This window comes from Holdemania sp., from assembly GCF_986127675.1.
Window position 1 is genome coordinate 1 of the sequence record NZ_CFQZWI010000010.1, and the last position, 50,284, is coordinate 50,284.

A 50,284-nucleotide genomic window follows, 5' to 3' on the forward strand; every position below is an offset into this window, starting at 1 on the left:
CTCTTTCCCTACACGACGCTCTTCCGATCTCGGTGGATTTCTATTCGTTCAGCTATTACATGTCCAACTGCATCAGCTCGGATCCGACCAGTGCGCAGGTGTCCGGCAACGTCATGGGTGGGGCGAAGAACCCGTATTTAACCGCGACGGAGTGGGACTGGCAGATCGATCCGAAAGGACTGCGCTACACGCTGAACCATATTTATGATCGGTACGGCATTCCAGTCATGGTGACGGAAAACGGTCTGGGCGCCCGCGATACGCTGACGGCGGACGGTAAGATTCATGATGCTTACCGGATTGATTATCTGCGTCAGCACATCAAGCAGATGCGGCTGGCGATCGACGACGGGGTAGAGCTGATCGGCTATACGCCATGGTCGACGATGGATCTGGTCAGCGTATCTACCGGCGAGATGGAGAAGCGCTATGGATTCATCTATGTCGATAAGGACAACGAAGGCCGCGGCGATCTGAAGCGGTACCGCAAGGACAGCTTCTTCTGGTATAAAAAGGTCATTGAAACCAACGGCGAGGATCTGGATTAAGCTTCATTATCTATGGAAAAGGAGTCTTTCCGCCATGAATATTCATGGGGAAAGGCTCCTTTTCGGTTTGTGAGATTTCGTTTCGAGAAGACGAATGAAGCGTTACAGACTGGCGACGTAATCGCCGACCTCGCGGCCCAATGTGATCGCCATACCGATGCTGACACCTGGAATCGGTGTGAAATACTGGAAGCCCCAGCGTTCACCGCAGCAGTTGCCCGTAACGAACAGGCCGTCAATCGGATCGAGGTCATGATTCAGAGCCTGTTGATTCTCCGTTGCCATGATGCCGCCGACCGTGACTAATGCATGGCCGCCGGTTACTTCGCTTTGGATCGCAAAGAACGGCGCGTCCTGAACGGAGAACAGATACCGGCTTTCCTTGCCGAGATCCTCATCGACACCCTTGGCGCACAGTTCATTGTAGCGATCAACCGAGGCCAGGAAGGTTTCTTTCTCTGCGCCTTCCAGCTTGAGGTCTTCCGCTAACTCCTCCATGGTATTTGCGGCATATAAAGTTCCGGAACCGAGGATGAAGTTTTCCACAACGTAACCTTCTTTGCCTGCGGCGACCGCGGCGTCCAGCGCCGCCTGCACCGTTGCGCCGTCATCGGCGGCCAGACTTTCGTGATTGAGGAAAATTGAGCCGTGTGCGGCTGGGAAGTATTGCAGATACTCCATGTAATGCGAATCGAAAACACTGGTGATCTTTCCTGATTTGCGAGCGGACTGGACACTGTAAACGCCGTCGCCGACCGCTTCGGTTGTGTAGCGCTTGTAATTCTTATCCAGCCACAGGATTCCTGCCGGCCCTGCCGGCGCTGGTTTGAATTCGATGCCGCCCATCGCTGGCAATGGCCGTGGCTCCAGCTGCGCTCCGGCCCAGACCGCCATTTTGATGCCGCTGCCGTCGCGGCCCATGCTGATCGTGGCTTCCGTGTTGTGCAGAGCGTTGGTATCGACCAGCTCCGGGCACAGCTCGTTGACCATCTGCGCGTCGGCGCCGAAATCTCCGGCGGCCAGAATGACGCCCTTGGCCGCGTTGTATCGAACGTAGTTTCCATCTTTGTTGATCGCGATCACGCCGGTGACTCTGCCGGTGTCATCCTTGATCAACTGATAACCCGATGTGGAATAATGGATCGTCAGGCCCAGACTGACGGCATAGTCCCGTTCTTTTTTTGCCGCGTCGATCAGACTGAAATTCCCGTCGAAATACCGTCCGGAAAACTGTGCGGTACCTGGCCAGAATTTCTGTCCGCCGCAGGTGCCGCTGAAATCATAATGCGTCGGATACGGCATGTTGGAAACGCGGATGGTGTCGATATCGTCCGGAGAAAACGGTTCGATGTACCAGTCGAAAGCCGAACCGGACTTCTGCAGGAATTTCATGACCAGCGGCGCGTTGCAGCGATACAGCGAGCGCATCTGCCAATCCTGCATCGCTTCAACCGGATCGACTTCCGGCACGCCGTGGTTTTTCAGCCATTGCGAATTCAGATGACCGATATCGTTGCCTAAAACACTGAAAATGTCTTCATCCTGCTTTTCCAGCGTGATGACGGAAACGCCTTTTTCAACGGCGGCCCGGCTGGCCGCGATCCCGGCGTGGCCCAAACCGACGATGATGACGTCGGCGTCATAGGTTTCCTTAATTTCGCTGTCGGCAACTGGAGCCGGTGCTGTCCGCCAGTCAGCGGCAGAGGGTTCGGGAGTGGGGGTGGATGGCGATTCAGGTTCATTCTGGGACGGAGCTGCGCAGCCGCCTAACAAGCCGGCAGCCGCCAGCCCGGCAGCGGAAGCCGCGGCGCCTTTTAAAAAGTCGCGGCGGGTGATGCCTTTGGTGTTTTTCATTTTCTTTCCTCCTCGATTTGCCCTCATTTTACGAATTTGTGAAAACATTTACCAGTGAGGTTGCGTGATCGGAAGGATTTGTTGCTTAATCGGTACAGATCGGCAGAAAAATCTGCAGCGTGAATTGATTGTCAGCGGCATCCAGCTGCATGATGCCGCCTAAATGCTCCGTGGTTTTCTCAATGGAACGCAGTCCCAGGCCATGCCCTGCTCCGTCTTTGGTGCTCGCCGGTCTGCCATCAGACCAAGTGAGCGGCTGAGGCAGCGGATTACTGATCTGGATCAGCAGCCAGCCGTCGCGCTGTGTGATCCGCAGCCGGATTTTCCGATCTCCCGCCTTCAGTTTCCGGCACGCTTCGATCGCATTGTCCAGCGCGTTGCCGAACAGCGTGACGATGTCCATCGGCTGCAGAAACGCCAGATTCTGATATTCAATCGACACCGTTAACGCAATGCCATCCTGCCGCGCCTGAATTGTCTTATCCGACAGAACCGTATCCAGCGCATCATTGTCCGTCGTCACGATCGGAATATAATCCTGCATTTCTTTCTGCAGCGCGTGCAGATACGCTTTCTGATCTGGTTGGGAAAGCTGTTCAAGATATTTCAGATGGTTCTTCATGTCGTGATATTCACGGTTGGTCCGCTCGATCAGTTCCTTTTTCAGCTGAATCTGTTCAATTTCCTTGTGCTTCAGCTCGACCCGCAGCTGCAGGTTTTTTTCCGTCTCGATGAGTTCGACCGTCTTTTGATTGTTGACGACGAAGGCCAGACCGCAGACGCATAAAAGCACACAGATCGCCAACGGCAGTGAAGCATCGAACCAGCCGGCGATCAGATGCGCGTAATCCAGCGTGGAGGCAATTAACAGATTCATATATAAAATTGAAAACAGACACAGACTCATCGCCAGCAGCGTCCAGAAGTGCAGATACCGGTTGATCTGCGGGCGAAGCAGCCGCCGCGCAAGCTCAAAGACAAGCAGAATGCCGACGGATCCGGCAAGATAAATCAAAGGTGTTGGAAGTCCTGGAAAGTGACGGGGCAGCACATAGCCGAGATGCTGCATTGCGCGTTTGATCGGAAAGTTGAGAAAGAAGATAAGCATCCAGTTGTAGATGAAATTCTTGAAGTCCGACTGTCTGTCCAGCAGCAGGAACAAACCAAGAATCCAATAATAGATAAGATAATAGGTTGTGTGGTACCGGTCGGATGCAACCCGGACAAGCAGGATACAGGCCAGTACGGCTGCAATCAGCAGCGGAGTTTTCCACTTGATGCTGCGTTGGGGCAAAGCGGAAAACAGGCGATGGACAGCCCACACTTCCATTGCCGCTCCGGCGAACTCAAACATTCTGGCGCGCTCCCACATGCCGCGCAAAAGCAGCCAGGAAATCATTCTTTTTCGTCCGGCTGACCGGGATTGCGATTGTACCGCTTAAGATGACCTCCTGACGGCCAAAACGACGGACATGATTCATATTGATTAAATAACCCTCATGACAGCGGAAAAAATCAGCGCAGTTCAGCAATTCTTCAAAGCGGTTAAGCGTCATGTTGCAGCGGTAAAGCTGCTGACCGCAATGAATCCACAGCTGCCGCTGACAGATTTCAGCATACGTGATCTGCGCGACGTCAATCTGCGTCTCCCCTTCGAGCGTGCGGATCAAAATTCGCTGCGGCGCCGCTTTGTCAATCCGCGCGAATGCTTTGTCCAGAACACCGAACAACTCTTCGGTCTCCAGCGGTTTCAGCAGGTAGCGGAATGCTTCGACCTGATAGCCCTGAATTGCGAACTGCTCCATCGACGTGATAAAAATCAGACAGACATCGGGATCCTGTTTTCGAATCAGACGGCTTGTTTCAATCCCGTCAAGCTCATCCATCTGAATGTCCATCAGCAACAGATCGTACTGATGCTTAAAGTTTTCCAGCAAAGCCCGGCCGTGCGGATAGAGATCAATTTCTGCCCGACGTCCACGCTGCCGCAGATAAGCGCAGAGCTGATCGCGGTAATGGCGGGCCGTTTCTATTTCATCTTCGATAATCGCGACATGGTTCATTTCGTTCTCCCCCGGATCGATTCGCATCTTGCTTTACCACCAAGCTGTGCTTTTAAAACAATGCTGACCAGCTTGGACAGGCTTCTTTTCTAACGATATTATACCGGGTTTTAAGCTCGTTTTTAGTGAAGAAATCAAGGAAAAGTAAAAAAATCGCAAGTCAGGACAGGATTAAACCATTCAGGGAAAAGCAGGATGAAGAAAAAGGCGTCTGGAAGATCTTCCCTGTCTTCTCAACTCCATTTCTCAGACAGGATTGAAAAAAGGAGTTCCGGCCGTAAATTCCAATCTTTCCAAGTCAGGAAAAGCGCTTAACCAAGGCGAAAATTAAGAAATTTAGGATTGCTTTTGCGATGGGGCTATGCTAAGATATATAAGCACTTACTTTGGACACGCCAAGGGGTCCAAGGCGGAAGGAGAGTAATTATGAAAAAAGGAATTCATCCAAACTACCATAAGGTCACAGTCACCTGCACAACTTGCGGCAACACGTTTGAAACGGGTTCAGTCAAAGACGATATCCGCGTCGATACCTGCTCAAACTGCCATCCGTTCTTCACAGGAAGACAGCGTTTCGCAGCGGCTCAGGGCCGGATCGAAAAGTTCAATCAGAAGTACGGATTGAAGAAATAACAACGCGAAAAAGGATAAGGAGCGCAAGCCCCTTATTTTTTTCTGATTTGGGGGCCATGGGATTCTTTCGATGATGGGATTTTAAAAAGAATGAGGGGGAGCGTTGATGTTAGCGATGTTCAGCGGGGCACTGTTTGTCCTCGCACTGATCTATGGGTTGTTTTTAATGATTAAGGATCGGAATGTAACGAAGAAAAAGTTGAAAAGGATGACGGACAATCGCTTGTTGACAGCTGTCAGCAACTGGCTGTTTCATTATTATCGCGAAGGTCTGGAAGAACCGGAACTGCTCGTGCAGATTCCGGATGTTCACCGGCATGTTCTGACCCTGCCGATCGTCAACGAGGAAATCGGCTGCGGCGGCGTCCCTCAGCTGTTGGCGAATCATGGCATGGACATGTTAATTTATGGCAAAGAAGCGGCTGAAGCCTGGGGTCTAACTTTCTATGCCGAGGCGCTGAAGGAAGCGATCCGGCGCAGCGCTGCGGATCCGGGAAACGTGGCGGAAGGGCTGTATGATGATCTGGAAAGCGAGATTTATACGCCGGAACATCAGGCGGAGTATCAGAAGACGCTGCTTCGCGTCATCCATGAAAATATTGATTCTTTCGGCTTTTAACCGTTGTCCAAGGGTGGAAAGTAGACATCAATTCCTGTACAATAGGAAAGGATAAATAAAACAAAGACCATGACGGAAGAAGAGGAGCGGAATTATGATGTATCATCAATACCGCCCGGGATATGTGGAAGTCATTTCCGGGTGTATGTTTGCGGGAAAAACAGAAGAATTGATCCGGCGTATCAAGGTGCTGGAATTTGCGAAGAAAAAAGTGCTGGTGTTTAAGCCGGCGATTGATAACCGGTACAGCGAAACCAAAGTCGTTTCCCATGCCGGAAGCGAAGTCGACAGCATCGTGATCCGGGAAGCGAAGGAAATTCTGAACTATGTCGACGATTCGGTCGATGTGATCGCGATCGACGAGGTTCAGTTCTTCGATGAAGATATTATAGAAATCTGCGATTACTACGCGAAAAAAGGCAAGCGGGTGATGGCGGCCGGCCTGGATATGGATTTCAAGGGCGAACCGTTCGGCGTGATGCCGATTTTGATCACCAAGGCGGAATTTGTCACGAAGCTGACGGCCGTCTGTACGATCTGCGGTGCTCCGGCGACCCGCACGCAGCGTTTAGTCAATGGCGAACCGGCCAATTACGATGATCCGATCATTCTGGTCGGCGCGTCGGAAAGCTATGAAGCGCGCTGCCGGCACTGCCACCAGATTAAAAACAAGCCGTCCCATCTGGGGCTGGACCATGACTGAAGCGCTGAAAAAGTGGATCGCACCGAAAGATTTCTATAAAAAAGTATTTCTGATTTCCGTTCCGCTGGCCTTGCAGCAGCTGCTCAACAGCGCGATGGGGATCGCCGACAGTATGATGGTTTCCTGGATTGGTCAGGTGACCGCCGTCGGCACTGCGGCCCAGATTGAAAATCTGATGATGACGGTGGGCTTCGGCGTCGCCAGCGGCGCGGGGATCTTCATGTCGCAGTTCTTCGGCAAGCAGGATTTGAAAAGTGAGAAAAAGGCGTTCGGTCTGGGCGTGATCCTGAGCCTGATCAACGCGCTGGTCTGGATGGCGGCTTCGGTTTTCTTCGGCCGTCAGCTGATGCACTTTTACATTCCGGATCCGACGGTCATCGAATCCGCGCTGCAGTATCTGATGATCGCGATGATCTCCTATCTGCCGGGGGCACTGATCACAATGTTCTCGTTCGCTTACCGTTGCATACAGAAAACGCATGTGCCGATGTTGATCGGCCTTGTCAGCATGGCGGTGAATATCGTCCTGAACTACTGCCTGATCTTCGGACACTTCGGATTTCCGCAGATGGGGGTGCAGGGCGCGGCGCTGGCGACGCTGATCGCGCAGACGACGGGTCTGGTGATTCATATCGTCTACGCTTATAAATCAAAGCAGTCGTTCATCGGAACGCCGCGGGAAATGTTCGCGCTCAGCTCGGACTTTGTCCAGCCGATCTTACGCCGGGCGTATCCGTTAGTGCTGAATGAATTATTTTTCGGTTTCGGCAATACTTTATATATCCGCGCCTTCGGGCGCTTGGGCACCGAAGCGATGGACGCTTACTATGTCGGCAACCAGATCTCCAACATGTTCTTCTTTATCGTCCAGGGCTTAAACAGCGCCAACGGTGCAATTCTGGGCGCTTCGTTGGGGCAGGGCGATCTGGAGCTGGCAAAACGGCAGGGAAACTGGTTTGTGGCGCTGGCCGTCGTCTTGTCGGCCGTGTCGTCGCTGTTGATTCTGGGCTTCGCTCATCCGATGGTCGATCTGTTCGGCTTGCAGAACGCGAACGTGATTCAGGAAGCGGTGCTGATCGTCCGGATTTTCTCGATCCGGATCTCGCTGCGGATGTTCAATGTGCTGGTGTTCTCGGCGCTGCGGGCCGGCGGGGATTCCAAATTCCTGGCGTTTCTGGATGCGGGAATCATGTGGATCGTCGGCCTGCCGCTGGCCTTCATTCTGGTTGAAGGCTTGCATTTCACAAGCATTGCGCTGGTCTTCCTGATCATTCAGGTGGAACAGCTGGTACGCATGGTCATCGGCTTAAAGCGTTACTTTAAGGGCGCGTGGCTGATTGATTTAACGCAGGAAGTAAAAACTGCATAAGGAGGGTAAATAATGGATGCAATGATGAAACGGCTTCAGTCGATTGAAGAACGTTACAATGAAATCAACGAGGAAATGATGTCTCCGGAAATTGTTTCCGATCCGAAACGGCTGGCGAAGCTGGGCAAGGAACAGGCTTCGCTGAAACAATCCGTGGAGGCTTACGAGGAATTAAAGGGCCTGAATTCGCATATCGAGCAGGCGGAGGAAATGGCGAAGGAACATGATCCGGAGCTGAAGGAAATGGCGCAGATGGAGCTGGAAGAACTGCTTCCCAAGAAAGAAGCGCTGATCGCGAAGATCGAAGTGCTGCTGATCCCGAAGGATCCCAACGACGATCACGACTGTATCGTGGAAATCCGCGGCGCAGCCGGAGGCGACGAAGGAAATATTTTCGCCGGCGATCTGTATCGGATGTATGTACGGTATGCGGAAACGCAGGGCTGGAAAATCCAGGTGCTGGAAATGAGCGAATCGGAAGCTGGCGGCTTCTCCATGATTTCATTTCTGGTCAAGGGCGACGAGGTGTACCGTCAGCTGAAATTTGAATCCGGCGCGCATCGCGTGCAGCGGGTGCCGAAGACGGAGACTCAGGGGCGGATTCATACGTCGACAGCGACCGTCCTGGTGCTGCCGGACGCGGAGGAAACGGATATTGAGATCGATCCTGCGGATCTGACTTTTGAAACACACCGGGCTTCCGGCGCCGGCGGGCAGCATATCAACAAGACTGATTCTGCGGTCCGGATCGTGCATGTGCCGACTGGAATTACAGTCAACTGTCAGGAAGGCCGTTCCCAGCATGAAAACCGTGAAACCGCGCTGCGCTTAATCCGCGCGCGGGTCTTTGAAGAACTCAATCGTCAGAAAGAGGAAGAAGAAGGCGCAGTCCGGCGGGCGAAAATCGGAACGGGCGACCGTTCGGAAAAGATCCGGACTTACAACTATCCGCAGAACCGCGTGACCGATCATCGGATCGGCTTTACGATCAACCAGCTGGACCGGATTATGGAAGGGAAGCTGGACGACGTGATTGCGGCGCTGCTGGCGGAAGAACAGCGGCAGAAGCTGGCGGGCGAAAATAATGCCTAGTTTCCGCGAGCTGATTCACGAAGCGCTGCCGTTATTGGAACAGGCGCAGATTCCGCAGGAAACGGCGCAGGTATTTCTGTTGGAGCTAAGCCAGAAGGAAAGCTACGATCTGTATCTGCATTATGAGGACGAAGCGCCGGCGGAGCTGGTCGAACAATATCAGGCAGGGATGAAGCGGATTCTGAAACAGGAACCGATGCAGTATGTCCTGGGCTATTCCTGGTTTTATGGCTATCGGTTAAAGGTCAATGAAAATGTCCTGATCCCCCGTCCGGAAACGGAAGAGCTGGTGGCGAATATCCTGGCGGATCTGGATGAATATTTCGCGGATGTGGAAACGATCGACGCGGTGGATATCGGTACCGGCAGCGGCGCGATCGCGCTGTCGCTGGCCAAGGAAGAACCGAAAATCCGCATGAGCGCTACCGACATCAGCGCGGAAGCAGTGGAAGTGGCGAAAGCGAACGCCGCGAGCTTAGGCGTCGACGTGAAGTTTCTGATCGGCGATATGGCGCAGCCGGTGATCGACGCGGGAATGAAGGTCGATCTTCTGATCTGCAATCCGCCGTACATTCCGCAGGAGGAAACACTGGAAGCTTCGGTCAAGGATTATGAACCGCACGTCGCGTTGTTTGGCGGCGAAGATGGCTTGAAGTTCTACCGTCAGGTCTTTGCGGCCGCGCCGCAGGTGCTGAAGGACAGAGCGATGATGGCGTTTGAAATTGGCTGGAATCAGAAAGCGGCGCTGTTGGCGGAGGTCAGAAAAACCTTCGGCGATGTGCGCGCCGAGGTGGTCAAGGACATCAATGGCAAGGACCGGATGTTGTTCGTCTACTTCAATCTGTAAGCTTGTGCTGTGCAAGATCCTGGTATAAAAATGGAAAATCCGTCCATCCTGAAAGCAACAGGAAGGGCGGGTTTTTTATGAAGAAGCTGATGGTAATGATGAGTCTATGTTTGTTCTGTTCTCTTTGTACGATCGTTGGAGAAACGGAAGAAGTTCGATTTCAGATTCAGGCGGATTCCCGTGTTCATGAGGAAGCCGGCCTGAAAAATCAGATTTATGCAGTGTACTCCGAGTTAACTGACGGCGTGGACACAGAGTCCCGCCCGGTGATCGTCGCTCAGAATATCAAACGATTTGAAGTGAACGAGGACATCCGTGCGGAATATCAGAATAATATCGTGGTGATCACGCAGGGGGACGGCAAAGGCAGCCTGATCCATGGCAGCTTCGATGCGTTCAGCTGCGGACGCCCGGTGAAACCGAAATCCTGGATAGCGGAACTATTCGGACATGAATAATCAATTCAGGTTTATCGAGGAGCTTAAACGCATTTGTGTTCAAGAAAGCGCAGACATGAGCGCGTTATTAAAAAGATTAAAAAGAAATAAAACAATTTTATTGAGAGGTCTATTGCCCAAAGATGAATCGACGGTAAACACATTTAACGAATCTATTTTCCAAAAATGAATATTTTTCAGAATTGGAAAATAGGATGATTTTCTCTTCAGGTTAAAGTTGATCGCAAGGGGATTTACAAACTTGATTTTTCAAGATATGATAAATAGGCTCATAGAGTAGGAAGGAACAGGGACTGAGGTCGTTTCTTCCGTTTTTTTATGGCTTTAAGGAAGAGAGTTACTATGATTAAATAGAATCCGCAAGGATTGTCTGGAAGAACTTTTCGTTTACAATGGAAGCATGACGTAAAGTGTGTTATGAATCACAACAAGCGGTATCCAGGAACGCGGTATGAAGAAAGAGAAGTAAAACTCAAACGAAGGTAGAGGACAGAATGAAAAAAACAGGTTTGATCGTCTTACTCCTGCTCTGTTATGGCTGCGCCGCTGAAGTGCAGGAGAATCCTCGATCCACAGTGGATCCTGAACCGATGATATCCAGCACTCCCGATACTGTCAGCGGAGATACTTATTTTGAAGAAAATCCTAAAGCTGGAAATGCCGTCTTCGTATGTCATCAATGGAAAGAAAATAAGATTGACGATCGTTTCAGTCTGCCTGAAGGTGAATCCGTTTTTTTAAGAGACAGTCTCGTTTTCATTTTGTATCCTTCAGAAAATGATTTTGCCCGACTTCACATAACAAGCCGAATGGAAACCGAATATGATAAATGGCTGGATGGTGAATATCGGTCATCAGGCGATCATATTTATAAATTTTCTGTGAGCTATGCCAGTCCGAAGCGCTATGGGTTTGATGGTCCTGAGTCCTACAATGACTTTGTTACTGAAGGGGAAGTGTTCTCCGGTTATTTTATGATTGAAGAAAATACATTGTACTACTTAGGAGATTCCGAAGATTTCTCAAATTATCGAAATTATCCGGCTTGTGATACCAAGCAAGAGTGGTCTTTCTGACGTTGGATTGAGGATAGAACAAATGGAACTGACCGACGTTCAAAATGAATCCGCTGGTTATCGGTTCACGCTGTTGAAGATGAACAAGTCATCCGCTGGGAATAGACCGGCGGATTTGTTTTATTCGGTTTGAAAGGCGGAAATCAAAAATATCCGTTTTCTGTTTTGAGCGAAAGACTTAACATTAAGGAATTTTATGGTATAACTTTCTCATCAGGTTCTAAAGGAGGAATCGAAATGATTTTACTGACTTCACCCGTTCAAGTGGGGCATTTGCGCTTAAAAAACCGGCTGGTCATGCCGCCGATGGCGACGTCCAAGGCGGAAAACGGCAAGGTTACGCCGGAATTGATTCACTACTATCAGGAAAAATCCGCAGGCGGCGCACTGGGCTTGATCATCATGGAACACAGCTTTATTTCGGCGGAAGGGCAGGCCAGCGCAAACCAGACGTCGATTTCCAGCGATGAGGATATCGTGGGATTGCGCGAATTGACAGCGGCGATTCACGCTAACGGTTCGCCGGTATTCGCTCAGCTCAATCATGCCGGAAGCGCGGCGAAAGAAGAAGTTACCGGCTATGTCCCGTTAGCGCCCAGCGTGGTCAAACATCCCAAGGCGAAAGACGAATGCCTGCCCAAAGCCATGACAGCGCAGGATCTTGAAAAAGTGATCGCTGATTTTAAGGAAGCTGCCCGCCGGGCCCAGGCCGCCGGCTTTGACGGCGTGGAAATCCACTCGGCCCACGGCTATCTGCTCAACCAGTTTTATTCGCCGCTGACCAACCGGAGAACGGACGACTACGGAGGCTCGCTGGAAAACCGGATTCGCCTGCATTGTCAGATCATCGAAGCGATCCGCAGTCAGGTTGGTGCGGAGTATCCGCTGGCACTGCGGTTAGGCGCGTGCGAGGGGCTTGAAAACGGAAGTACGCTGGCAGACGCAATATCCGCATGCGCGGCATTTGAAAAAGCCGGCGTTGATCTGATCGACATCACCGGCGGCTTAGGCGGTTATGTTCGTCCGGGCCACAGCGAACAAGGCTATTTTCAGGACTATTCCGCCGCGATAAAACAGTCGGTTTCGATTCCCGTGCTGCTGACGGGCGGAATCACGGAAGTCTCGGCCGCGGAGGCGCTCTTGCAAAGCAGGAAGGCCGATCTGATCGGCGTCGGCCGGGCGATCCTCAAGGATTCCGGCTGGGCAAAAAAGGCAATCTCCGCTTTCTTATAAAACCATGAAGTTCTTAACCGCTTAATTCGTAAGATTTTTCCATCCTTTGTCCGCAAAGTACAGAATTGGAAAAATCTTTTTCTTGTCCGCGCCGAAATTTTTGACTGCGGAAATTTCTTTTCCGTTTCAGATCAGGCCGGCTGAAAAAACGCACGATCGGTATGAACAACTTTCGTTGTATAATGATAGCAAACGGGCCTCGGAAATCAACGGCGCCCAGGAAAAAGGGAGATGTGGTTATGCTTGTTGAAATTACAGAAACCTGTCGTCAAACAGAAAATTTGAACTACCCCTGTGAACATCTGACCGTCGGCTTTATCAGTGAAGAACAGCTGCAAGCGCTGGCCCGACAGGCCGGACTGCATCTGCCGATCCCCACGGAAAGGGAATCCCTGATGCGCAACGCCGTCAGCGTCAGCGAGAATGCCTTCTGGTGCGTGCTGCATCTGATCAATCCCGGTCAGATTCTGGGACAACGGGATAAGATCGGCCTGTTGATTGTAAAAAACTGTTTTTTAGTCGTCGATCTGTTCGACGAAGACGACAGCACCGGCGAAGCCGTCAATCGCATGCTTCAGTCGCTGCAGCCAAAGAAAGCGACGCTGCCGCGGTTGGTCACCGGCTTCTTTCGGGAGATTCTGATACAGGATCCGGATATTCATGAAGATCTGGAAACACGGATCGACACGTTGGAAAAAGAAGTGTTCGACGCCAGAGCGCCGCACTTTCGGCAGCAGACTCTCCAGTTGGGCAAAGAGCTGCTGACGCTGAACCGCTATTATGATCAGCTGATCAACATCAACGATCATCTGGAAGAAAACAGCAACGACTTGTTCGCCGAGGACGAGCTGCGCAGCTTCACACTGTTAAACGATCGAATCCTCCGCTATCGCGACAATGTGCAGCTGCTGCGCGACCGCCTGACCCAGACGCAGCAATCCTATCAGGCCCAGCTGGACTATCAGCTGAACAAGTCGATGAAGACGCTGTCGTTAGTCACGACGATCTGCCTGCCTTTGTCGCTGATCGCCGGCTGGTATGGTATGAACTTTACGGCGATGCCGGAATTGAAATGGCGCTATGGCTATCTCTATGTGATCGGATTGAGCGCGGCGGTCGTCAGTCTGGTGATCGTTCTGTTAAAACACAAAAAAGGGTAGAGTCTGTTCGCAGACTCTGCTTTCTTAACTTTAGCTTAACCTGCGAATAGTTATAATCGTAGATGTCCGGAGAGTGAAAGGAGAACCGCATGAAACTGTTGATTGTGGAAGATGAGGAAGATCTGGCGCTGGGGCTGAAGCGCGGGCTGCGGAAAAACGGCTACGAGGTCGACTGGACCGGCGAGGGTCGGGAAGGGCTGGATCTGGCGCTGGCTGAGGATTACGGCTGCGTCCTGCTCGATTTGAATCTGCCGGGATTGGACGGACTGGATCTGCTTCGCCGGCTGCGCGCGGAGAAGCCGCAGCAGAAGATTCTCATTTTATCGGCCCGCGGGACGGTGGCGGACAAGGTGAGGGGGCTTGACCTGGGCGCAGATGATTACCTGGTCAAACCGTTTCACTTCGAGGAACTGCTCGCGCGCATCCGCAATCTGACCGGACGCCGTTTTGTGCGCCAGGACGCCGTTGTCTGCCGCGGTTCATTGCGGATCGACACCGGCAGTCATCAGGTGTATGTGCGGGATCAGCGGCTGAGGCTGACCGCCAGGGAAACGCAGATTCTGGAAACGCTGGCGCTGCACGACGGCAAGCGGCTGAGCGCGGAAACGATTATCTGCCAGGTTTGGGGCGAAGACGAAGATCTGTTTTCCAACGCCTTTAAAGTTCACCTGTCTTCCCTGCGCCGCAAGCTGGCCTCGGCCAGTGGGGAAGACTGGATCGAATGTCAGCGCGGGCTAGGGTATTGCCTGAAGGAGAATCCGGATGAAAAAGCTTAGTTTACAGGTCAAGATTACGCTGCTGTGCACGGCGATTCTGACCGCGGCCTGTGTGCTGCTTACCCTTTCCTCCATGATGTTCAGTTCCCACGAATTGATCGGGGTAGCCAGGCAGGCGACGACCGTGATAACTGATTATGCCGTTTCGGTTAAAGAAGCATACAACCTGCAGCCCGCCCCAACCGCAAACAGCGGCCGTGAGGAGATCAAGGTTGATCAAATTGTCATCAATTCCAATCTTGCGGATTTTTACAACGTAAATCTTCCTGAGCAGGTGGAACAAAGCATGGTGGCGATCACAACCGCGGCCAACGATCAGATTCAGATTCAGGTTGTCGGTTTGATGACGGCGATCATTCTGTTGGGCACGTTGGGCATTTATCTGACCGTTTCCCGCCTGACACGTCCGCTGCGTCAGTTGTCGACCTCGATCAGTACGCTGGACGAAGATCAGCTGTCGGTCCGGCTGGAAGAAAACGGCATCCGCGAGGTCGCGGAACTGAGCCATTCGCTCAACCAGATGATCAGCCGGCTGGACGAAGCCTTCGAACGGCAGAAACGCTTTACTGCCGATGCAGCGCATGAGCTGAAAACACCGCTGGCCTCGATTCAGGTCAATCTCGACTCCCTGCGGCAGGAAGAAGAATACACCGCCGAGGAAGCGGCCGAGGTGCTGGAAGTGACCCAGCGCAACATCCGCCGGCTGAATCGACTGGCCGAAAATCTGCTTCAGCTCAACAGCGCGCAGGTGATCGAGCAGCGTCAGCGCTGTTCCGTTCACGATTGCTTTTGCACGATTATCGAGGAGCTGGATCCGCGGATTCGACAGAAACAGCTGAGTGTCCAGCTGGCCGAAGCTTATCCTTGTCTGGATACCGATCCGACGCTGCTGCTTCGCTGTCTGTATAACTGCGTGGAAAACGCTGTGAAATACACCCCGGAACACAGCACGATCCGGATCGATTTAAGCAAGCGGGAAGATCAGCTTCAAATCCTGATCGCCAATCCGTCACAGCCGATCAGCGAAAGTCAGTGCGCCCAGCTGTTTCAGCCGTTTTACCGGCTGGATGCCTCGCGCAGCCGCAAACTGGGCGGCAGCGGTCTGGGCCTGGCGATCACGCAGGAAATTGTGACCCGGCTGGGCGGAACGATTCAGGCAGTCTGGAAAGACGGCGAATTCCAGATTCAGATTCTGCTTCCGAAAGGTTAATCAAGCGGACTCTGGACAGACAGAGCGCTTCCGAAATCGGAATTTCTGAGCTTGATGATCCGAAGCGTCTCTTTCGCATTTGAGCTGTACTGCATCATTGAATTGAAATCAAAACGGACTTTTGAGGAAAGTTGTTTTCCTTGCGCCCGTAGAAAGGAAATACACTATGAATTTCATTCAGCGTGCGCTGCGGCACTTATCCCGCAGCAAGACAAAATCACTGCTTCTTACTCTGACGTTTTTTCTGATCGCCAACTTTGTGGTCGTCGGCTTTTCGATCAGCGCGGCCGCGGCGGAAGCCAAGATTGAAACGCGCCGCAAAATGAATCCGGTCGTCGAGTTTACGATGGACTTTGACGCCTGGTATGAAAAATATATGAGTCTGGATTCGGAGGAACGCAAAACCTTTGCCTATCCGAAACCGGATCCGGAGCTGGTGAGAAGAATGTTAGCCGATTCCCGCGTTAAATCCGCGGACTGGACGCGCTCCACGTTGGGCTATGCGGACGGGTTTGCGCCGGTGGAGATCCAGCGGCCGCAGAAGACGGAGGACGAGGAGGACGACGGGATGTTTTCCACCTCAGTCGTCGTTTCGGAAACGATGTCCGGCAGCGGGCAGGCGACGAACCAACAGCCCAACATGACGCTGCTGGGACTGCTTTCGCCGCAGCTGAACAAGCTGGCGGACGAAACGTGGAAACTGGCCCAGGGCCGGATGATTACGCAGGAAGAAATAGATAACGGAAGTCCGGTCGCCGTGATCGACAAGCGGCTGGCGGAAGCGAATAATCTGTCGGTCGGCGATTTCATCCGGATCAAGCTGTATTCTGACGACGAGATCAACGCTGTGGCCGATACTGCCAACGACAACGTCCTCGAACTGGAGATCGTCGGGATTTTGGACAGCGCGGAGGAGCTGAGCAGCGAGGAGCTGCAATGGGCCAGCGAATATTCCCATCCGGCCAATCAGGTGCTGATGCCGCTGCCATTGTACGCACAGCACGACATCGCGCTGATGGCGCTGTTCCATCAAGCCAACCCGAAAGTGGCCGAAGCCAGGCTGGAAGACTATAACCCGTCCAGCGCCGTGTTTGTGCTGAACGATCCGCTGGAGGTCGATGCCTTCCGCGACCAGTATAATCAGAATCTTGACGAATATCTGATCATGGATGCCAACGATGAGATGTACCAGCGTTTGTCGAAGCCGCTTGACACCTTGACGGTGTTCTCCGATCTGATCGTGGCGGTCGTTCTGATCAACGCGGTGGTGATTATTTCCCTAGTCAGCGCATTGACGTTGAAGACGCGGGAAACGGAGATCGGGGTCTTGCTTTCCCTCGGCGTGTCCAAAGTCAAGATTGTCGGGCAGCTGTTTACGGAGCTGTTGATCACGGCGATGATCGGCTTTGCGCTGGCCTCCGCGACGGGGTCGATGCTTGCCGGAAGCGTCGGCGAGAAAGCGCTGGCGATGCAGGTGCAGGAAAACCAGACAAGCGAGCCGGGCGTCTTCACGTATTCATCTTCGGATTCCTTGTTTAACGAAGTCAGCCAGGAAGAGGTGACGGCCAGCTATCACGCCGGTGTGGATGCAGGCATTTTGATTCAGATCTTTGTTTTAGGCGTTGGCGTGGTCTTCATCAGTACCCTGATACCGTCGATGATGGTGCTCCGTTTCAATCCGAAGAAGATCCTGATGAGTCAGAATTAGAAAGGACAACCGCATGTTAAAATTAGTAAACTTAAATTATGGCTACACCGACGGCGCGAATCGCCGCAGCATCCTGCGGGATTGCTCGTATACGTTTGAGGAAGGACGGTTTTACACTATTCTGGGACCTTCCGGCAGCGGCAAGACGACGCTGCTTTCGATCCTGGCCGGCTTAGACAGCGCTGAAAGCGGCGAGATCTGGTACAAGGATGAACAGATCACTCCCAATCGGCTCTATCATTACCGCCGCAATCAGATTGGCATCGTGTTCCAGCAGTACAATCTGATCAACTACCTGACCGGTATTGAAAACGTCGAGCTGGCCATGACGGAAACGGATAACGCCGTGCCCGAAAACCGCCGGGAAATTGCTTACGCGCTGCTTGAAAAGGTGGGAATTGTACGCTCCAAGGCGGAGCGTCCGATTTCCAAACTGTCCGGCGGCGAGCAGCAGCGGATTGCGATCGCGCGGGCGCTGGCAGCCAATGTCGATCTGATCTTTGCGGATGAACCGACCGGCAATCTCGACACAGCGACCGAACAGGAAATCATCCGGATCTTCCGCCTTCTGGCGGAAGACTTCGGCAAGACCGTCATCGTCGTTACGCACTCGGAAACCGTTTCCCGTTTCAGCGATGAGCGGGTGCTGCTGGAAGATGGGCAGCTGCATCGGCTGCCGCCGGAGGCGGAGGCGGCAGGGGTCTGAGAACCGGGAATGCGGAGCAAAGATTGTTCAATATTACAACGAATAAAGCACCGCCAGCTTGAAATGTGAAAAAAGTAACAAAATTATGGCCTTTCAAATCCTGCCGAGGTATAATAGATGTAGTTAAAAGGAGGAACAATTCATGATGATTCAAGATCGATTTGCCGGCAAGGTCATGGTCGTAACCGGCGGTACCTCGGGAATCGGCAAAGCCGTATGTTTAAGAGCGGGCGCGGAAGGCGCGAAGGTCGTCATCGCCGGACGAAATCAGGCGCGCGGCGAAGCGATTGAAAAGGAAATCCGCGAAGCGGGCGGCGAGGCGGTATTCATTCAATGCGACGTTACCAGAAAAGAGGATATTATCAATCTGTATGCCAGGACCGTTGAAATTTACGGACGGCTGGATATCGCGATCAACAACGCGGGCATCGTCGGCGATTCCAAGAAGATCGAAGATCTGACGGATGACGACTGGTTCAGCGTGGTCAATGCCAATCTGAACGCGATGTTCTATTGCATCCGGGAAGAAATCAAATATATGCTGAAAAATGAAAATGGCGGCGCGATCGTCAACACGGCTTCTGTCGCAGGAATCCGCGCAACCCCGGCGGGACCGGCTTATGTCGCAAGCAAGCACGGCGTCGTCGGTCTGACGAAATCCACAGCGATGGACTATGCCAAAAACAACATCATCTGCAACGCGGTCTGCCCGGCCGGCACCGATACGCCGCTGACTGAAGCGGCCAAGGAAAAGATCTATGCCAAGATCGCCGAATTGAAGGCGCAGGGCATTGATCCTTCCGAATTCATGAAGAATTCCATGATCGCCGGCAAGACCCAGACCCTGCAGGGCCGCAACGCGACTTCGGAAGAACAGGCGTCGACGATCCTGTACTTCGCTTCCGATGAAGCGCGTCACATCACCGGTTCGATCGTCGTCGCCGACGGCGGTTTCACCGTCTATTAAGCCTGAAATCTGATAACCAACCAGGAGAACGGGAGACATCTTCCGTTTTCTTTTTTGTCCTTTGGGAATGAAGGAAAAGAATCGTCAGACGGCGTGATCACTTGAAGCTCAGGATTGAAATTGAATTGGGATCCGAGGCAGAATCATTACGAAATGTGAAACAAATTCGTCAGCTTAAGAAAGTCTTCAGGAAGTTCACGGAACCTTCACCCGTTTTTGATACGAATCCCATAATGTTTGTTTATAATACAAGCATACAAGGAAGGAGGTATCCAGACGAATAATCAGCTGAGAAAGCATAAAAAATAAGTTCCCTTTTCATAAAATAATTTTCCCCCCTCTTAAACTATAAAAACAAATTGGAAGGCCGGCTTCCCCTCCGGCCTTTCGAAAGCACCTGCCGCTCCCCTCGGCAGGTTTTTTCTGTTTTTCTTTTAAAAGTAAATTTGATGGAAAGTCCAGTCAGGAAAAGCTTGAAAATTTCCCCAATCTGGCAGAAACTAAAGTTAATCCAGAACGAAGTGTGGATATCGAAGAATTCGGAGGAAATGTCTATGGAAATCAAGCACATACAAGATCATCTGATGAGTGTAGAAGAAGGATATGTCCGTTGTTTTCTGATTGAAGGAGAAACAGGAGCGCTGGTGATCGACGGCGGGGTGGAAACAGGTCTGCGAAAATTTGTGGAAAAGCAGACATCTCAGAAGCTGACGTTTCTGTTGACGCACAGTGATCCTGATCACACGGCGGCCTGCGGCGAGTTTGAAGAAATCCTGCTTCATCCTGCCGAAATGGCCCGGCTGGCGCGGAAACAGAAAATTCAGAACCGGTTTGCCGCCGTACAGGAGGGGGATTCGCTTGATTTTGAGCCGTATCATTTTGAGGTCGTGCTGATTCCTGGCCATACGCCCGGCAGCATCGCCTTGTGGGAAAAAGAAAAACGGTTTTTGATCAGCGGCGACAGCGTGACGAATGCGACGACGTTTCTGTTTGGCGAGGGCCGGAGTCTGCCGGCGTATTTATGCAGCCTGCGGAAATTGGCGGCCATCGCGGGCCAGCTCGATGTGATCTACGGCTCACATGGACCAGTGGAGGTCCCGCCAACGAGGATCAATGAGTTGATCGCGCTGTGCGAATGGGTGGAACGCGGTGAGATTCACGGGGTGCCGGCCGAGCGTTTTGCGGGCGATATTCAGGAATATCGTCATCAGGGCGCGGCAATTTATTATCCAGCTTCAATTCAAGAATAGAAAAAGACGGCTGTCTTTCTGAGATTTCGGCGGCGATTGCCGGAAAGGCCAGAGAGAGACCGTCTTTTTTTGTCTTGTCGGACTAATCCAGCTTACTTTCGCCATTTGTCAGCTGGTAGCGGATTTGTGAGCGGTCGAAGTCCGGAATCTCATCGCTGAGGATCACGGCCTGATCCAGCCGGGAGAATTTCACCGGATAGAGCTTATTGAACTTGGAGCCGTCTGCCAGAACGAACGTCGAGCTGGAATGGGCGATGACTTTCGCCTTGACGTCCGCCTCCTGTTCATTGGTCGTCGTGAAGCCGACCTTCTCATGGATGCCGTTAACACCGAGGAACGCGATGTCAAAAAACAGATCGTCCAGCTGGCGCAGCGTGAGATTGCCGGTCACCGCTTCGGTCGTCCAGCGGATCGTGCCGCCCAATAAGATCGTGTGCGTCAAGCTGCGCTTGAGCTTCGCGATATGCGGCAAACCGATCGTGACGACCGTGATGTTTTTCGCGCGCACATAATTCAACATTTCATAGGTGGAACTGCCGGCGTCGACGTAGATCATCTGATTGTCTTTAATCATGCTTGCGGCCAGACGCGCGACCTGATTCTTGCTTGAAATATTGGTTTCGGATTTGATCAGCATCGGCGGTTCTTCGGACTGGCCGTCGTTGAGCCGGACGCCGCCATGATACCGGCTGACCATGTTGAGATCCTCCATCTGCTGCAGATCACGGCGCACCGTCGCCTCGGAAACACGCAGCAGCGAAACCAGCTCACCGACGCTGATCGCGGTGTTTTCGCGGCACAGGTCGATGATGGCCGCCCAGCGTTGTTGTTTTATCATCGTTTTCGCCTCCGGAATCATTATAACATTCATTCGTGTTCCATGATCAAATTTGATCGAAATAATTCATGATTCAATCAAAAATAATGATTGATTCTGCAAATGGCAGTGATTGTTTTCAAAAACGATCAAAATATGCTTGAAATCAGCGCTGATATCGCTTACATTGAAAACGCAGGGAGGTATACTACGATGATTATTACACTCACGCTGAATCCTTCGATCGACTACACGCTGACGGTGAACGAACCGCTGCTGGACATCGAGGTGAACCGCACGACTGGTGAACAGCTGAAGGTTGGCGGCAAGGGTTTGAATGTTTCGATGATGCTGGATAAGCTGCAAATCCCGTCGCGGGCAATCGCGCTGCTCGGCGGCTTCACCGGCGATTATATTGAACAGGCACTGCGGTCGTATCCGCGGATCAATCTGACGCGGGTGCCGGTCGAGGGCATGAACCGGATCAACGTCAAGCTGTATCATGGGCCAGGCACGCTGTGCGTCAACGCCCGCGGGCCGGAAGCCGGAGCTTCTGTCCGGCAGACGCTCTTAGACTTGCTGGAAGCGGCAGGACCGGACGACTGGGTGCTGGTGTGCGGCAATATGATGCGCGGGTTGGATGCGGATTTTCTGACTGGGCTGTGCGCGAAAGTGCATCAGCGGCAGGCCAGACTGGTCATCGACATGGAAGCGTTGTCCCCCCAGTTAATCCAACGGTGCCGGCCGGATTTGATCAAACCCAACTTCTACGAGTTCAAACTGCTGACCGGACAGCCTGACCTGACGCTTGACGAACTGCCGCAAGCGGCCGCGAAGCTGCGCGAAAGCGGCGTCGGCAACATTCTTGTTTCGTTGGGGGCAGAGGGCGCTCTGTTGGCAGCCTCTGACGGGATTTACCGACTGAGCCAGGAGCCTGTCGCGGCGATCAATCAGGTCGGTTCCGGCGACGCGATGCTGGCGGCGTTTGTCGGCCGGTTATCCGAAGGTCGGTCCAAAGCGGAAGCACTGGCCTGGGCCGGGGCGGCAGGAAGCAGCGTCGCGATGACCCATGATGAAGTGAGCGCCGGCCAGATCGCTCAAGGACTTCACCGCATGCACGTTCACAAGCTCTAATCCAGCTGCCGGCCATCGAACCGATGGAATCCGAAGAAAAAAGAGGAGAGAAAAACCATGGCAAAAAAATTGAATTACGCCGACATGGCCGCCGCGATCATTACGCAGCTGGGCACTCAGGAAAACCTCACCAACGTCAATCACTGCGCGACCCGGCTGCGCGTGGTTGTCCGCGATCCATCCAAGGTTGACGCCGCGGCGCTGAAGAAGATCGATGGCGTGATGGGCGTCGAGGTCCGCGAGAATCAGGTTCAGGTCATCGTCGGGCAGATCATCGAGGATCTGTTTCTCGAAGTGGAAAAACGCGTCGGGAAGTCCAGCGCTGGGGGAGCGGAGAAGCCGCAGGAAAAGAAGCTTGTCGCAATCTTCTCCAATTTCCTGCAGCTGATGGCGGGGATCATGAGTCCGGTCATTCCGTCCCTGATCGCCGCCGGCTTTCTGACCTGTCTGTTATTGCTTCTGAATCTGGTCTTCGGGCTGGAATCGACCAATTCCACCTATGTCATTCTGAATAACCTGGCACAATCCGTCTTCTACTTCCTGCCGGTCTTCGTCGCTTACACCTCCGCAAAGAAATTTGACACGGAACCGGTGCTGGCGATGCTGCTGGCGTGCTGGCTGCTGTACCCGGATTGGGTCGCCATGGCGGCAGCCGGCGGCTATACGAGCTATTTCGGCATCCCGGCGCTGTTGACAACGTATAACGGCGCGGTCCTGCAGATCATTCTGTCGGTTTGGGTGATGTCCAAAATCGACCAGCTGCTGAAAAAAGCGCTGCCGCTGTCAGTCCGACATTTCTTAAAGCCGTTCCTGCTGATTCTGATCACGTCAATCATCACGCTGACGCTGACCGGTCCGTTAGGCGGGTTAGTCACGAATTATATCGCGATGTTCATCGCCTGGATCCGCAATTATGCCAGCTGGGCGGCGGTGCCGGCGATCATCATCTTTGCCAGCACGATCGGTCTGTTATGCCCGGGCTTCCATCTGGCGCTGATTCCGATCGCGACGACCAGTCTGGCCACAGTCGGCTACGACGATTTCATCAATATCTGGTTCTTCTGCTGCACGATCACGCCGGGCTTCATCGCGCTGGCCGTGGCGTTAAAAACCAAGAACCGCCGGTTAAAGGAAATTGCGTTCCCGGCTTCGATCTCAGCACTGTTCGGCGGCATTTCCGAGCCAACGACCTATGGTATCTCCTATAAAATGCCGAAGGTTTACTTCTGCAGCATTGCGACTTCGCTGATCACCGGGCTGTACGCGGGCATCGTGCATCTGAAATGCTTTGGCTTCGGCGGCTATTCACTGACGAATATCCTGCTTTATCTGGGCGAAAACGGCGATACGACAAACTTCATTAAAGCGTTAATCGGCGTCGGCATCATGGCGGTCTGCTCGTTTGTCTTCGTGTTGATGACAAAGTGGGACGACAGCGTCTATAACGAGGAAGCGGACGAAACTGAAAACGCAGCAGTGGCTCTGACGTCCGTCGAGCTGTCCGCACCGGCACAGGGCGCGTATATCGCGCAGGAAAACATTGCCGATCCGGTCTTCGCGGCCGGTACGCTCGGCGCCTGCTTCGGCATCCGCCCGGAAACTGACGATGTTTTCGCACCGGTGGACGGCGTGATCAATTCCATCGCTCCGACCCGGCACGCCATCACGATCAAGGCGGCCGGCGGGGCCGAGGTGATGGTGCATATCGGCATCGACTCGATGAAGTTGGAAGAGCATGAAATTGAAACACTTGTGCAGATCGGCCAGACCGTCAAACGGCATCAGCCGATCGCCAGGATCGACCGTGAAGCCTTCGCAGCGAAACAAATGGACGATTCGATTATCGTCATTCTGTTAAACAGCGCGGCTTACGCTCAGGTTCATGCCGATGATCAGCAGCAGCAGCTGATCGCCGCGGCATAGAGAAACGGAGGAATCGGAATGCGGAAATATGCGAAACAGCTGTTGGATCAAATCCACGCGAAGGAACATGTTGAAACCGTAGACGGCGTTCCTGTCTTGATGAAACCGGTGCCGGACGACGACCGGGCGCATGTGCTGGATCCGCGGCTGCTGGAAGTGATCCGGATGAAACGGAAAATGTTTGCCCGGCGGGCACAGAAGGGTTACCGGCTTTCACAGGAGCGTTATCGTCCGGATAAAGTGACTGAGGATCTGTGTACTGTGGAAATCGACGTGGATGAGCGGCTGATTGATATCGGTCACGATCATAAAATTGACATTTACCTCTATCGGCGTCAATCCGATCAAGGCTGCCTGCCAGTGCTAGTCTATCTCCATGGCGGCGGCATGACGGCCGGGGATATGCGGCTGTTTGCCAATCAGATGCGGTTGATCGCTGAACTGGCTCATGCCGTGGTGGTGTTTCCGGAATACCGGCTGGCCCCGGAATGTCCGTATCCCGCGTCGATTGACGACGCCTGGGGAACGGTGCAGTGGGTTGCGGAACATGCCGACGAGCTGAACGTCGATCTGAACCGCCTGATGGTGGCCGGCGACAGTGCGGGCGGCGCGCTGACAAACGCTTGTTTATTAAAGGATGAGAATGGTCTGATCAAAAAAGCATTTGAAATCTATCCGGCCGTGGACAGCACGGATTACCGCAGTCAAACGCGGTATCTCTGGTCCTATGACGCGTATCCGATTCTTGAAGAACAGCGGGAAGAAGCCTTCAGCCGGATCGACCGGATTAAAAACAGCGCCGACGTAAGCGAGGCGGAAAGTCTGTATCTGCAGGGAAAGACCAGCTATGAGAATCCGCTGGTTTCCGTAATTTACGCCCCGGCGGAAAGAATGGCGCAATTCCCGCCGATGGTGATCGTCAGCGCGGAATATGATTACCTGCGTGTTGGCAGCGATTATTTTGCCAGCCTGCTGCAGGAGGTGGGCGTTAACGTGAAGTCGGTGCGTTACTGCGGTTGTGATCATGGCTTCCTCGATCTGCTGGGAACCGTTGTGCAGGCGGAGGATCTCTGCGGTTTGATCGCTGAAGAAATCCGCGCGATGAACGGATAAACGATCAGGGAGACGGCCGAACCCGTCTCCTTTTTCCTCCATTTCGGCCCAGTTCAGGTTTTCTTTGTGATTGGTGCAGTTTAGGCGTGCGCCGGTCTGGGACGTGTGCGATAATGAGGGCAGAGAAGCGAGTCAGAAAAGTGTATCGTTCAAACCAGCCATCCGGGAGTGGATGGGGGAGGAGTGAAATTCATGTTGGTAACGATGAAAGAAATTCTCGACAAGGCCAGCGCCGGCAATTACGCGGTGGCGGCCCCGAATCTGTGGACGGAGCTGGACGCCCGGGCGGTGATCGACGCGGCGGAAGAGCTGCGGGCGCCGTTAATCCTGGATATCGCCTACCCGGCCAATCCGGATCTGTTTCTGCTTTGTCAGATCGCGCGGTATTTCGCTCAGCGCTCAGCCATTCCGGTCGCGATTAACCTCGATCACGGCGGCGCGAAGAAAGAAGTGCTGGAAGCGTTCAGAGCCGGATTTACGTCCGTCATGATCGACCGGTCGGCGTGCCCGTTTGACCAGAATGTGCGGGAGGTCAGGGAAATTGTCGAGCTGGCGCATGCGCTGAATATTTCCGTGGAAGCCGAACTGGGCCATGTCGGCATGGCGGATCAATATGAAACCGACGGCGGCGCAGCGCTGACGGATCCGGAAACTGCGGCGGAATTCATCCGGTTGACCGGCGTGGATTGTCTGGCGGTGGCTGTCGGCACAGCGCACGGCGCTTATCCCAAGGGCATGAAGCCGAAGCTGGATTTTGAACGGCTCGCGGCGATCAAGGAAAAGACCGGTCATTTCCCATTGGTGATGCACGGTTCCTCCGGCACCGATAATGAAACGCTGCGGAAGGCCTGCCGGATGGGGATTAATAAAGTGAATATCGCCAACGATCTATGTCAGGCCGCGGCCAAGGCGGCGAAAACCGCCGATCTTGAAGGCAATCATGCCTATGATCTCAGCGCGGTGATCTATGAAGCAGCCAAGACGAAGATGATGGAGATGATCGGAGTCTATGGTTCCGCTGGGAAAGCGGGTTAAAATATTTCATTCGCTTTAGAAGAATATAAAATAAAATCCACAGAGCTTGGGAGTACGGCTCATGTGGATTTTATTTTTATGGTCAGGAGTAACCCGGTATTCGTCTTTTTATAATGTTTTTCTGAATTCTTTAACGATATCCATGAATTCTTTAACCCGCTGTTCATCAACCGCGTTTTCGAAAATACCGTCAATTTTGAAGGTTGTCGCGCAGACCGCACCGTCAGCGACGGATAACTGCCGTGTGATATTATCTTTATTGCAGCCTGTATTGCAAAGAATTGGCGTACGCTTCACTGAGTTTTTGACAACAGAGAGAACCTGCGTATCGGTTTCGCTGCCGGCAGTCAAGCCGGAAACACATAAGGCGTCAGGACGATTGTTAAATTCCGTGGATTTCGCGATTTCCGCGATATTTCTATCTGCCAGATATTTTGCGGCTTCCGGGACAATGTTGAATAACATTTTAACGTCCTGTGCGCCGATTGCCATTTTGTGACGTACCGTTTTCCCAACGTTTGTATTCCATAAGCCAAAATCAGAGGCATAAACGCCGGAAATGATTTCACGGATAAATTTGGCGTCAACCGCAACCGCCAGGTCTAAGGAAGCAATAGGATCCCAAAGGCAGTTCACGCCATAAGGAACGGTAATTTCTTTCTTTAATTCACCGATAACATGAGCCATGGCCGCGATCGTTACCGGCTCAACTTTCGTCAGATAGGGCAGCGAAAATTCATTGGAAAACATGATGGCATCGACGCCGCCGTTCTGCAAAGCGTGAAGGTCTCTTCTGGCGCAGTCCAGAACCTTAGCCATTCCCCCCTGCTTATCGTAATAAGGGTCTCCAGGAAGCGGCTGCAGGTGGCACATCGCGATGATCGGTTTTTTTACACCAAATAATTCTTCTAGCCAGTTGTTCATAATTAATCAATCCTCCTTGAACAACCCCATTATAGTGCAACCAATTTTATGTTTCTAGTGATCAATAATGATCAATCATATAACGAATTAATTGTTCATAAATCATAAAATTTGTCTATAAACGAAAAAAATAGGAAAAATAATAGAAAACATTCATAAAAAATCAATCATAAGTGTTATAATGGAAGCGGAGGAACAGAAGATGAAAAAATATTCAATGAAACAACGGATTGTTACTATGGTAAACGCGGCGATTTTTTTAGGCTTTCTGGGATTAACGCTTTCAATGTTTTTTGAATCAAAGAAAACAGGACTGGATTGGGCAATGCTGCTGATCTGTCTCGGTATCTTTGCGTGCGCGCTCTATTATGAGTATTTAAAGTATTTATATAACGATGCTCTGTATACTTTAAACTTTTTACTAAATCCGCAATCCGCAGAGGAGAAATATAAAAATTTATGCAAACTCGATATCACCCATAATTATGAAAAAAATACAGGGATTTTTGAGGTAATGATTTCAATCGAGAAAAACGACCCTGTTAAAGCACTGGAATTGATTAAAAAAAATGAAAAGAGATTTAGAAGCAATGTTGAATTGTTAATCATTATGTATTATTATCAAATCAGAGCTTATCTGTTGTTGGGAAATGCTAAAAAAGTAAATGAAGTTTACAGCGACGCTCAGGTAATTCGGAAAATGAAAAAAAGACCGAATATCATCAATTATCATGAGTTGGACGGATTGCATGAACTGGCATTGGGAAATAAAAAGAAAGCCTGCGACTATTTCAAACAGGTGGACGGTTCAAAAATGAATCCCAAGGAAATCCTCTTTATTTACAGTCAGTTGGCAGAACTCACCGCAGGTGAGGAACGTGCGGAGTATCAGCGCAGAATAGCGCAATTAAAAGGAGTTGCAAATCCATGAAAGTAAGCAAAGCGATAGTCAATGACCGGCGGGTTAAAATTATGCGTCTGATTGAGGAAAAACGTTCAGTCAGCGTGGATGAGCTTGTCGAAAAATATCATGTTTCTCCAATCACGATTCGCCGCGATCTCCAGTATTGGGAAGACAAGGGAGCGATTATCCGGAATTATGGAGGAGCATCGTTAATCCAGGAATTTGTTGAAGATGAAGAATATGAAAGAACGACCTTTCAAAAAGCAATCGCCAAGAGGGCAGCTTTATATATTGAGGAAGACGACGTTATCTTTATTAATTCCAGTACAACAGCTTTAATGATCGTCGATTATATTAAGGACAAACACGTAACGATTATTACCAATAATGCCAGAGCGATTAATTATACGCCGGATCCCAAGGTTCTCATCATATTCACCGGCGGGGAGGTGCGCTTCCCTAAAAATTCAATGACTGGAGATTTTGCGGTGGCGGCCCTGAATAATATTACGGCGACCAAGTGTTTTGTAGGCTGCAGCGGTTTGACTGAGAATGGAATCTCAACAGGTTTAATGAAAGAGATGTTAATCAATCAGACCATGATCAAGCGGACAAGCGGCCAACGCTTCGTTTTATGCGACAGTACGAAGATCGGCGTCAGTTATTCATTCTTCTATTCCAGTTTGAAAGGCTTTGATTATCTGATAACGGATGTGAAAGCAGATGACGAAGTGATCGAAAAAGTAAAAGAGAATACCGGAATTAACGTCATCAAAGTGGAACCGCTAAAAGGCGGATGGAAAATATAAAATTGAGCTGTATGAAAAATGAGCGCGGTGTCGGTAAGCGGCAGCCTGATCTCCATGAAAAGCTCATTTTCAATACAGAAAGTCTCAGAATAGAAAAAGAAACAAAACCGGATCTCCATAATGAAAAAGCAATGAAATCTTTGAGTGGATTTCATTGCTTTTTTCGATTATGACCAGATTTCTTTGATTTTTTCTTTCATTCGGCGAGCTTCTTTAGCTGGATCCGCAGCTTTGCGGATTGCCCGTCCAAAGATGAAACAGGATACCGGGATCCCTCGGAATTTCTCCAGATCGTCATAGCCGATACTGCCGGTAGCCGCAACGTCGATACCCATGTCGCATAATTTTTTTAAAGTGGCGATTTCTTCTTCATCCCAACCGCCGGGTTTATCGCCGGAATGCTGCAGCGTCAGCTGGGAGATGCCTAATTCTTTCCACAGTTTAACGTCCTCAAAGCTCCAATGGCCATACAATTCGATTTGCAGCTTTGTGTTTAATCCGCGCTTTTTCGCTTCTGCCTGAACAGAAGTAATCGTGCCTGGCTCGCAGGCGCATAAAATCGTCGTGAAATCCGGCCGGCCATCCAAAAGCATTCCGCCAATTTTGCTTCCAGCATCCACAATTTTCAGATCGGCAAGCAAAGGCTTGTTCGGGTACATCTCCCGGAAAATTTTTACGACGCGGGCACCTTCCGCAGCGATCAGGGAATAACCACATTCCAGAATATCAACTTCGTCGACAACACCGGTCTGGCAATCGCGGATCGCTTCTTCGGTGCTGGAACAGTCTAAAGCAAGCTGCACTGTAGGGATTTTCATTCTTTGTTCTCCTCCTTTATTTTATTTCTTAAAAAACGTTGAATACTTGGAAGCTGGCGAATAAAACCAAGTTCTTCTTCACACCAGACTTCTGCTGTAAAAGTCCCTTGGAAATCAGTATTTTTAAAGTGTCTCAGGACGCTGTTGAAATCGACTAATCCCGTTCCATAGGGAATATTGTGTTCGTCTTTTGAAATAGCGTCCTTGAGATGACAGGCCACAATTTCACCCTGACCGCCGGCGAGGTCGCTCACGACGTCGAATCCGTTATAAGCGACATTTCCAGTATCGGCATAAAGCTTAAACTGAGGATGATTCACCTTCCTGACAAACGCCGCGCATTGAGTAATTGTGGAAAAATGAGGCACATCTTCCAGGACCTCCATGGCCAGCGTGACCGGATAAGCCTGAATCAATTCCAGAATTTCAAATAATGAGGAAGCAAAACGGATTCTGGTGTCCGCGGTGCTTTCTTTTTGATAGACGTCATAAGGCGCTAACTGAATGATCGGAATCTTTAATTTTGCAGCGAGGATGATCGCTTTTTTTACAATTTCAATGCCCGCGTCAAAGCGCTTTGGATCGCCTAAGGGATAGAAGCGGTTGGCGCTGAGTGCCATTGTCCTAAACGGCATCTCAAAATGATCGGCAAGTTTTCTCAATTCCGCGATCATCTCATCCGTCCAATCCAGTCGTTTGATTCTTGGATCTTTGCCGTCGATGCTCAGTTCGATATAATCAAAACCGGCCTTTTTGGCAATGACGAATTTATCGCGCCAGGATAGAGCCAGGGGGATTCCTTTTTCATAAATTCCAAGAGGAATGCGTTCTAAATCTGTCATGACAAAAGAAGGAACAACCCGAAAGTTGTTCCTGACAAAGTTTAGAGGAAACTTGGGAATGGCAGATTTATATCGTGTGTAAAGATATCGTCAAACCCTCTTGGATAGTTATATGAAATCTTATCTTTATCATCCGGATAAACGAATTTTCCGCCAACTTCCCAAATAAACGGCTTGAATTTATATTGCAGGCGATTCTTCCGCATATACCACAGAACGAGAATTTCGTTGGTATCCGCTTTGAAATTTGTCCACAAATCATGATGGTAAGGAATCATGACTTTCGTATTCAAGTCTTCGCCCATTCTTAAAATATCGCTGGCCGTCATCTTATCAGTAATTCCGCGAGGATTTTCGCCGAAAGAACCGAAAGCAACGTCGATGTCAAATTGATTTCCGTGCTTGGCATACATATTGCCGAAGTGGGAATCGCCGCTGTGGTAAATTGTTCCGCCCGGCGTTTTTACGACATAGCTGACTGCGCGATCATCCATGTCGTCACAGGGCAGTCCCTTGATGTCGCCATGCGGCGGAGCGGTAATTAAAATCGTCCGGTCAACGGATTCAACGGCAGTAACTTCAATGTCTTTAATTTTGATGACGTCGCCTGGACGGACGGTAATCAGCCTTTCTTCCGGCACGCCCCAGCTGCGCCATAAATCCGTGGCAAATTTGGAACCGATGAATGGGACATCCCGTTCTTCACCGTTGATGATTGTTTTCTTCTTGACGTTGTTTAAAACCGCGGCGGCAAGATTGATGTCGATATGATCGGTATGGGTATGGGAAGCGAAAACAGCGTCGATTTCAGTAACCGCAAACGGATCAAGAACGGCTGGAACGGCCCGCAGGTTTGGCTGGAGCTGACGGGCTCCGGACATTCTGGCCATCTGATGATCCGGATCCATCATCTTTCGCTTTCCCTGATCATCATAGTGGGAACGTTTTCCTGAACCGCACCAATAATCCATCGCTATATTTGTGTTGTTTTCAGTTTTAATCCATAAACCGGTGCAGCCCAGCCACCACATGGCAAAAGTTCCTTTTTTTACTGTGGTTTCGGCAATTTCTTCATTGAGCCAGGTTCCCCATTCCGGGAAGGTGCCGAGGACCCATTTTTCGCGTGTTACGTCGTTTACGTTAGGCATTTTATGACCTCCTTTAATTTATGTTTTCATTATACATGCCAGTTTTTAGGATGAATAGCCTTTTATATGAACGGTGTGAACGTTTTAAGAATAAAAATAAGAATGATATAGCAGAATGTGCTTAAAAGAATATAGAATGAAAACAGAATCAAAGGAGGGGATACCATGAAGATTTATCCATCAATAGCCTCTGCCGATCCGTTACGAATCGCAGAGGAGCTTGACAAGATCAGAGGACATCCACGAGTCCATGTGGATATCGAAGACGGTAATTTTCTGCCGAATATCACATTCGGTCAGAAAACGGTCAGAAAACTGATGCAGGATCCGGATTTTGTTTATGATCTGCATCTGTTGACGACACGTCCATACGAATTTCTGCAGCAGATCAGCGACTGTCATTTTTCCCATATCTGTTTTCATTTCGAAGCTTCGGCTTATCCACTTCGGGAAATCAATCTGATCAGAAAAATGGGAGCTAAGCCGGGCATTGCGTTGAATTTTAAAACGGGAATCAGAGAATTAACTCCCTTTTTGTCCCAGATAGAGTATCTTCTGATCATGACTGCGGAGCCGGATGGCGAAGAAGAAAAATTCCAATCAAGCATGCTGGAAAAAGTGAAAGAAGCCCGCGAGTATTTGCCGCATAATGTTGAAATTTGGGCGGATGGAGGAATAAACGAAGGAAATATTTACCAATTAAACGAGGCTGGCGCGGATGCTATGATTATGGGAAGAGCTGTTTGGAATTGTGATAACCCACTTGAAAGTATTCGTCGTTTTGAAAAAATATAGGAGGAAAAACGATGTACGAAAATGAGAAACGGGCCATTTTGGATGCCTGCTTAAAAATGAAGGAATATCATCTGATATCGCTGACTGGAGGCAACGTTTCCATGGCGGTGGACGAAAACCGATATTTAGTAACACCGTCAGGCATGTTGTATGAAAAGATGACGATTGAGGATATTGTTCTGATCGATCATAATTGTCAGGTTATAGAAGGAAAGCGCAAACCTTCTTCCGATGCTTCAGCTTTAATTTATATCTTTGATCATCTGCCGGTAAAAGCGATCATTCATACTCACCAGCCTTATGCCACGGCGATAGGGTTTAATAACGACTCTTTGCCCGCTTGTATGGTAACGTTAATTGACGCGGCGCATGCACGGATTCCCGTTGCGCCGTTTACGCCTTCCTCGAATGTCGGCATGGGGCAGCTGGCTGTGAAATATGCCAATGATGCGACCGCATTGATTATGAAGCATCATGGCGTAATCGCCTATGGCAAAGATCTTGAAGAAGCGCTGTATTCTGCGGTTTATCTTGAGGAAGCGGCGAAGACCTATTGCATGGCGCGGATCATGGGGGCGGTTCCTGAACTTTCTGAAGACGAGATTGCAAAAGAGTCTGCGGGTTGGCTGAACTACGGACAGTAGGAGATAACAATAATCTTGTCAGACTTAAAATAGAACATAAAAATGATTAAATAATCATTAAATGTTATCAAAACTTGGCTGATTATTGGGAATAAAGAGATAAAAATCTTAAATATGAACAATGATTCATATAATTAATTGAAAGCGGTTTCTTGGCGTGTTACACTTTAATCAGCTTAAGCGGGAAAGGAGGGCTTGGAAATTCTTAAGGATATCGTTGATTCAAAGCATTACATTTTTTGCGAAGGTTTTTCCGACTGGACAGAGGCGATCAAGGCAGCGGCAGCTCCGCTGCTTGCCGAGGGGATTATTGAAAACACGTATGTTGACGCCATCATTGAAAATGTTAAAGAATATGGACCGTACATTATAATTGCCCCCGAAGTAGCCATGCCGCATTCAACGTTAGGCGGAGCTGGAGTGCATGATACGTGCATCAGCTTCATGAAAACAGAAAAACCAGTGGTTTTTGATCCAAACGATCCAACTAAAAATGCTCGTTTGTTCTTTACTTTAGCAGCTACCGATAATGAAAAACATATGAGCAATATGGTTGCATTAGCTGAATTTTTACTTAAAGAGGGGGCCATTGAAGACTTATTAAAAGCAAAAAATGCCGATGACTTGATGAAAGCACACTGCAAATATTCTGAATAATTACTAATAAGGAGGGTATTATGGGATTTCTCGAATTGATTTGGGCGTATTTTGTTAACAATTTCTTGACTCAGCCAGCATATTTCATCGGTTTACTGGTCATCATCGGCTACATGTTGATGAAAAAACCTTTCCACGAATCCTGCGCCGGATTTATTAAAGCGGTTGTAGGTTACAAAATTCTGACGGTGGGTTCAGGCGGATTAAGCAGCACCTTCAAGCCGATTATTGCGGCGCTGCAGGATAAGTTTAATCTGAGCGCTATCGTTCTGGATACATATATGGGCCAGGCGGCAGCGCAGTCCGCGTTGGAAGCTGCCGGGAAGTCCTTCTCCCAGGCGATGCTTCTGTTATTGTTTGCCTTTGTCTTTAACTTGCTGCTGGTTAAGTTCCAGAAATATACGAAGATGCGTGCCGTCTTTACGACCGGTCATATTCAGACGCAGCAGGCGACCATCGCTTTCTGGTTTATCTTCACCTGCTTCCCGCAGCTGGGCGACTGGCCGCTGATGTTGATCATGTCGGTTCTGCTGGGACTGTATTGGGCGGTCGGATCAAACTTAACGGTTGAAGTAGCTCAGAATCTGACGGATGGCGCGGGGTTCTGCGTTGCCCATCAACAGATGTTCGGCATTGCGATCTGGTCGGCGATTGGCTATAAGTTCTTCAAGGGAAAAGATGGAAAAGTTAAGCGTCTTGAAGATTACGAACTGCCGGGCTGGCTGTCTATTTTTAATGAAGATATGGTTTCCACAGCTTTACTGATGACGCTCTTCTTTGCGGTAATTCTGCTGGTACTGGGTAAAGATTATCTGGTCAGCGCCGGTATGCTGGGCGAAGGCAAGAGCTTCCTGTTCTATATTCTGGATACCTCACTGGCCTTTGCGGTTTACCTGTCAATCCTGAAACTCGGCGTCAGAACCTTCGTCGGTGAACTGACGGCGTCCTTCCAGGGCATTCAAAGCAAATTGCTGCCGGGCGCTATCGTCGGCGTCGACTGCGCCGCGGGCTATGGCTTCGGTTCTGAAAATGCAGTGACCTTTGGCTTTATGTTCGGTGCGTTAGGTCAGTTCCTGGCTATCATCGGTCTGATTCTCTTTAAATCGCCGGTTCTGGCGATTGCGGGATTCGTCCCTGTCTTCTTCGATAATGCGACGATCGCGATTTATGTCAATGCGAAAGCAGGCGCAAAAGCGGCGATGGTCACAACCTTCTTCTCCGGTATTCTGCAGGTTGTCTGCTCTGTCATTGCGGCGATGGCCTTCACTTATAACGGTATCGGCGTGGTTGAATTCGGCGGATACATGGCAATGTTTGACTGGGCGGTAATCTGGCCGATCTTCACCTTCATCATGAAGTACCTGTCGTATATCGGCGTTGCGATCGTTATTCTGGTACTGGTCATGATTCCTCAGCTGCAGTACAAAAAAGATCCGGAAGGATACTTCCTGTGTGTCAGCGATTATGAAGCTTATAAAGAACACATGAAAAAGAAAGAGGCGGCTGCTTTATGATTAAAATCTTAATTTGCTGCGCGAGCGGATCGGGGACCAGCCAGCTGATGGCGATCACCGCTCAGAAAGCCTGTAAAAGCGCAGGCGTGGAGGCCAATGTCAAGCATTGCCCGATTGCCGAGGGAAAATCATCTGCACGAAACTATGATCTCGTGCTGACCTCTCCGGCTTTCATCAAAATGTTTGATTCTGCCAAAGCTGCGGGCGTCAATGTTTATCCGCTGAAAAATCCGCTTTCTCAAGATGAAATTATTGCTGCTCTGAAAGCGGCGGGATACATTTCTTAAATTCAAAGAAGTAGAAGAGAGCTATCCTGACCGATAGCTCTTCTTTCTTCACGACTGACGGGAGGTAAATAATGAAATTTGAGAAGATTCATTTAGATGACATCACACGCTGTTATTGTGCGAGTTCCATCACGATCGGCAAAGAAGTGTACGCTTTGTTTGCCAGTGAAAATCCGGAAAGCGTATGTTATTCCTATTCCGGCAAAAATTTTGAAAACCGTGAGGTTGTCTGGAATGATCGCGGTGGCTGTATGTCGATCGTTCCATTTCAGACAAGAGAAGGCGAGTTTCTGGCGGTCAACGAATTCTATCTGAAAGTGACTCCAAGCCTGGCAAAAATTGTTCATGGCCGAAAAACAGAAAATGGCTGGGAGATCGAGGATGTCTTCTCACTGCCTTATCTGCATCGGTTTGATCTGTATCATGTCGATGGAATTGATTATCTGATCTGCGCGACGATTGCCAGAAATAAACAGAATAAAGAAGACTGGAGCGAACCGGGGCAGATCTACGTCGGTGTTTTAGGATCGGATTGTTCCCAGGGCGTTGCGTTAACTCTGCTGGTCGACGGATGTTACCGCAATCATGGCTACTGCCGGGGAACTTATGAAGGACGTGTCTGCGGTTATTTTTCCAGCGATCAAGGCGTGCTGCGGGTGATGCCGCCGGATAGTCCTGACGGAGAATGGCGGGTTGAAAAGATTCTTGAGGGTCAGGTTGGCGAGATCGCCTTTGCCGATATCGACGGCGACGGCTTGGAAGAAATGATGACCATTGAACCTTTCCATGGAAATTCCATGAAAATTTATAAATTAAAAGAAGGACGCTATGAATGTGATTTTGTCTATCCGACAGAAGTGGATTTTGCGCATACGCTGGTGGGCGCTCAATTAAATGGAAAACCTTGTTTTGTAGGCGGCGTCCGGCGGGTGAACGCAGAACTCTTTGTCATCCGCTTTCAGAATGGAAATTATGAGGTGACTTTTGTTGAAGACGGCGTTGGTCCGGCAAACGTGGCAGTGATTCATAAAGAGGGGATTGACTATATCCTCTCCGCAAATCATACAAAAAATGAAGCTGCAATCTATAAGGTAGTGGAATAGGAGAAAAGAAATGCTGGAACAATTAAAAAAGGAAGTTTATGAAGCAAATTTGCTTTTGCCGAAATATCAGCTGATTACCTTTACCTGGGGAAACGTCAGCGGCATTGACAGAGAACGCGGGTTGATTGTGATCAAACCCAGCGGCGTCGACTATCAGTCGATGCAGGCGGAGGATATGGTCGTCTGCGATTGGCAGGGTAAGGTGGTCGAAGGCCGATACAAACCGAGCAGCGATCTGATGACGCATCTTGAATTATATCGGCACTTCACGACGATCGGCGGCGTTGTGCATACTCATTCGCAGAATGCGACGGCGTGGTGTCAGGCGGGGAAAGCAATCCCCGCGCTGGGGACAACGCATGGTGATTATTTCTATGGGCCGATTCCATGCACCCGCCTGATGAGCGAGGCGGAAATCCGTTCGGATTATGAGCTGAATACTGGAAAAGTGATTGTGGAAACTTTTGAAACGCAGCAGCTTGACGCTGCACAGATGCCGGGCGTTCTTGTTCAAAGCCATGGCCCGTTTACCTGGGGAGAAAGTCCGGGCGACGCTGTTCATAACGCAGTGGTTCTGGAAGAACTGGCAGAGATGGCTTGGAAAACCCGGCTGATTAATTCCGAGGTTTCTTCGATGCAGCAGACGCTTCTTGACAAACATTATCTGCGCAAGCATGGACCAGGAGCTTATTATGGACAGAAATAAACCGTATCTGTTGGGAATGTACGAAAAGAGTATGCCGGCAGATCTGTCCTGGAAAGAAAAACTGGAAAACTGCCGGGCTTTTGGTTTTGACTGGCTTGAGATCAGCATTGATGAAACAGAGGCGAAATTAAGCCGTTTGGATTGGACGCCAGGCGAGCGTCAGGCGTTGATCAAAACGATGCAGGCGTGCGGTGTTCCGATTTCTACAATGTGCTTGTCAGGCCATCGCAAATACCCGTTAGGCTCGCTGAATCCAAAAGATCATCGGCGTTCGCTGGAAATTATGGAAAAAGCAATCGACCTTGCTTCCGACTTGGGTATCCGGCTGATCCAGCTGGCAGGCTATGACGTTTATTATGAGGAAGGCTCTGATCAAACTCGCCGCGAATTTATCAGGAATCTGCGCACGGCGGTCGGCATGGCGGCGAAAAAAGGCGTAATCCTAGGCTTTGAAACTATGGAAACACCGTTTATGGATACAGTGGAAAAAGCCATGGACTATGTTCAGCTTATCGACAGCCCTTATCTGGGAATCTATCCTGATATAGGAAATTTGACCAATGCTTCCCTGCTGTATCATGTTCCCGTCTGGAAGGATATTGAAAAAGGAAAAGGACATTTGTTTGCGGCGCACCTGAAAGAGACCCGTCCGGGAGTTTATCGGGAAGTACCTTTTGGGACCGGACATACGAACTACCCGGAAGATCTGCGGAAACTGAAAGAGCTTGGGGTCCGGATGTTCACAGGCGAATTCTGGCATACCGCGCAAAATCCTGATTATCCGGAAATTTGCCGGCAAGCCGCGTGTTTTCTGCGCCGTCAGCTGGATGAAGTGTTCCATGATTAAATTGATTGTCTGTGATCTGGACGGTACACTTCTTAACGACAGGAAACAGCTGGACAGTCAGATTCTTGAAGTGCTGGACGCTTTGCGAAAGAAGCATATTCTTTTTACTTTGGCCACCGGCAGGAATGAAGCGATTGTCAGGGATTATGTCGATCAGCTGGGCATTGAAATTCCTTATGCTGCGGATAACGGCGCCAATCTATATTGCCGCCATCGGTTATTGCAAAGTGAAAGCCTACAAAAAAAGGATTCAGAGTGGATCCTCACGCGGCTGATGGAAGAAGGGATTCCGTTTACTTTTTTTGATCAGCAATGCGGTTACAGCTTTTCCAGTTCAAAAAAGCTGAATGAAATCCGCGGTTTATTTTCAGGACGGTTAAAACTGAAACAGGTCAGAGAAAACGCGGTGTTTGCGGATGGGGATATTTATAAATTGACACTGGATTCGGCGGGATATCCACTTATTGAAAATCTGGTCCGGGAAGTAACAGAAAAATGTCCGAAGATTGCTTTTAAGCGGTCGGAAGATTCGTTGTATACGATAACGGCGGCAGGAACAAGCAAGGGGCAAGCGCTGAAAAGCATTGCCGGAGCGCTGAAGATCGAACTTTGCGATGTTTTGAGCATCGGCGATAATTTCAACGATATCGCCATGTTTGAAATCAGCGGACACAGTGTGGCGATGGGCAACAGTGATTCTCTGGTAAAGCAAAGCGCTGATGAAGTTACGCTATCCCATAATGAAAATGGCGTCAGTCAGTATCTGATCAAAAAACTATTAAATTCAAAGGAGGAATTATGGACGAGTTAATCAATCATGCCAAACATATTCGTCAGAATATCGTAAGGCAGGTGTATTTCGCAAAAAGCGGACATCCGGGCGGCAGCCTGAGCAGCGCTGATCTTCTGACCGCGCTGTATTTCAAAGTGATGGATATCAACGAACAGAATGTGAATTCGATAGACCGCGACCGGTTTGTCCTGAGCAAGGGCCATGCCTCGCCGCTGCTTTATGCGGTTCTGGCGGAAAAAGGATTGATTGATGATGCGGAATTAAACGGTTTCCGCACCTTGAATTCCAAATTGCAGGGACATCCGAATATGAACTATGTACCCGGGGTGGATATGTCGACCGGTTCGCTGGGTCAGGGGATATCCTGTGCTGTGGGCATGGCGCTGGCGAATAAACTGGATCAGAACGAACATCGTATTTATGTTCTGATCGGTGACGGTGAATCGGAAGAAGGTCAGGTCTGGGAAGCCTGCATGGCTGCCGCGCATTATCAGCTGGATAATTTATGCGTGATTTTAGACTATAACCATCTTCAGATTGACGGTGATCTTCAAGAAGTCATCAGTCCGGAACCATTTCAACCCAAGTTTGCGGCTTTTGGATTTCATACACTGGAGATCAACGGGCATTGCATGACGGAAATTCTGACAGCGTTGGACAAAGCGAAAACCTTGAAAGGCAAACCAACGGTCATTATCGCTCATACTGTAAAAGGCAAAGGTGTTTCGTTTATGGAAAAGAAAGCGGCCTGGCATGGGACCGCGCCTGATGCCGCGCAATACAGTCAGGCAATGCAGGAATTAGGAGGTAAAACAGAATGAATACCGCAACCCGGGAAGCTTATGGCCGTGCGCTCGCAGAACTGATTGTTGAAAAAAAGGATATCGTGGTGCTGGATGCGGATTTAACGAAATCGACAAAGACGATTGAGGCGAAGAAAGCGTGTCCTCAGCGGCATTTTAATATGGGCATTGCGGAAGGAAACATGATGTCGGTCGCGGCCGGTCTGGCGGCCAGCCGCAAGGTTGTCTATGCTTCCAGTTTTGCCATGTTTGCGGCAGGCAGGGCTTTTGAACAAATTCGCAACAGTATTTGTTATCCGAATCTGAATGTAAAAATCTGCGCCACGCATGCAGGCATCAGTGTCGGCGAAGACGGCGCTTCGCATCAGGCGATTGAAGATCTGGCCTTGATGCGTGCTTTGCCGAACATGAAGGTTTTCCAGCCTTGCGACGCCCGTGAAACCGAAGCTGTGATCAAAGCTGTTTATCATCTTGATGGTCCTTGTTATGTGCGGCTGGGCAGGCTGGCGGTCGAAGATGTTTACGACGACAGCTATCAATTTGAATATGGGAAGGGCATCGTATTGAGAAAAGGTGTGAAGACGGCAATTCTTTGCAGCGGACTGATGGTTCAGGAAAGTCTGAAAGCTGTCTCGAAGATGACTGAGATCACGCCGACGGTAATCAATCTGCCTACGATTAAACCGATAGATGAAGCGTTGATTATCGAAACCGCAAGGTCACATGAAGTGATCGTAACGGTTGAGGAGCACAGCGTCATCGGCGGGTTGGGCAGCGCCGTAGCCGAGGTGCTTTCGCCGCTGGGACTTCCTTGCCGGCATTATCGTTTGGGAATGCAGGATGTTTTTGGACGCAGCGGAACACCTGCGGCTCTGCTTGACTATTACGGATTGGACGCCCGGCACATTCAGGCTTTTGTAGAAAACGTATCTCGTTAGTGTTTTTTCTTTGAAATCAATCAATTTCAATCCCATGATTTCCAGGCATCATGGGATTTTTACAAGAATAAAAAAGCATCGGCGTTCCTGATGCTTTTTTATCAAAAAGGTATTTATCCAGCTTACTCGTCTAAGATCGGCGTCAGCGATTCATTCCAGACAAACTGACTGGCAACAGTATAGACGTTTGTTCCCGGCACATGATATTTCGCATCCGGATAATCCTTGTAAGCAATGATATTGCCCATGCCGTTGGAGAACGTGCCGGCATTATACAGCTGCGATCCATCATAGCCCAACTGCTCTAACAGGCAGATCGTGTACGCCGCTTCCACCCCGGCGGTGGAGATGAAGACGATCGGCTGATCCTGAGGAAACAGGTCGCGGACAAGACTTTCCGATTCTTCATAATTAGGGAAGAAGCTGCCGACGTCACCCATCTGCGCAATCACCTTGCCGCTGTCATCCCGAACTTTCGTCATCCGATATAAGACGTTGTCCTCGCGCTGATAATCAACCAGTACGCCGTAAAACGGAATGTTGACAAACCCGGCGACAGAGCCTTCCTCAGCCAGCTGCGCTGGGGAACGCAAGTCAAAGTAGAGCACGTCATCAAGAAACAGGTAGTCGTCCAAATTGGTGGGGCTGATCGGCGAATCGCTCATCAGCGCACTTTGAGGATTGGATTTTTCGGGCAGTGCGGAGGGCGTGGGCGTCTCTGACGGCACGGGCGGCGTTTGCGGTTTTGCGGCGCATCCGCTTATCCATAAAAGACAGAGTCCTGCAAGTAAAATTTTATATTTCATTTTATTCACCTCGTTGAATTTCAAATTCGACAGTTTCCGGAAGCGGAAGGGACGTCAGGCGGCGTTGTTCCATGCCTTCGCTGACGGTGAGCTTTAAATGCTCTTCGGCCGGCTCACACCAGGCATAATCAATGCCAAGCTGCGCTTTGTCTTCAAACCGGCGGATCATCGCGCGGCGCTGGAGGGGGTCTTCTATATTATAAAGGACAGTGCTCAAAACATCCAGCGTTCCCGCCTGATCAGCAGCGCTCAACGTTACGCTGCGCAGCCAGTTTTCGCTGTATCCGGTGCGGGGATTGAGAATGTGATGGCGGCGAATCTGTTGATCGCCGTTTTGGATCAGAAAATAATTCTGGTCGTCGGCTGACGTTGAAACGACGCCCTGACGCAAGGTGAAGGCATAGAGCAGCGAAGCCTGACCGGAGGGATCGCGCACGCCGATCTTCCAGGCGTATGGCGCATCTTCCGGTGACCAGGCGATGATGGAACTGCTTCCGGCGTCCAGCAGAAAGGGGGTGTTCAACGGCTTCAGAGCGGCGGCCAGCTGATCAAGAATGTAGCCCTTGGCCATCGCCCCCAGACTGATTTCAAGCGCTTCTGAGCACGCCCCCGGTTCAAAGCGGACGGTCATCGCCTGAAAATCCAGCTGAATCACTTCACTCAGTTTGCCAGCTTCAGGCAGACAGCCGACGATTGCGCTGAGTGCTTCGGGATTCGGATCGGTATTCTCGGTGGGAAACGGCGCGAATTTGGGTTCCCACAATTCGCTCAGCGCTCCCAGCAGGGGATGGAACAAACCGTCGCTCAGCTGCGATAATTCGATTGCGCTTGTGAGCATTGCGGCAAGTTCAGGTTCGATCGGAATCGTTTCGCCGGGATGGTCATTGATATAAGCGACGTTGTGCAGCAGATTTCCCTGATCGTCGAGATAGCTGTGATGGGAGTCTGCCAGTTTGTGCCATTGGGGTAATTGAGCTTCGACGATCGCCGTCGCTTCCTTTAGCGTTTTCGGATCTGTCATGGTCAGCTGGATTGTCGTATTGAGCGGAAGAACGAGATTTCCCTCGCTGTCCGTTAAAACGTCAAAATAATTTGTGAAAGTTTTTTCTTCGGCGTTTTCAACGGAAACGTCTTTCTGACACCCTGAAAACAGGCTTAAACAAAGGAAAATTATTGAAAAAGAAAGTAATTTCTGAAAAAAATTCAAGATTTGAACCTCCTTGACCGGAGCTCTGTGAAAGGATGTAACAACTTCCCCAGTTGTTTTCCACAGGCCGAGTTGTTATAATAATAGCATATTAAAGTGTCTTACGCACAGTGATTATCCAAAGTGAAAAAGCAGCGTTCATCCAGGACTGCTTTTCGTCTGTGCACGGTGCCGGGAACATCGTCAGGACGCTTTAATACTGTTTCAGGGAGTTTATAAAACAAGGAGGGAATTCATGAAAAAAGTTTGGGCAATTCTTCTGTCCTCTCTGATGGTGCTGACGTTAACAGCTTGCGGCAACAGCGGCAGCGGAACGCAGAAGCCAACTCAGGGAACTGAGGGCGGTTCATCCACCCCATGTACAGCGGAGGGTGAAATCACGCTTGACAGCATTAACGAGTATCTGAACACAAGCGCCGACATGGGCGAAGGTTCGATGGCAAACGTCGTTGCGGTCGTACCGATCAGCCATATCAATGGTCCGCGTGAAGAAACCGATTTCTATGCCTTCGTCAATTTCAAGTATAAGGCGAGAAATTACATCAAGTATCAGATCACGTATTTGTCCTGCACCTGCCGCTCGGCGGATGTCAATTACTGGATGACAGCGTATGTTGAACTGACATTGCCGGAAAGCAAGAAGCTGGACGACGCGCAGGTTCGTTTCCTGTCGTTTGACCGCGACAGCGCCGATAAGTACACGGCGGGTTTCTGGGGCGACAGCAATCCGACCCCGGCGGGAGCGACTTACGACATGTTCAAGGCGGAATACATCCCGTATTTCATCGACAAGGACTATGCTTACATTAAGACGCTGAGCACGGTCGACGATATCGCAGCGGAAGATTACACTGCCGGCGAAGGCCGCGAAGGGCTGACGCTGGATACGTTTACCGGGTCTTCGGTTTCATCCAACAACATCATCAGAATGCTGAACGCGCTGATGGAATATCACGGCACTGACGATTATTTCAGCGCTGAATAAAAAAGGGAAAGAGGAAAAATCCAATGAAAAAGTTATTTGCGATCGCTCTGTCTGTTCTGCTTCTGGCCGGCTGCGCTTCCGCACCGCAGGAATGCCCGCCATGCGCAACTCCGGACGCGGCTGAACCAACGACGGCTGCTCCGGCACCGCTGCCTGAACCACGCGATACGACGAAGACCTACAAGCCTTCCAAGGATGCGGCGGATGAAGCCTGCACTGCGGAAGTCTGGGCTACCGGCTGCTCCAGCATCAACGTTGACAATCTGACGGAATACCTGAACCGCGACGATGTTCTGTACATCGACCTGCGCGATTACAACGACTATGCGAAAAAGCATCTGAGAAACTTTGAAGTTATTCCGTACTTTGCGCTGATTTTTGACGAAGCCGCAGGCACGGAAGGCAAGCCGCAGCTGTATGGCGGAACGCTGGAAGAACCAGTCGCTACGTATGAAGAATCCGCAGCGCTGTTAGAAGCCATGTTCCCGAAGGATAAGACAATCTTCTTAATGTGCCAGTCCGGCGGACGTGTCGCACAGATGATGAAGCTGATGAATTCCTTAGGCTACGACATGAGCAAGATCTACAATGTCGGCGGCATGGGCCAGTTCACAGATTCCAAGTTTGCTCCATATACGACGGACAACGCGGAAATCGTTCTGGAAGCGACCTATTCGTTTGAAGGTTTGACACCGGCTACGAAATAAGCACTTTTTAAACGCAAGGAAGCAGCGCCGAATTCAGCGCTGCTTTTTTTGCGCCGTTTTTACCAATTCTGGTCGACTGTGCCCGTTGTGTACGCCGCTCCAACAATGGTATAATAACAATGTTTTTATAACCCGCCGGCCGCATGGAAACAGGCCGGTTTATTAACAAATACAGAGGAAAACAACGATAGTCTTGATCAGAAGAGGATCTGATTCCAAGGCAGATTCCAGCATGTTTTCCAAGATCCGGCACGCTGGGGCCGGGCGTTTTGACCGTTGTGATGAGCGGTGAAACGTGGAAGCTTCAAAAAAGAAGGAGGAAATCATCTCATGATGACTGTCGAACAATGCTATACTCAGCTCGGCGGCGATTACGCGGATATTACTCGGCGGATGGGAACGGACGAACGGGTGATAAAATTTCTGGGTATGCTTTTGCGGGACAACTCGTTTGAACAGCTGAAAACGGCGCTGGAAAAGGAAGACTATGGGACGGCCTTCCGTGCGGCGCATACTCTGAAGGGAGTGCTGCTGAATTTAAGCCTGACGTCCCAGGCCAAGGTGATCAGCGAATTAACGGAGGTTCTGCGTCCGCAGCAGGCGAATGACCAGATCGGACCGCTGTTTGAAAAAGCGAAGGCTGCCTACGCGGAACTGACGATGGGGATTGAAGCGCTGTTGGGAAAGAATGAATAATGATGAAAGCTCGCGATAAAGTATTGATCGTTGATGATTCTGATATCAACCGGTCGCTGCTGGCCGATATGCTGGCGCAGGATTACGAGTTGTTGGAAGCGGCGAACGGATTGGAAGCCGTCACGATCATGAGTCAGCAATACAATGAAATTTCATTGGTCTTGTTAGACATCGTGATGCCGATGATGGATGGCTTCGAGGTGCTGGCTTCCATGAATAAGGCCGGGTATATTGATCATATCCCGGTGATTATGATTTCTGCGGAAACCTCCTCCGCTTATATTGATCATGCCTACGATCTGGGAGCGGCGGAATATATCAGCCGGCCGTTTGACGAGAAAACGGTCAAGCGGCGTGTGAAGAATACTATAATGCTGTATGCCAAACAGAAGTATCTGGAAAACATGGTTACTGAGCAGCTGCTGGAAAAAGAAAAAAACAATCTGGTGATGGTTGAAATATTAAGTCATATCGTCGAGTTTCGAAATGGCGAAAGCGGACTGCACGTCATGCATATCCGCGTCATTACGGAAGCACTGCTGAAACAGCTGTGTCGGATGACGGAACGCTACAACCTTACCACGGAACAGATTGCGATGATCTCCAATGCTTCCGCATTGCACGACATCGGGAAAATTTCAATTCCCGAGTCAATCCTGAACAAACCGGGGAAACTGACGCCTCAGGAATACGCTGTAATCAAAACCCACAGTGCGATCGGTGCGGAAATGCTGGAAAAAATCCACTATTTTGAAACGGAAAAGCTTGTGCAGGTGGCCCGGGATATTTGCCGGTGGCATCATGAACGGTATGACGGCCGCGGTTATCCGGACGGACTGAAGGGGGAAGAAATTCCGATTTCTGCTCAGGTTGTTTCCCTGGCGGATGTCTACGACGCTCTGGTCAGCGTCCGTGTATACAAAGCGGCTTATACGCATGAAGAAGCGATGCAGATGATTTTCAACGGGGAATGCGGCACCTTTAATCCTTTGTTGCTTGAATGTCTGAAGGAAGCCGGCCCGACATTAAAGAAGGAGCTGAAAATTCGCTCGCTTTCCGGCGCCTCCCGGATTGAGCTGCAGGATATGGCGCGGAACCTGATTCAAAGCGGCAACGCCTCCAACCGAACTCTGGCATTGCTGGAACAGGAACGGACGAAATATCAGTTCTTTGCTTCGATGTCCAAGGAAATTCAATTTGAATATAATTTCCACTCCGATTTGTTAAGCATCTCCGAATGGGGTTCAGCCCAGTTGGGCATCAACGAAGTGATCATGCATCCGCTGAAGGATTCGCAGATTCTCAATTTGTTCGACAGCGCAGATTTTAATGATTTCCTGACAAAGATTCGCACGGCAGAGCCGGAGAATCCCATTCTCAGCGGCACTTATCCGTTAAACATTAAGGGTGTTTCACGGTGGTTTAAGGTTGTTGCGCGGCCATTATGGGTGATGGAGGAATCTTCAGAGCTCACCGGGGTGATCGGTAAATTCATTGATGTGCATGATGAACAGATAGAACTGGATCAGCTGAAGCAGATGGCAAAAATTGATTCCCTGACGGGGTTGTACAACCGGGCTTACGCGAAGCGGGCACTGGATACGATCTTGAACACCGGGAGCCATGCGAGTCAGAATTTTGCGCTGCTGGTCTTCGATATCGACTTTTTCAAGAGCGCGAATGATGAATACGGCCACCTGTTCGGTGATCAGGTGCTGGCCAACATCGCCCGCCGGATACAGGCGAACGTGCGCAAATCGGATATTTCTGCCCGGATCGGCGGAGATGAGTTTCTGATCTTTATGGAATACAAGGATCATCTGGAACAGATGATTGAACGGATCTTTCAGGCGCTCAATGGCAGCTATCAGGGCTATGATATTACGGTCAGTATGGGCGTCGCCTGTTTTCCGCAGGACGGACTGGATTATCTGACGTTGTTCCATCATGCCGATCAGGCGCTGTACGCCGCAAAACGCCGCGGCCGCCGGCAGTATTGTCTGTATGAGAGTTCGATGCAGGATTTATTGACCGGGGTATCGGCTGAGGCTTAAGCGAGGGGCCAGAGGAATATCAGGATCCCGGCCGGATATCCGAATAGTCAAAGAATGAAAAAGAGCGGTTTTCTCAAACGACCGCTTTTTTTATCAGCGTTCTTTTAGTCAGGCAGGGCTTGAAAATAAAAAAGGAAGCCGCGCTTCCTGTTGAAGAATGAGAATTAATCTTTGATATTTAACAGTTTGCGATAAGCTCCGGAGGTCATGCCGGCGTCGATGAAATTGCCGACGCTGATTGCGATGAAGGGAAACAAAACGACGCAGTTGACGTCATATTCGCCATACAGGCCGTTCAGCATGAGCATCAGACTGACGCCGAAGATGATCAACGAAACGCCTACCACAATTTTTCGCGTGAACGTTTTCTGATACCGCTCGTAATCCGCCTGAAGATCGCAGATCAGCTCCCCGCTTAAATGGAAGTTCTGCTTTTCGATCTTTTCAATCTCCTGATAATCCATTCCGTTTTTGACCAGCAGCCCGACGCCGATCGCGATAAAGAACATCATGATCGCCACGCCCAGATCATTGTCAATCGCGATTACCGGCATGACTCCGCACAGGATAAAACCGACGCCGACGCTGATCCAGCGGGAAAAGCGCTGGTTGAGATCCAGATAGCGTTCTACCGTGTCGCGGTCTGTGGTGTAGGCGAAGCGTCCGATCAGGGAATCCTCTTCATGGATATCGTCCGGCAGCGTGACCGTGGAACGGGTTTCTTCCATCCAAGCCTGTTCTTCTTCTTCCAGCGGTTTAAAAGACGCCGGCTGTTGCCGGGTTTCCTTCATCAGTTCATCCAGAGAAATCCCCAGCAGGTCGCTGAGCTGGATCAGCTTCTCGACTTCCGGATAGCCTTGTCCGCTTTCCCATTTGGACACCGCCTGACGGGAAACGTTGAGTTCAAAAGCCAGCTGTTCCTGAGAAAAACCAACTTCTTTTCTTCTTTTTTGAAGTTTTTGCGCAAAATTCATGCGTGCTCACCAACCTTACATTGTTGCCTTCATTGTATTCGAAAATGAACAGGAAATCTACCAAGTTGTGTTTGCGTTTGCGGGCAACTTTAAGTTGCGGGCTTAAAAGCAAGGAAAACAGCGGCAAATTTGCCATATTTTCTCCCTTTGAAAATTTCTGTCTGGACAAAAGGTTCGGTTGTTTTACAATGAGGGGGTAGAGAGCGGGGGTTTTTCCATGGAGAGTTTAATTTTGTCCCTCAACGTCGTGCTGCCGTTGTTATTTCTGATCTTGGTGGGGCAGGGTGTGCGGCGGTTGAAATTGTGCGATGAACGGACGTTAAAACAAATGAATCAGCTGGTTTTTAAATTATTTCTGCCCTGTACCTTGTTTAATAATATCTTATCGACAGATTTGAAAACGGTGCTGCAGCCGCAGTTATTGATGTATGCGGCGGTCTGCGTCTTGATCGCCTGCGGTGCGGGCTGGCTGGTCATGCCGCGGATTACAGCCGATCCGCGCAAACAGGGCGTCATGATCATGAATACGTACCGGAGTAATGCCGTGTTGTTCGGCATGCCGATCGTGCAGCTGATCTATGGGGATTCGCAGTTAGGCGTCATGTCGATGTTGATCGCAGTGATTGTCCCTTTATTTAATATTCTGTCAGTGATTGTATTGGAATCCTTCCGTGGGGGGAAAGCGCGCTTATCCAGACTGGTTGGAGGGATTGTGACCAATCCGCTGATCATCGCGTCAGCGCTGGGGTTACTTTGCTTGTTTTCCGGGGTTCATCTGTGGAAGCCGATCGCGTCGGTGATCGGTGATATGGGCAAGGTATCCACGCCGCTGGCGTTGATTATTCTGGGAGCGGGCTTCCAGCCGGAACACGTCGCTGACAATCAGAAAGAACTGATCGCCTCGGTTTCCGCCCGGCTGATCTGGACGCCGCTGGCGGCGCTGGGCTGCGCGGTGCTGCTGGGGATTCGCGGAGTGGCGTTAGTCAGTCTGCTGGCGATTTTTGCCTCGCCCAATGCGGTGTCTTCCTATTCGATGGCCGAAGGAATGGGCAGCGACAGCGAACTGGCGAGTCAGGGCTTATTGTTAAGTACCGTGTTCTGCATCCCGACGATCTTTCTGTGGATTTTCTGTTTCAGTCAGTGCGGCTGGATTTAACGCGGGGAGGGAACCATTATGCGTATTTGTTTTCAGACCGATCCCCGGTTTTGTCCGGATCTTCAGCTTGAGCATCAGCGGGTGCTTGCCACAGTCCCGGCTGCCGCTTGGAAGCTAAGATTGTGGGGACTCCCCTTTAACTCTCAGGAAAGCAAATTAAAAATATTGTCCGCAGCTTTAAGACTCTTATTCAGTGTCTGGGGCTGGCTTGGCATTTTTATACAAAGAAGCAGGCGGTATAAAGTGTTATGGAAAGAAATGATACCTCCCAGAGTGATTTGGTTATTTACCTTGTCTGCTTAAGAGGGTTCATATCAGAAAGCTTTGTACTCCCTGCCTTTTTATCTTGACTGAGTTTGGAAAAGAAGCGGGTTCAGAGTGGTTCAGTCTATGCTCCAAATTTTATGGAGCAGGCTGTCTTCGCATCGGATGTCAGATATGCCCCTGTGACAGCGGGGGAAAACCCGATTCTCCGCGTCCTCCACTGCCGTATCCCTTTACCGATCAGTTTATTGACAAAAAAGGCGGAAAAGAAGAAATCATCCGTGTTCCGGAATCCTTTTTCACATTCTTATTCAGGAAACGTTGACATAAAGCGCGGAGTTCGACTATAATGACACTGTTCATCGGAGGGGAAATCACAAATGTGGTTTGCTGGATAAGATGGCTGACTGAAACGTCAGTGTCTTATCCTTTTTTGATTGATGGGAGGTTTTTGGATGAGAGCAGAATTTAGGCTCTTTCAAAAATAGTGTTGGTGAGAGAAAAACCGAAACAAGAAAGACGCAGATGAGTTCCAGAAATGGGACTCATTTTTAATTGAGAAAACGGCAGGGAACTAAGGTGTTAGAAATAAGTAAAATGCGGGTCTTA

50 protein-coding genes are annotated in these 50,284 nt (G+C 50.2%); 39 read left to right on the forward strand and 11 right to left on the reverse strand.

What is annotated here, in order from left to right; translation table 11 throughout:
• A partial coding sequence (locus AC5OW4_RS03120) for a glycoside hydrolase family 1 protein (RefSeq protein ID WP_493676639.1) occupies positions 1–548 on the forward strand: 548 nt, incomplete at its 5' end.
• A 102-nt stretch (positions 549–650) separates the two neighbouring features.
• Here the strand turns inward: AC5OW4_RS03120 and AC5OW4_RS03125 are convergent.
• From AC5OW4_RS03125 to AC5OW4_RS03135, 3 genes are all read right to left on the reverse strand, one after another.
• Positions 651–2,402, reverse strand: a complete 1,752-nt coding sequence (locus AC5OW4_RS03125; RefSeq protein WP_308559692.1) for an FAD-binding protein — start codon at positions 2,400–2,402, stop codon at positions 651–653.
• A gap of 85 nt (positions 2,403–2,487) precedes the next feature.
• Positions 2,488–3,756, reverse strand: a complete 1,269-nt coding sequence (locus AC5OW4_RS03130) for a GHKL domain-containing protein (protein WP_308559690.1) — start codon at positions 3,754–3,756, stop codon at positions 2,488–2,490.
• The gene (locus AC5OW4_RS03135; protein ID WP_308559688.1) at positions 3,749–4,492 is read right to left on the reverse strand and encodes a LytR/AlgR family response regulator transcription factor; all 744 of its coding nucleotides are present in this window, start codon (positions 4,490–4,492) and stop codon (positions 3,749–3,751) included. Before AC5OW4_RS03135 ends, AC5OW4_RS03130 begins: the two co-directional genes overlap by 8 nt.
• 399 nt (positions 4,493–4,891) lie before the next feature.
• On the opposite strand from AC5OW4_RS03135, the gene rpmE reads away from it, so the two are divergent.
• The 16 genes from rpmE (at position 4,892) to AC5OW4_RS03215 (ending at position 20,272) form a co-directional block, all read left to right on the forward strand.
• Positions 4,892–5,098, forward strand: coding sequence for a 50S ribosomal protein L31 (gene rpmE, locus AC5OW4_RS03140; RefSeq protein ID WP_072683185.1), 207 nt, complete (start codon positions 4,892–4,894; stop codon positions 5,096–5,098).
• Positions 5,099–5,204: 106 nt separating this feature from the next.
• The gene (locus tag AC5OW4_RS03145; protein WP_072683186.1) at positions 5,205–5,717 is read left to right on the forward strand and encodes a DMP19 family protein; all 513 of its coding nucleotides are present in this window, start codon (positions 5,205–5,207) and stop codon (positions 5,715–5,717) included.
• A 97-nt stretch (positions 5,718–5,814) separates the two neighbouring features.
• Positions 5,815–6,420 carry a thymidine kinase gene (locus AC5OW4_RS03150; RefSeq protein WP_039864017.1) on the forward strand — a complete coding sequence of 202 codons (606 nt, stop codon included), beginning with the start codon at positions 5,815–5,817 and terminating at the stop codon, positions 6,418–6,420.
• Positions 6,413–7,789: an MATE family efflux transporter gene (locus AC5OW4_RS03155; RefSeq protein ID WP_195548031.1), complete on the forward strand. Its 1,377-nt coding sequence runs from the start codon at positions 6,413–6,415 to the stop codon at positions 7,787–7,789. The genes AC5OW4_RS03150 and AC5OW4_RS03155 overlap by 8 nt, the downstream gene beginning before the upstream one ends.
• A gap of 12 nt (positions 7,790–7,801) precedes the next feature.
• The gene (gene prfA / locus AC5OW4_RS03160) at positions 7,802–8,881 is read left to right on the forward strand and encodes a peptide chain release factor 1 (protein ID WP_072683188.1); all 1,080 of its coding nucleotides are present in this window, start codon (positions 7,802–7,804) and stop codon (positions 8,879–8,881) included.
• Complete coding sequence (prmC, locus tag AC5OW4_RS03165; RefSeq protein ID WP_072683189.1) at positions 8,874–9,728, forward strand: peptide chain release factor N(5)-glutamine methyltransferase; 855 nt, start codon at positions 8,874–8,876, stop codon at positions 9,726–9,728. Before prfA ends, prmC begins: the two co-directional genes overlap by 8 nt.
• A 77-nt stretch (positions 9,729–9,805) precedes the next feature.
• Positions 9,806–10,186, forward strand: coding sequence for a hypothetical protein (locus tag AC5OW4_RS03170; RefSeq protein WP_072683190.1), 381 nt, complete (start codon positions 9,806–9,808; stop codon positions 10,184–10,186).
• Positions 10,187–10,680: 494 nt separating this feature from the next.
• Positions 10,681–11,262: a hypothetical protein gene (locus AC5OW4_RS03175; protein WP_072683191.1), complete on the forward strand. Its 582-nt coding sequence runs from the start codon at positions 10,681–10,683 to the stop codon at positions 11,260–11,262.
• 237 nt (positions 11,263–11,499) lie between these two features.
• Positions 11,500–12,495, forward strand: a complete 996-nt coding sequence (locus AC5OW4_RS03180; protein WP_072683192.1) for an NADH:flavin oxidoreductase — start codon at positions 11,500–11,502, stop codon at positions 12,493–12,495.
• A gap of 239 nt (positions 12,496–12,734) precedes the next feature.
• A complete protein-coding gene (locus tag AC5OW4_RS03185) occupies positions 12,735–13,655 on the forward strand; it encodes a magnesium transporter CorA family protein (protein ID WP_072683193.1) in 921 nt (306 codons plus the stop codon).
• An 89-nt stretch (positions 13,656–13,744) separates the two neighbouring features.
• Positions 13,745–14,431 carry a response regulator transcription factor gene (locus AC5OW4_RS03190; RefSeq protein ID WP_072683194.1) on the forward strand — a complete coding sequence of 229 codons (687 nt, stop codon included), beginning with the start codon at positions 13,745–13,747 and terminating at the stop codon, positions 14,429–14,431.
• Positions 14,418–15,641, forward strand: coding sequence for a sensor histidine kinase (locus AC5OW4_RS03195; protein ID WP_072683195.1), 1,224 nt, complete (start codon positions 14,418–14,420; stop codon positions 15,639–15,641). The genes AC5OW4_RS03190 and AC5OW4_RS03195 overlap by 14 nt, the downstream gene beginning before the upstream one ends.
• A gap of 166 nt (positions 15,642–15,807) precedes the next feature.
• Positions 15,808–17,349, forward strand: a complete 1,542-nt coding sequence (locus tag AC5OW4_RS03200; RefSeq protein ID WP_072683196.1) for an ABC transporter permease — start codon at positions 15,808–15,810, stop codon at positions 17,347–17,349.
• A gap of 13 nt (positions 17,350–17,362) precedes the next feature.
• Entirely contained in the window at positions 17,363–18,055 is a 693-nt protein-coding gene (locus tag AC5OW4_RS03205; protein WP_072683197.1) for an ABC transporter ATP-binding protein, read from the forward strand.
• A gap of 142 nt (positions 18,056–18,197) precedes the next feature.
• On the forward strand, positions 18,198–19,022 hold the full coding sequence (locus AC5OW4_RS03210; protein ID WP_229100688.1) for an SDR family NAD(P)-dependent oxidoreductase: 825 nt from the start codon (positions 18,198–18,200) through the stop codon (positions 19,020–19,022).
• A gap of 554 nt (positions 19,023–19,576) precedes the next feature.
• The gene (locus tag AC5OW4_RS03215) at positions 19,577–20,272 is read left to right on the forward strand and encodes an MBL fold metallo-hydrolase (RefSeq protein WP_072683198.1); all 696 of its coding nucleotides are present in this window, start codon (positions 19,577–19,579) and stop codon (positions 20,270–20,272) included.
• Between the two features lie 82 nt (positions 20,273–20,354).
• Here AC5OW4_RS03215 and AC5OW4_RS03220 read toward each other — a convergent pair whose 3' ends face one another.
• The gene (locus AC5OW4_RS03220) at positions 20,355–21,110 is read right to left on the reverse strand and encodes a DeoR/GlpR family DNA-binding transcription regulator (protein WP_072683289.1); all 756 of its coding nucleotides are present in this window, start codon (positions 21,108–21,110) and stop codon (positions 20,355–20,357) included.
• A 192-nt stretch (positions 21,111–21,302) separates the two neighbouring features.
• Between AC5OW4_RS03220 and AC5OW4_RS03225 the strand changes: the two genes are divergently transcribed.
• The 4 genes from AC5OW4_RS03225 to AC5OW4_RS03240 all read left to right on the forward strand — a co-directional run bounded on the left by AC5OW4_RS03225 (position 21,303) and on the right by AC5OW4_RS03240 (position 26,294).
• Positions 21,303–22,223: a 1-phosphofructokinase family hexose kinase gene (locus AC5OW4_RS03225; RefSeq protein ID WP_072683199.1), complete on the forward strand. Its 921-nt coding sequence runs from the start codon at positions 21,303–21,305 to the stop codon at positions 22,221–22,223.
• Positions 22,224–22,280: 57 nt separating this feature from the next.
• Complete coding sequence (locus tag AC5OW4_RS03230) at positions 22,281–24,146, forward strand: PTS glucose transporter subunit IIA (protein ID WP_072683200.1); 1,866 nt, start codon at positions 22,281–22,283, stop codon at positions 24,144–24,146.
• An 18-nt stretch (positions 24,147–24,164) separates the two neighbouring features.
• Entirely contained in the window at positions 24,165–25,259 is a 1,095-nt protein-coding gene (locus tag AC5OW4_RS03235) for an alpha/beta hydrolase (RefSeq protein WP_072683201.1), read from the forward strand.
• A gap of 192 nt (positions 25,260–25,451) precedes the next feature.
• Positions 25,452–26,294 carry a class II fructose-bisphosphate aldolase gene (locus AC5OW4_RS03240; protein WP_195548033.1) on the forward strand — a complete coding sequence of 281 codons (843 nt, stop codon included), beginning with the start codon at positions 25,452–25,454 and terminating at the stop codon, positions 26,292–26,294.
• A gap of 108 nt (positions 26,295–26,402) precedes the next feature.
• On the opposite strand, the gene AC5OW4_RS03245 is transcribed toward AC5OW4_RS03240, so the two are convergent.
• A complete protein-coding gene (locus AC5OW4_RS03245; RefSeq protein ID WP_006058203.1) occupies positions 26,403–27,218 on the reverse strand; it encodes a BtpA/SgcQ family protein in 816 nt (271 codons plus the stop codon).
• Positions 27,219–27,420: 202 nt separating this feature from the next.
• Between AC5OW4_RS03245 and AC5OW4_RS03250 the strand changes: the two genes are divergently transcribed.
• Positions 27,421–28,149 (forward strand): hypothetical protein, encoded by a 729-nt coding sequence (locus AC5OW4_RS03250; protein ID WP_139248535.1) that lies wholly within the window; start codon positions 27,421–27,423, stop codon positions 28,147–28,149.
• Positions 28,146–28,931 carry a DeoR/GlpR family DNA-binding transcription regulator gene (locus AC5OW4_RS03255; RefSeq protein WP_006058201.1) on the forward strand — a complete coding sequence of 262 codons (786 nt, stop codon included), beginning with the start codon at positions 28,146–28,148 and terminating at the stop codon, positions 28,929–28,931. The genes AC5OW4_RS03250 and AC5OW4_RS03255 overlap by 4 nt, the downstream gene beginning before the upstream one ends.
• A 167-nt stretch (positions 28,932–29,098) precedes the next feature.
• Here AC5OW4_RS03255 and AC5OW4_RS03260 read toward each other — a convergent pair whose 3' ends face one another.
• The 3 genes from AC5OW4_RS03260 to ulaG are packed head-to-tail and all read right to left on the reverse strand — an operon-like array spanning position 29,099 to position 31,739.
• Complete coding sequence (locus AC5OW4_RS03260; RefSeq protein WP_006058200.1) at positions 29,099–29,749, reverse strand: orotidine 5'-phosphate decarboxylase / HUMPS family protein; 651 nt, start codon at positions 29,747–29,749, stop codon at positions 29,099–29,101.
• Positions 29,746–30,591, reverse strand: coding sequence for an L-ribulose-5-phosphate 3-epimerase (locus AC5OW4_RS03265; RefSeq protein WP_072683205.1), 846 nt, complete (start codon positions 30,589–30,591; stop codon positions 29,746–29,748). The genes AC5OW4_RS03260 and AC5OW4_RS03265 overlap by 4 nt, the downstream gene beginning before the upstream one ends.
• 41 nt (positions 30,592–30,632) lie before the next feature.
• Entirely contained in the window at positions 30,633–31,739 is a 1,107-nt protein-coding gene (gene ulaG / locus AC5OW4_RS03270; RefSeq protein ID WP_072683206.1) for an L-ascorbate 6-phosphate lactonase, read from the reverse strand.
• Between the two features lie 165 nt (positions 31,740–31,904).
• On the opposite strand from ulaG, the gene AC5OW4_RS03275 reads away from it, so the two are divergent.
• The 11 genes from AC5OW4_RS03275 to AC5OW4_RS03325 all read left to right on the forward strand — a co-directional run bounded on the left by AC5OW4_RS03275 (position 31,905) and on the right by AC5OW4_RS03325 (position 40,826).
• On the forward strand, positions 31,905–32,534 hold the full coding sequence (locus tag AC5OW4_RS03275) for a ribulose-phosphate 3-epimerase (protein ID WP_072683207.1): 630 nt from the start codon (positions 31,905–31,907) through the stop codon (positions 32,532–32,534).
• Between the two features lie 11 nt (positions 32,535–32,545).
• On the forward strand, positions 32,546–33,178 hold the full coding sequence (locus AC5OW4_RS03280) for a class II aldolase/adducin family protein (protein WP_072683208.1): 633 nt from the start codon (positions 32,546–32,548) through the stop codon (positions 33,176–33,178).
• 195 nt (positions 33,179–33,373) lie between these two features.
• Positions 33,374–33,835, forward strand: coding sequence for a PTS sugar transporter subunit IIA (locus AC5OW4_RS03285; protein WP_200798745.1), 462 nt, complete (start codon positions 33,374–33,376; stop codon positions 33,833–33,835).
• Between the two features lie 20 nt (positions 33,836–33,855).
• Positions 33,856–35,349 (forward strand): PTS ascorbate transporter subunit IIC, encoded by a 1,494-nt coding sequence (locus AC5OW4_RS03290; RefSeq protein WP_006058194.1) that lies wholly within the window; start codon positions 33,856–33,858, stop codon positions 35,347–35,349.
• Complete coding sequence (locus AC5OW4_RS03295) at positions 35,346–35,636, forward strand: PTS sugar transporter subunit IIB (protein WP_006058193.1); 291 nt, start codon at positions 35,346–35,348, stop codon at positions 35,634–35,636. The genes AC5OW4_RS03290 and AC5OW4_RS03295 overlap by 4 nt, the downstream gene beginning before the upstream one ends.
• Positions 35,637–35,707: 71 nt before the next feature.
• Complete coding sequence (locus AC5OW4_RS03300; RefSeq protein WP_072683209.1) at positions 35,708–36,739, forward strand: hypothetical protein; 1,032 nt, start codon at positions 35,708–35,710, stop codon at positions 36,737–36,739.
• 10 nt (positions 36,740–36,749) lie between these two features.
• Positions 36,750–37,445 carry an L-ribulose-5-phosphate 4-epimerase gene (araD, locus tag AC5OW4_RS03305; RefSeq protein ID WP_072683210.1) on the forward strand — a complete coding sequence of 232 codons (696 nt, stop codon included), beginning with the start codon at positions 36,750–36,752 and terminating at the stop codon, positions 37,443–37,445.
• Positions 37,432–38,292 (forward strand): L-ribulose-5-phosphate 3-epimerase, encoded by an 861-nt coding sequence (locus tag AC5OW4_RS03310; RefSeq protein WP_229100689.1) that lies wholly within the window; start codon positions 37,432–37,434, stop codon positions 38,290–38,292. Before araD ends, AC5OW4_RS03310 begins: the two co-directional genes overlap by 14 nt.
• Positions 38,285–39,103 carry an HAD family hydrolase gene (locus AC5OW4_RS03315; RefSeq protein WP_072683212.1) on the forward strand — a complete coding sequence of 273 codons (819 nt, stop codon included), beginning with the start codon at positions 38,285–38,287 and terminating at the stop codon, positions 39,101–39,103. Before AC5OW4_RS03310 ends, AC5OW4_RS03315 begins: the two co-directional genes overlap by 8 nt.
• The gene (locus AC5OW4_RS03320) at positions 39,091–39,906 is read left to right on the forward strand and encodes a transketolase (RefSeq protein WP_072683213.1); all 816 of its coding nucleotides are present in this window, start codon (positions 39,091–39,093) and stop codon (positions 39,904–39,906) included. The genes AC5OW4_RS03315 and AC5OW4_RS03320 overlap by 13 nt, the downstream gene beginning before the upstream one ends.
• Positions 39,903–40,826 (forward strand): transketolase family protein, encoded by a 924-nt coding sequence (locus AC5OW4_RS03325; RefSeq protein ID WP_072683214.1) that lies wholly within the window; start codon positions 39,903–39,905, stop codon positions 40,824–40,826. Before AC5OW4_RS03320 ends, AC5OW4_RS03325 begins: the two co-directional genes overlap by 4 nt.
• Before the next feature lie 122 nt (positions 40,827–40,948).
• Here the strand turns inward: AC5OW4_RS03325 and AC5OW4_RS03330 are convergent, their stop codons facing one another.
• Entirely contained in the window at positions 40,949–41,632 is a 684-nt protein-coding gene (locus AC5OW4_RS03330) for a flagellar basal body L-ring protein FlgH (RefSeq protein ID WP_072683215.1), read from the reverse strand.
• Between the two features lies 1 nt (position 41,633).
• On the reverse strand, positions 41,634–42,839 hold the full coding sequence (locus tag AC5OW4_RS03335; RefSeq protein ID WP_072683216.1) for an FAD:protein FMN transferase: 1,206 nt from the start codon (positions 42,837–42,839) through the stop codon (positions 41,634–41,636).
• A 235-nt stretch (positions 42,840–43,074) separates the two neighbouring features.
• Here AC5OW4_RS03335 and AC5OW4_RS03340 point away from each other — a divergent pair, with 235 nt between their 5' ends.
• The 4 genes from AC5OW4_RS03340 (at position 43,075) to AC5OW4_RS03355 (ending at position 47,281) form a co-directional block, all read left to right on the forward strand.
• The gene (locus AC5OW4_RS03340; protein ID WP_072683217.1) at positions 43,075–43,824 is read left to right on the forward strand and encodes an LptM family lipoprotein; all 750 of its coding nucleotides are present in this window, start codon (positions 43,075–43,077) and stop codon (positions 43,822–43,824) included.
• A 23-nt stretch (positions 43,825–43,847) separates the two neighbouring features.
• Positions 43,848–44,531 carry a rhodanese-like domain-containing protein gene (locus AC5OW4_RS03345; protein WP_072683218.1) on the forward strand — a complete coding sequence of 228 codons (684 nt, stop codon included), beginning with the start codon at positions 43,848–43,850 and terminating at the stop codon, positions 44,529–44,531.
• A gap of 330 nt (positions 44,532–44,861) precedes the next feature.
• The gene (locus AC5OW4_RS03350; RefSeq protein WP_200798746.1) at positions 44,862–45,227 is read left to right on the forward strand and encodes an Hpt domain-containing protein; all 366 of its coding nucleotides are present in this window, start codon (positions 44,862–44,864) and stop codon (positions 45,225–45,227) included.
• Positions 45,227–47,281 carry a bifunctional diguanylate cyclase/phosphohydrolase gene (locus AC5OW4_RS03355; protein WP_493676640.1) on the forward strand — a complete coding sequence of 685 codons (2,055 nt, stop codon included), beginning with the start codon at positions 45,227–45,229 and terminating at the stop codon, positions 47,279–47,281. The genes AC5OW4_RS03350 and AC5OW4_RS03355 overlap by 1 nt, the downstream gene beginning before the upstream one ends.
• Positions 47,282–47,445: 164 nt before the next feature.
• On the opposite strand, the gene AC5OW4_RS03360 is transcribed toward AC5OW4_RS03355, so the two are convergent.
• A complete protein-coding gene (locus AC5OW4_RS03360) occupies positions 47,446–48,255 on the reverse strand; it encodes a helix-turn-helix domain-containing protein (protein WP_072683219.1) in 810 nt (269 codons plus the stop codon).
• 217 nt (positions 48,256–48,472) lie between these two features.
• On the opposite strand from AC5OW4_RS03360, the gene AC5OW4_RS03365 reads away from it, so the two are divergent.
• Positions 48,473–49,411, forward strand: a complete 939-nt coding sequence (locus AC5OW4_RS03365) for an AEC family transporter (protein WP_072683220.1) — start codon at positions 48,473–48,475, stop codon at positions 49,409–49,411.
• Positions 49,412–50,284: the final 873 nt, after the last annotated feature.

Coding starts and splice junctions, on each gene's coding strand:
- AC5OW4_RS03125 (WP_308559692.1), bottom strand. CDS start 2,402: ATGAAAAACACCAAAGGCATCACCCGCCGCGACTTTTTAAAAGGCGCC.
- AC5OW4_RS03130 (WP_308559690.1), bottom strand. CDS start 3,756: ATGTTTGAGTTCGCCGGAGCGGCAATGGAAGTGTGGGCTGTCCATCGC.
- AC5OW4_RS03135 (WP_308559688.1), bottom strand. CDS start 4,492: ATGCGAATCGATCCGGGGGAGAACGAAATGAACCATGTCGCGATTATC.
- rpmE (WP_072683185.1), top strand. CDS start 4,892: ATGAAAAAAGGAATTCATCCAAACTACCATAAGGTCACAGTCACCTGC.
- AC5OW4_RS03145 (WP_072683186.1), top strand. CDS start 5,205: ATGTTAGCGATGTTCAGCGGGGCACTGTTTGTCCTCGCACTGATCTAT.
- AC5OW4_RS03150 (WP_039864017.1), top strand. CDS start 5,815: ATGTATCATCAATACCGCCCGGGATATGTGGAAGTCATTTCCGGGTGT.
- AC5OW4_RS03155 (WP_195548031.1), top strand. CDS start 6,413: ATGACTGAAGCGCTGAAAAAGTGGATCGCACCGAAAGATTTCTATAAA.
- prfA (WP_072683188.1), top strand. CDS start 7,802: ATGGATGCAATGATGAAACGGCTTCAGTCGATTGAAGAACGTTACAAT.
- prmC (WP_072683189.1), top strand. CDS start 8,874: ATGCCTAGTTTCCGCGAGCTGATTCACGAAGCGCTGCCGTTATTGGAA.
- AC5OW4_RS03170 (WP_072683190.1), top strand. CDS start 9,806: ATGAAGAAGCTGATGGTAATGATGAGTCTATGTTTGTTCTGTTCTCTT.
- AC5OW4_RS03175 (WP_072683191.1), top strand. CDS start 10,681: ATGAAAAAAACAGGTTTGATCGTCTTACTCCTGCTCTGTTATGGCTGC.
- AC5OW4_RS03180 (WP_072683192.1), top strand. CDS start 11,500: ATGATTTTACTGACTTCACCCGTTCAAGTGGGGCATTTGCGCTTAAAA.
- AC5OW4_RS03185 (WP_072683193.1), top strand. CDS start 12,735: ATGCTTGTTGAAATTACAGAAACCTGTCGTCAAACAGAAAATTTGAAC.
- AC5OW4_RS03190 (WP_072683194.1), top strand. CDS start 13,745: ATGAAACTGTTGATTGTGGAAGATGAGGAAGATCTGGCGCTGGGGCTG.
- AC5OW4_RS03195 (WP_072683195.1), top strand. CDS start 14,418: ATGAAAAAGCTTAGTTTACAGGTCAAGATTACGCTGCTGTGCACGGCG.
- AC5OW4_RS03200 (WP_072683196.1), top strand. CDS start 15,808: ATGAATTTCATTCAGCGTGCGCTGCGGCACTTATCCCGCAGCAAGACA.
- AC5OW4_RS03205 (WP_072683197.1), top strand. CDS start 17,363: ATGTTAAAATTAGTAAACTTAAATTATGGCTACACCGACGGCGCGAAT.
- AC5OW4_RS03210 (WP_229100688.1), top strand. CDS start 18,198: ATGATGATTCAAGATCGATTTGCCGGCAAGGTCATGGTCGTAACCGGC.
- AC5OW4_RS03215 (WP_072683198.1), top strand. CDS start 19,577: ATGGAAATCAAGCACATACAAGATCATCTGATGAGTGTAGAAGAAGGA.
- AC5OW4_RS03220 (WP_072683289.1), bottom strand. CDS start 21,110: ATGATAAAACAACAACGCTGGGCGGCCATCATCGACCTGTGCCGCGAA.
- AC5OW4_RS03225 (WP_072683199.1), top strand. CDS start 21,303: ATGATTATTACACTCACGCTGAATCCTTCGATCGACTACACGCTGACG.
- AC5OW4_RS03230 (WP_072683200.1), top strand. CDS start 22,281: ATGGCAAAAAAATTGAATTACGCCGACATGGCCGCCGCGATCATTACG.
- AC5OW4_RS03235 (WP_072683201.1), top strand. CDS start 24,165: ATGCGGAAATATGCGAAACAGCTGTTGGATCAAATCCACGCGAAGGAA.
- AC5OW4_RS03240 (WP_195548033.1), top strand. CDS start 25,452: ATGTTGGTAACGATGAAAGAAATTCTCGACAAGGCCAGCGCCGGCAAT.
- AC5OW4_RS03245 (WP_006058203.1), bottom strand. CDS start 27,218: ATGAACAACTGGCTAGAAGAATTATTTGGTGTAAAAAAACCGATCATC.
- AC5OW4_RS03250 (WP_139248535.1), top strand. CDS start 27,421: ATGAAAAAATATTCAATGAAACAACGGATTGTTACTATGGTAAACGCG.
- AC5OW4_RS03255 (WP_006058201.1), top strand. CDS start 28,146: ATGAAAGTAAGCAAAGCGATAGTCAATGACCGGCGGGTTAAAATTATG.
- AC5OW4_RS03260 (WP_006058200.1), bottom strand. CDS start 29,749: ATGAAAATCCCTACAGTGCAGCTTGCTTTAGACTGTTCCAGCACCGAA.
- AC5OW4_RS03265 (WP_072683205.1), bottom strand. CDS start 30,591: ATGACAGATTTAGAACGCATTCCTCTTGGAATTTATGAAAAAGGAATC.
- ulaG (WP_072683206.1), bottom strand. CDS start 31,739: ATGCCTAACGTAAACGACGTAACACGCGAAAAATGGGTCCTCGGCACC.
- AC5OW4_RS03275 (WP_072683207.1), top strand. CDS start 31,905: ATGAAGATTTATCCATCAATAGCCTCTGCCGATCCGTTACGAATCGCA.
- AC5OW4_RS03280 (WP_072683208.1), top strand. CDS start 32,546: ATGTACGAAAATGAGAAACGGGCCATTTTGGATGCCTGCTTAAAAATG.
- AC5OW4_RS03290 (WP_006058194.1), top strand. CDS start 33,856: ATGGGATTTCTCGAATTGATTTGGGCGTATTTTGTTAACAATTTCTTG.
- AC5OW4_RS03295 (WP_006058193.1), top strand. CDS start 35,346: ATGATTAAAATCTTAATTTGCTGCGCGAGCGGATCGGGGACCAGCCAG.
- AC5OW4_RS03300 (WP_072683209.1), top strand. CDS start 35,708: ATGAAATTTGAGAAGATTCATTTAGATGACATCACACGCTGTTATTGT.
- araD (WP_072683210.1), top strand. CDS start 36,750: ATGCTGGAACAATTAAAAAAGGAAGTTTATGAAGCAAATTTGCTTTTG.
- AC5OW4_RS03310 (WP_229100689.1), top strand. CDS start 37,432: ATGGACAGAAATAAACCGTATCTGTTGGGAATGTACGAAAAGAGTATG.
- AC5OW4_RS03315 (WP_072683212.1), top strand. CDS start 38,285: ATGATTAAATTGATTGTCTGTGATCTGGACGGTACACTTCTTAACGAC.
- AC5OW4_RS03320 (WP_072683213.1), top strand. CDS start 39,091: ATGGACGAGTTAATCAATCATGCCAAACATATTCGTCAGAATATCGTA.
- AC5OW4_RS03325 (WP_072683214.1), top strand. CDS start 39,903: ATGAATACCGCAACCCGGGAAGCTTATGGCCGTGCGCTCGCAGAACTG.
- AC5OW4_RS03330 (WP_072683215.1), bottom strand. CDS start 41,632: ATGAAATATAAAATTTTACTTGCAGGACTCTGTCTTTTATGGATAAGC.
- AC5OW4_RS03340 (WP_072683217.1), top strand. CDS start 43,075: ATGAAAAAAGTTTGGGCAATTCTTCTGTCCTCTCTGATGGTGCTGACG.
- AC5OW4_RS03345 (WP_072683218.1), top strand. CDS start 43,848: ATGAAAAAGTTATTTGCGATCGCTCTGTCTGTTCTGCTTCTGGCCGGC.
- AC5OW4_RS03350 (WP_200798746.1), top strand. CDS start 44,862: ATGATGACTGTCGAACAATGCTATACTCAGCTCGGCGGCGATTACGCG.
- AC5OW4_RS03355 (WP_493676640.1), top strand. CDS start 45,227: ATGATGAAAGCTCGCGATAAAGTATTGATCGTTGATGATTCTGATATC.
- AC5OW4_RS03360 (WP_072683219.1), bottom strand. CDS start 48,255: ATGAATTTTGCGCAAAAACTTCAAAAAAGAAGAAAAGAAGTTGGTTTT.
- AC5OW4_RS03365 (WP_072683220.1), top strand. CDS start 48,473: ATGGAGAGTTTAATTTTGTCCCTCAACGTCGTGCTGCCGTTGTTATTT.